General features: G+C 36.0%; 48 protein-coding genes and 4 tRNA genes (2 of these 52 running past the window's edge). 16 read left to right on the plus strand and 36 right to left on the minus strand.

What is annotated here, in order from left to right; translation table 11 throughout:
• Positions 1 to 996 carry the 5' portion of a translocation/assembly module TamB gene (locus ACPF63_RS16850; RefSeq protein ID WP_426480681.1) on the minus strand. Its footprint begins 3,795 nt before the window's first position, so only the first 996 of its 4,791 coding nucleotides appear in the window; its start codon is at positions 994 to 996; the stop codon falls past the left edge of the window.
• 4 nt (positions 997 to 1,000) lie between these two features.
• On the opposite strand from ACPF63_RS16850, the gene tsaD reads away from it, so the two are divergent.
• The 3 genes from tsaD to ACPF63_RS16865 are packed head-to-tail and all read left to right on the plus strand — an operon-like array spanning position 1,001 to position 3,101.
• Complete coding sequence (gene tsaD / locus ACPF63_RS16855) at positions 1,001 to 2,017, plus strand: tRNA (adenosine(37)-N6)-threonylcarbamoyltransferase complex transferase subunit TsaD (protein ID WP_077414013.1); 1,017 nt, start codon at positions 1,001 to 1,003, stop codon at positions 2,015 to 2,017.
• Positions 2,014 to 2,409, plus strand: a complete 396-nt coding sequence (locus ACPF63_RS16860) for a hypothetical protein (RefSeq protein ID WP_426480682.1) — start codon at positions 2,014 to 2,016, stop codon at positions 2,407 to 2,409. The genes tsaD and ACPF63_RS16860 overlap by 4 nt, the downstream gene beginning before the upstream one ends.
• Complete coding sequence (locus tag ACPF63_RS16865) at positions 2,406 to 3,101, plus strand: RsmE family RNA methyltransferase (protein WP_426480683.1); 696 nt, start codon at positions 2,406 to 2,408, stop codon at positions 3,099 to 3,101. The genes ACPF63_RS16860 and ACPF63_RS16865 overlap by 4 nt, the downstream gene beginning before the upstream one ends.
• A gap of 51 nt (positions 3,102 to 3,152) precedes the next feature.
• Here ACPF63_RS16865 and ACPF63_RS16870 read toward each other — a convergent pair whose 3' ends face one another.
• Positions 3,153 to 3,833 carry a TrmH family RNA methyltransferase gene (locus ACPF63_RS16870; RefSeq protein ID WP_180565228.1) on the minus strand — a complete coding sequence of 227 codons (681 nt, stop codon included), beginning with the start codon at positions 3,831 to 3,833 and terminating at the stop codon, positions 3,153 to 3,155.
• Between the two features lie 162 nt (positions 3,834 to 3,995).
• Here ACPF63_RS16870 and ACPF63_RS16875 point away from each other — a divergent pair, with 162 nt between their 5' ends.
• The 4 genes from ACPF63_RS16875 to ACPF63_RS16890 all read left to right on the plus strand — a co-directional run bounded on the left by ACPF63_RS16875 (position 3,996) and on the right by ACPF63_RS16890 (position 6,894).
• Complete coding sequence (locus tag ACPF63_RS16875; RefSeq protein WP_426480684.1) at positions 3,996 to 5,012, plus strand: asparaginase; 1,017 nt, start codon at positions 3,996 to 3,998, stop codon at positions 5,010 to 5,012.
• 54 nt (positions 5,013 to 5,066) lie between these two features.
• Positions 5,067 to 5,153: transfer RNA gene (locus ACPF63_RS16880), tRNA-Ser, on the plus strand.
• A 189-nt stretch (positions 5,154 to 5,342) separates the two neighbouring features.
• Entirely contained in the window at positions 5,343 to 5,753 is a 411-nt protein-coding gene (locus ACPF63_RS16885; RefSeq protein ID WP_426480685.1) for a hypothetical protein, read from the plus strand.
• A gap of 223 nt (positions 5,754 to 5,976) precedes the next feature.
• Entirely contained in the window at positions 5,977 to 6,894 is a 918-nt protein-coding gene (locus ACPF63_RS16890) for a hypothetical protein (protein ID WP_426480686.1), read from the plus strand.
• 118 nt (positions 6,895 to 7,012) lie between these two features.
• On the opposite strand, the gene ACPF63_RS16895 is transcribed toward ACPF63_RS16890, so the two are convergent.
• Positions 7,013 to 7,708 carry a hypothetical protein gene (locus tag ACPF63_RS16895; protein ID WP_426480687.1) on the minus strand — a complete coding sequence of 232 codons (696 nt, stop codon included), beginning with the start codon at positions 7,706 to 7,708 and terminating at the stop codon, positions 7,013 to 7,015.
• Positions 7,709 to 8,061: 353 nt separating this feature from the next.
• Entirely contained in the window at positions 8,062 to 9,594 is a 1,533-nt protein-coding gene (locus tag ACPF63_RS16900; protein WP_426480688.1) for a M20/M25/M40 family metallo-hydrolase, read from the minus strand.
• A 185-nt stretch (positions 9,595 to 9,779) separates the two neighbouring features.
• Between ACPF63_RS16900 and ACPF63_RS16905 the strand changes: the two genes are divergently transcribed.
• Positions 9,780 to 10,388, plus strand: coding sequence for an FMN-dependent NADH-azoreductase (locus tag ACPF63_RS16905; RefSeq protein ID WP_426480689.1), 609 nt, complete (start codon positions 9,780 to 9,782; stop codon positions 10,386 to 10,388).
• A 265-nt stretch (positions 10,389 to 10,653) separates the two neighbouring features.
• Here ACPF63_RS16905 and map read toward each other — a convergent pair whose 3' ends face one another.
• The 10 genes from map to ACPF63_RS16955 form a co-directional block, all read right to left on the minus strand.
• Entirely contained in the window at positions 10,654 to 11,418 is a 765-nt protein-coding gene (gene map, locus ACPF63_RS16910; RefSeq protein ID WP_426480690.1) for a type I methionyl aminopeptidase, read from the minus strand.
• 779 nt (positions 11,419 to 12,197) lie between these two features.
• Entirely contained in the window at positions 12,198 to 12,464 is a 267-nt protein-coding gene (locus ACPF63_RS16915; RefSeq protein ID WP_426480691.1) for a hypothetical protein, read from the minus strand.
• A 152-nt stretch (positions 12,465 to 12,616) separates the two neighbouring features.
• On the minus strand, positions 12,617 to 13,057 hold the full coding sequence (locus tag ACPF63_RS16920) for a hypothetical protein (protein ID WP_426480692.1): 441 nt from the start codon (positions 13,055 to 13,057) through the stop codon (positions 12,617 to 12,619).
• Entirely contained in the window at positions 13,057 to 16,536 is a 3,480-nt protein-coding gene (locus ACPF63_RS16925) for a DUF6443 domain-containing protein (protein ID WP_426480693.1), read from the minus strand. Before ACPF63_RS16925 ends, ACPF63_RS16920 begins: the two co-directional genes overlap by 1 nt.
• Positions 16,537 to 16,541: 5 nt before the next feature.
• Positions 16,542 to 19,946, minus strand: a complete 3,405-nt coding sequence (locus tag ACPF63_RS16930; protein ID WP_426480694.1) for a hypothetical protein — start codon at positions 19,944 to 19,946, stop codon at positions 16,542 to 16,544.
• Positions 19,947 to 20,014: 68 nt separating this feature from the next.
• On the minus strand, positions 20,015 to 21,619 hold the full coding sequence (locus ACPF63_RS16935) for a T9SS type A sorting domain-containing protein (protein ID WP_426480695.1): 1,605 nt from the start codon (positions 21,617 to 21,619) through the stop codon (positions 20,015 to 20,017).
• Positions 21,620 to 21,892: 273 nt separating this feature from the next.
• On the minus strand, positions 21,893 to 23,350 hold the full coding sequence (locus tag ACPF63_RS16940; protein WP_426480696.1) for a TolC family protein: 1,458 nt from the start codon (positions 23,348 to 23,350) through the stop codon (positions 21,893 to 21,895).
• Entirely contained in the window at positions 23,322 to 26,513 is a 3,192-nt protein-coding gene (locus ACPF63_RS16945) for an efflux RND transporter permease subunit (protein WP_426480697.1), read from the minus strand. Before ACPF63_RS16945 ends, ACPF63_RS16940 begins: the two co-directional genes overlap by 29 nt.
• 21 nt (positions 26,514 to 26,534) lie before the next feature.
• Positions 26,535 to 27,617, minus strand: a complete 1,083-nt coding sequence (locus ACPF63_RS16950; RefSeq protein WP_077414248.1) for an efflux RND transporter periplasmic adaptor subunit — start codon at positions 27,615 to 27,617, stop codon at positions 26,535 to 26,537.
• 146 nt (positions 27,618 to 27,763) lie between these two features.
• Positions 27,764 to 28,150 carry a hypothetical protein gene (locus tag ACPF63_RS16955; protein ID WP_047382424.1) on the minus strand — a complete coding sequence of 129 codons (387 nt, stop codon included), beginning with the start codon at positions 28,148 to 28,150 and terminating at the stop codon, positions 27,764 to 27,766.
• 635 nt (positions 28,151 to 28,785) lie between these two features.
• Between ACPF63_RS16955 and ACPF63_RS16960 the strand changes: the two genes are divergently transcribed.
• A complete protein-coding gene (locus ACPF63_RS16960) occupies positions 28,786 to 29,178 on the plus strand; it encodes a multicopper oxidase domain-containing protein (protein WP_077413994.1) in 393 nt (130 codons plus the stop codon).
• Between the two features lie 37 nt (positions 29,179 to 29,215).
• Positions 29,216 to 29,650 (plus strand): META domain-containing protein, encoded by a 435-nt coding sequence (locus ACPF63_RS16965; protein WP_426480698.1) that lies wholly within the window; start codon positions 29,216 to 29,218, stop codon positions 29,648 to 29,650.
• A 65-nt stretch (positions 29,651 to 29,715) separates the two neighbouring features.
• On the opposite strand, the gene ACPF63_RS16970 is transcribed toward ACPF63_RS16965, so the two are convergent.
• From ACPF63_RS16970 to ACPF63_RS17010, 9 genes are all read right to left on the minus strand, one after another.
• Complete coding sequence (locus ACPF63_RS16970; RefSeq protein WP_426480699.1) at positions 29,716 to 29,973, minus strand: SemiSWEET transporter; 258 nt, start codon at positions 29,971 to 29,973, stop codon at positions 29,716 to 29,718.
• 36 nt (positions 29,974 to 30,009) lie between these two features.
• Positions 30,010 to 31,044 (minus strand): NAD(P)/FAD-dependent oxidoreductase, encoded by a 1,035-nt coding sequence (locus ACPF63_RS16975; RefSeq protein ID WP_426480700.1) that lies wholly within the window; start codon positions 31,042 to 31,044, stop codon positions 30,010 to 30,012.
• Positions 31,045 to 31,184: 140 nt separating this feature from the next.
• Positions 31,185 to 32,123: a gliding motility protein GldN gene (gene gldN, locus ACPF63_RS16980; RefSeq protein WP_047382413.1), complete on the minus strand. Its 939-nt coding sequence runs from the start codon at positions 32,121 to 32,123 to the stop codon at positions 31,185 to 31,187.
• A gap of 22 nt (positions 32,124 to 32,145) precedes the next feature.
• Positions 32,146 to 33,735 carry a GldM family protein gene (locus ACPF63_RS16985; protein ID WP_426480701.1) on the minus strand — a complete coding sequence of 530 codons (1,590 nt, stop codon included), beginning with the start codon at positions 33,733 to 33,735 and terminating at the stop codon, positions 32,146 to 32,148.
• A gap of 53 nt (positions 33,736 to 33,788) precedes the next feature.
• Positions 33,789 to 34,487 carry a gliding motility protein GldL gene (gene gldL / locus ACPF63_RS16990; RefSeq protein WP_047382408.1) on the minus strand — a complete coding sequence of 233 codons (699 nt, stop codon included), beginning with the start codon at positions 34,485 to 34,487 and terminating at the stop codon, positions 33,789 to 33,791.
• Positions 34,488 to 34,540: 53 nt separating this feature from the next.
• Positions 34,541 to 35,965, minus strand: coding sequence for a gliding motility lipoprotein GldK (gene gldK, locus ACPF63_RS16995; RefSeq protein ID WP_047382406.1), 1,425 nt, complete (start codon positions 35,963 to 35,965; stop codon positions 34,541 to 34,543).
• Between the two features lie 108 nt (positions 35,966 to 36,073).
• A complete protein-coding gene (gene glmS / locus ACPF63_RS17000) occupies positions 36,074 to 37,927 on the minus strand; it encodes a glutamine--fructose-6-phosphate transaminase (isomerizing) (protein ID WP_426480702.1) in 1,854 nt (617 codons plus the stop codon).
• Between the two features lie 37 nt (positions 37,928 to 37,964).
• Positions 37,965 to 39,614, minus strand: coding sequence for a DUF4270 family protein (locus ACPF63_RS17005; RefSeq protein ID WP_426480703.1), 1,650 nt, complete (start codon positions 39,612 to 39,614; stop codon positions 37,965 to 37,967).
• Between the two features lie 13 nt (positions 39,615 to 39,627).
• Positions 39,628 to 40,398, minus strand: a complete 771-nt coding sequence (locus ACPF63_RS17010) for a glycogen/starch synthase (RefSeq protein ID WP_180565211.1) — start codon at positions 40,396 to 40,398, stop codon at positions 39,628 to 39,630.
• Positions 40,399 to 40,569: 171 nt separating this feature from the next.
• On the opposite strand from ACPF63_RS17010, the gene panC reads away from it, so the two are divergent.
• Positions 40,570 to 41,418, plus strand: a complete 849-nt coding sequence (gene panC, locus ACPF63_RS17015) for a pantoate--beta-alanine ligase (RefSeq protein ID WP_309434121.1) — start codon at positions 40,570 to 40,572, stop codon at positions 41,416 to 41,418.
• A gap of 51 nt (positions 41,419 to 41,469) precedes the next feature.
• Here the strand turns inward: panC and ACPF63_RS17020 are convergent, their stop codons facing one another.
• From ACPF63_RS17020 to ACPF63_RS17035, 4 genes are all read right to left on the minus strand, one after another.
• A complete protein-coding gene (locus ACPF63_RS17020) occupies positions 41,470 to 41,808 on the minus strand; it encodes a hypothetical protein (RefSeq protein WP_426480704.1) in 339 nt (112 codons plus the stop codon).
• Between the two features lie 114 nt (positions 41,809 to 41,922).
• Positions 41,923 to 41,995 (minus strand) — tRNA-Lys (locus ACPF63_RS17025).
• A gap of 55 nt (positions 41,996 to 42,050) precedes the next feature.
• Positions 42,051 to 42,133, minus strand: a tRNA-Leu gene (locus ACPF63_RS17030).
• A gap of 35 nt (positions 42,134 to 42,168) precedes the next feature.
• Positions 42,169 to 42,241, minus strand: a tRNA-Lys gene (locus ACPF63_RS17035).
• A gap of 115 nt (positions 42,242 to 42,356) precedes the next feature.
• Between ACPF63_RS17035 and ACPF63_RS17040 the strand changes: the two genes are divergently transcribed.
• A complete protein-coding gene (locus ACPF63_RS17040; protein ID WP_047377852.1) occupies positions 42,357 to 42,872 on the plus strand; it encodes a shikimate kinase in 516 nt (171 codons plus the stop codon).
• A gap of 19 nt (positions 42,873 to 42,891) precedes the next feature.
• Here ACPF63_RS17040 and ACPF63_RS17045 read toward each other — a convergent pair whose 3' ends face one another.
• Positions 42,892 to 43,329 carry an RNA-binding S4 domain-containing protein gene (locus tag ACPF63_RS17045; protein ID WP_426480705.1) on the minus strand — a complete coding sequence of 146 codons (438 nt, stop codon included), beginning with the start codon at positions 43,327 to 43,329 and terminating at the stop codon, positions 42,892 to 42,894.
• Positions 43,330 to 43,384: 55 nt separating this feature from the next.
• Here ACPF63_RS17045 and ACPF63_RS17050 point away from each other — a divergent pair, with 55 nt between their 5' ends.
• Positions 43,385 to 44,155, plus strand: coding sequence for a hypothetical protein (locus tag ACPF63_RS17050; protein WP_426480706.1), 771 nt, complete (start codon positions 43,385 to 43,387; stop codon positions 44,153 to 44,155).
• Positions 44,156 to 44,218: 63 nt separating this feature from the next.
• On the opposite strand, the gene ACPF63_RS17055 is transcribed toward ACPF63_RS17050, so the two are convergent.
• The 5 genes from ACPF63_RS17055 to ACPF63_RS17075 all read right to left on the minus strand — a co-directional run bounded on the left by ACPF63_RS17055 (position 44,219) and on the right by ACPF63_RS17075 (position 50,979).
• A complete protein-coding gene (locus ACPF63_RS17055; RefSeq protein ID WP_180565207.1) occupies positions 44,219 to 45,733 on the minus strand; it encodes an FMN-binding glutamate synthase family protein in 1,515 nt (504 codons plus the stop codon).
• A 53-nt stretch (positions 45,734 to 45,786) separates the two neighbouring features.
• The gene (gene mtaB, locus ACPF63_RS17060) at positions 45,787 to 47,133 is read right to left on the minus strand and encodes a tRNA (N(6)-L-threonylcarbamoyladenosine(37)-C(2))-methylthiotransferase MtaB (RefSeq protein WP_426480707.1); all 1,347 of its coding nucleotides are present in this window, start codon (positions 47,131 to 47,133) and stop codon (positions 45,787 to 45,789) included.
• A gap of 66 nt (positions 47,134 to 47,199) precedes the next feature.
• Complete coding sequence (locus tag ACPF63_RS17065) at positions 47,200 to 47,790, minus strand: DUF1572 family protein (protein ID WP_426480708.1); 591 nt, start codon at positions 47,788 to 47,790, stop codon at positions 47,200 to 47,202.
• An 89-nt stretch (positions 47,791 to 47,879) separates the two neighbouring features.
• On the minus strand, positions 47,880 to 49,982 hold the full coding sequence (locus ACPF63_RS17070; RefSeq protein WP_426480709.1) for a T9SS type B sorting domain-containing protein: 2,103 nt from the start codon (positions 49,980 to 49,982) through the stop codon (positions 47,880 to 47,882).
• A 199-nt stretch (positions 49,983 to 50,181) separates the two neighbouring features.
• Positions 50,182 to 50,979, minus strand: a complete 798-nt coding sequence (locus tag ACPF63_RS17075) for a hypothetical protein (RefSeq protein WP_426480710.1) — start codon at positions 50,977 to 50,979, stop codon at positions 50,182 to 50,184.
• 204 nt (positions 50,980 to 51,183) lie between these two features.
• Here ACPF63_RS17075 and glgP point away from each other — a divergent pair, with 204 nt between their 5' ends.
• A complete protein-coding gene (glgP, locus tag ACPF63_RS17080; RefSeq protein WP_426480711.1) occupies positions 51,184 to 52,848 on the plus strand; it encodes an alpha-glucan family phosphorylase in 1,665 nt (554 codons plus the stop codon).
• Positions 52,849 to 52,919: 71 nt separating this feature from the next.
• Here glgP and ACPF63_RS17085 read toward each other — a convergent pair whose 3' ends face one another.
• Both ACPF63_RS17085 and ACPF63_RS17090 read right to left on the minus strand, forming a co-directional pair.
• On the minus strand, positions 52,920 to 53,108 hold the full coding sequence (locus ACPF63_RS17085) for a DUF6496 domain-containing protein (protein WP_077413974.1): 189 nt from the start codon (positions 53,106 to 53,108) through the stop codon (positions 52,920 to 52,922).
• A 12-nt stretch (positions 53,109 to 53,120) separates the two neighbouring features.
• On the minus strand, positions 53,121 to 53,594 hold the full coding sequence (locus tag ACPF63_RS17090; RefSeq protein WP_077414246.1) for a hypothetical protein: 474 nt from the start codon (positions 53,592 to 53,594) through the stop codon (positions 53,121 to 53,123).
• A 329-nt stretch (positions 53,595 to 53,923) separates the two neighbouring features.
• Here ACPF63_RS17090 and ACPF63_RS17095 point away from each other — a divergent pair, with 329 nt between their 5' ends.
• Positions 53,924 to 56,053 (plus strand): S9 family peptidase, encoded by a 2,130-nt coding sequence (locus ACPF63_RS17095; RefSeq protein ID WP_426480712.1) that lies wholly within the window; start codon positions 53,924 to 53,926, stop codon positions 56,051 to 56,053.
• Between the two features lie 54 nt (positions 56,054 to 56,107).
• On the opposite strand, the gene ACPF63_RS17100 is transcribed toward ACPF63_RS17095, so the two are convergent.
• Positions 56,108 to 56,932 (minus strand): GLPGLI family protein, encoded by an 825-nt coding sequence (locus ACPF63_RS17100; protein WP_426480713.1) that lies wholly within the window; start codon positions 56,930 to 56,932, stop codon positions 56,108 to 56,110.
• Positions 56,933 to 57,074: 142 nt separating this feature from the next.
• Here ACPF63_RS17100 and ACPF63_RS17105 point away from each other — a divergent pair, with 142 nt between their 5' ends.
• Positions 57,075 to 57,671, plus strand: partial view of a peptide MFS transporter gene (locus ACPF63_RS17105; RefSeq protein WP_426480714.1) — the start only. The gene runs 1,059 nt beyond the window's last position; only the first 597 of its 1,656 coding nucleotides appear in the window; it begins with the start codon at positions 57,075 to 57,077; the stop codon falls past the right edge of the window.

The following is a 57,671-nucleotide window of genomic DNA, read 5'->3' on the forward strand; positions in this document are numbered from 1 at the left end:
AAAATCTGACCACGATCCATCATGAAGATTAAATTTAATATCTCCCTGAAGTAATGTATGGTCGGTATTCAGCGTAAGATCTTTTAATGACAAAAACTGTTTCGTTAAAGACAGCTCTGTTGAAAAAGTATCCACAATATGAGATTTCCCCCATCTTGAGGTCACAAAGGACATATTATTGATCAATGCCGAAACATTCGGTCCGTTCACTTTTACGTTCGGTGCTTTTAAGTTGAATTTTTTTGCTGTTAGCCATTTCCCCTGTTCTCCGGGAGAGTTTTCATTGATGATGGAAACTTCAGAATCAATAATCTGTACTCTGGAATTCAGCTGAAAAGGAGGTTTATTCGGATTTCTTTTCTTACCATCATCAAAGAGTTCTGTAAATCTGACAAAATTGGATATACTGTCTCCTTTATAGGTAATTACTCTTACTTCGGCATTAACGAGAGTCAGAGAATTGAAGCTTAAAGAATTGCTTTTTCCTGAAATAGCATTCACAGCCAAAGATATCCAGTCCGAATCTGCACGGAATTCACGGGCTTTAATAAAATCAAACCCTTTATAGTCTTTTACTTTTAAACCTTTGATTGTTACATCTCCAAAGTAGTTAACATCCACACTTTCTGTAGAAAACCCGGATTTGAAATCTTTATTTACGATTTGAAGAGCCTGATCTGCCGCCCATTGCTTCGTTACCGGAAGGTTGATGATAACCAATATACCTCCTATTACAAATAAGCCAAGCCAAAAGAGAATCAAGAGAAGCTTTCCCCACCAGGTATAGCTGGTAACATCTTTCATGGCCTGTTTCCCAAACTCTTCAGCCGTTTCCACAGGATGATGTATGGCATCTGAAGCCAGCTCAGATGCTTCTTTTACTGTCTCCCGAACTTTTTCTTCTACATTTTCGACAGTTTTCTGTACCTGATCCCCTAGGTTTTCAGCTACCGATTTTTTATTCTCATTCTCGTTATTATTCTCTAACTTTGCCATTATTATGAGCGACTCTATAATTTTAGGTATTGAATCGTCCTGCGACGACACCTCAGCAGCTATCATCAAGGGAAATTCTATTCTTTCAAACATTGCCGCAAACCAGGCCATCCATAAAGAATATGGTGGTGTTGTCCCTGAACTGGCTTCACGGGCCCATCAGCAAAATATTATCCCCGTTGTTGAAAAATCTTTTTCTAAAGCAAATATACAACAAAATGCTATCTCTGCTATAGGATTTACTCGCGGACCGGGACTTTTAGGATCTCTTCTTGTAGGAACATCATTTGCTAAGTCTTTGGCTATGAGCCTGAATGTACCTTTAATTGAAGTAAATCATCTTCAAGCCCACATTCTGGCCCATTTCATCGAAGATGCAAATCCTGTGCCGCCTACTTTTCCATTCTTATGTCTTACGGTAAGTGGCGGACACACCATGATTGTACTGGTAAAAGACTATTTCGATATGGAAATTATCGGAAAAACCATTGATGATGCCGCAGGAGAAGCTTTTGATAAAATCGGAAAGATTTTTGACCTTGACTACCCTGCCGGACCTATCATTGACAGACTTGCCAAAGAAGGGAATCCTGATGCGTTTAAATTCAACAAACCGAAGCTGGAAAACTACGATTATTCTTTCAGCGGTATTAAAACTTCGGTACTGTATTTTATTCAGAAAGAAGTCAGAAAAAATCCGGATTTCATTAAGGAAAACCTAAATGATCTGTGTGCATCTGTACAGAAATCCATCATTGAGATTCTGATGAATAAACTTGAAAAAGCAGCCCAGGATCTCAACGTCAATAAAGTTGCTATTGCAGGTGGTGTATCTGCCAACTCTGCGCTGAGAAAAGCAATGGAAGACAACAAAGAAAAACTGGACTGGAGTATCTACATCCCCAAGTTTGAATATACTACAGATAATGCTGCGATGATTGCCATGGTAGCAAAACTGAAGTTTGAGAGAGGTGAATTTACAGATTTGAGAACTTCGGCAACAGCAAAATACGATTTATGAAAATACTCTTAGAAGAAAAAATACTGGGAACGCATTCTAAAAAGAATTCAAAATATTATTGGGTATTAGAAACGGTTACAGGAAAAAATGAAGATGCAGAACATGCCTTAGATTACTTTCCAGCAAGTTCTGAGACAGGATATATTCAGGATATAAAAGAGGAAATTATAAAAAAAATAAACTCTGAGCATCTTTTCAGTTTTCCTTATACTCCAAAAGAAGGAGATTATTTATCGATCAAAAATAATTTGAGAAAACAGGAATATTTAAATCTGATTTTTATTAACAATATCTGGATTGAAGAAATATACATGTGTTCTTACCGTGAATGTGATACAGATATCTACACAACTATAAAAACAGGAGTTGCATTCTTAACTCAGGATATATGAAACTATTTTACGGCGAAATAACGGATCACGAGGTCATCATCAATGACGAAGAACAGCAGCATATTGTGAAAGTACTTCGTATGAGAGATGGTGAAGATATTCATGTGACGGATGGAAAAGGAAAGCTGGCTTCAGGAAAACTGATTATAGAAGGGAAAAAAGCGGGTATTCAAGTTTCTGAAATCAAAGAAAATCTTCCGGAATTCAATCCCAGACTTCATATTGCCATTGCTCCTACCAAAAATATTGACAGAATTGAATTCTTTGTGGAAAAGGCTGTAGAAATGGGTATTTCTGAGATCAGTATTATTATAACGGAGAAAACCGAACGTAAAAATATCAATACTGATAAAATCAGAAAACAGGCTATTGCTGCATCAAAACAGAGCCTTAGATTTCATTTTCCAACCATCAATGACGCTGTAAAACTGACGGACTTCCTGAAAAACACTGATCCGGAACAAACCTTTGTTGCCCACTGTCATGAGAATTTAGAAAGAATTGATCTTAAAAATATTCCTCAACTGAAACAGCTTACATTTTTAATAGGTCCTGAAGGTGATTTTTCCGAAAAGGAAATTGCATTTCTGGCAGACAATAAAGTAAGAGCTGTATCACTCGGAAATCAAAGGCTTAGAACAGAAACAGCAGGTGTTTTTGTCGCCGCATGGAATTATTATAATATGATATAGATAACAAAAAGAGAAGGTTCATAAGCCTTCTCTTTTTTATTTCTGAATGACTTATTTCCAGTCAATATTATTTTCTCTCAGATATTTTTCAAAGATCTGTTGTCCGCTTCTTATTGAATTTACCGTCCAGAGGATTTTCATCCTTAAAAGTTTTTCTTCGTTTAATTTATAATCAATATCAGATTTGATCAGCTTCTGTTTCAATTCATACATACAGATTGAAGCTGCTACGGAAACATTGAAGCTCCTTGTAAAACCATACATCGGGATAGCCAGCGTTTCATCTGCAAAGTCTAAAATCTCCTGGGAAACTCCTTCCATTTCAGTTCCGAAGACCAAAGCAATCGGCTCAGTTATTTCATATTCAGGCAGCATTTTAGCATTATTTTCTAATGAAACCACCACAATTTTATATCCTCTGTCTTTAATACTCTGAAAAGATTCCATATTTCGGGGAAGCTTTTCTACCTCAACCCAGGTATCCGCGCCCTTTGTGACCCGAAGATTGGGTTCAAAACTATACTCTTCCTGTAAAGCGACTACCTTATGAAAGCCGCAAGCCTCTACAGAGCGTACAATTGCAGCTGCATTTCTAAACTGATAGACATCTTCTACAACCGGAAGCACAAAGTCTGAACTTTCCTGCGAAAAATGTTCAATTTTTGCCAGTCTTTCTTCGGTTAAAAACTGTTTTAAATATTCATAAGTCTGCGATAAATCACTCATCTGCATTTAGTTATTTTTTCCAATAGCCCAATGTAACGCCTACGATTGCCATCTTATTTTTATAAAATTTTGATCTAAGCGTTTCATTCATTTTCAAATCTTTGCAAATTAACGTAATTTTGACCTATGAACCCTAATCGGGCTCCAATTCTTAATTAAAAATAGTACATGAAGCGAAAAGTCCTGCTTATCTATACCGGTGGAACCATCGGAATGGAAAAAGATTATGAAACCGGAAGTCTCCGTGCCTTTGATTTTGGTAATATATTTGAAAAGATGCCCGAAATGAGGCTCATGGAATGCGAAGTCTTCGTTCATCCTTTCGCCAAACCACTGGACTCATCGGATATGGGACCCGAAGAATGGAGAGTGATTGCTAATTATATTCACAAAAATTATAACAACTACGATGGTTTCCTGATTCTTCATGGAACAGATACTATGTCTTATACAGCATCTGCATTAAGTTTCATGCTAAAAGGGTTAAGAAAACCTGTAATTATGACCGGTTCTCAGCTTCCTATTGGTGACCTGAGGACAGATGCCAAGGAAAATCTTCTGACCAGTCTTTATTATGCCAGTCTTTACGAGAACGATGAAGCGGTTATTCAGGAGGTTGCCATTTATTTTGAGTACAAACTATTAAGAGGAAACAGAACGTTGAAATATTCTGCTGAGTATTTTGATGCCTATGCAAGCCCGAATTACCCTATTCTGGGACAATCCGGAGTTCACCTGAATATTATTAAAGACAATTTATTCCGTTGTGACCCGAAAGTAGAATTTCATGTGGATGAACATATTTCCGAAGATATTTTATTCTGGAGAATTTTTCCGGGAATGCACCTGAGTCATTTCAGAGAAATCCCTAAAATGAAGGTTCTTATTCTTCAGGTTTTCGGTTCAGGAACCATTTTCAGCAGTGCAAAAACTCAGGAAACGCTTCAGGAAATCAGAAATAACGGAACGGAAATCGTAGTGGTAAGCCAATGTATTTCAGGAGGTATCTCATTCGGAAAGTATGAGAACAGCAATATTTTCTCCAGAATCGGAGCAATCAGCGGAAGAGATATGACCGCGGAAACGGCTATTACCAAAGCAATGCACCTTATTGATAACCCAAGCTATTCCGGAAGCTTTGCTGATAATTTCACCAGAAGCCTTTGTGGAGAAATTACGGATTAATTGCAGGAATAATTTGGATATTAAAGAAATTACACTATTTTTGCAATCTCAAAAAGAGAGGTGTCCGAGTGGTTGAAGGAGCTACCCTGGAAAGGTAGTATACGGGTAACTGTATCGAGGGTTCGAATCCCTTCCTCTCTGCAAGAAAATTAAAGCCTGTGCTTCATTAGCACAGGCTTATTTTTTGGTCAGAATTCTTGGTTCATATTCCATTCTCTACTCCATAAGTATTTATACCTAAGACCATAATTGGTAATTTACACTATAGAACATCTGTCTGGTTCTTCGTTACTTTGAATTACAATCTAATCAACTAAAAACCAAATCAATATGACATCAACAAGTGTAAATGCAAATTCTTCCGGTCAACTCGTACTTGGAAACGGAGCACAGTTTTGGGTATATCTTTCCCCTCAAAACGACACTGCCAGAATGATATCTACATGGCGGGTAACATTTTCGCAAGGAAATTGGAGCGATACCATTTCCAGTGAAAATCCGACCAAGCAAATTCAGACTCCTAATCTTTCAGGGATCTTTGAGATTAAGGTAGAATTACTAAGTGGATCTACCGGCACATGGCGTCAGATTCCGCCTCAAAACGGAAGCCATAATGAGATAGGCTGTAATTCCAACTGTGCTTCCATGGTAGGTATTGTTGCTGACAGCACCAATCCTCCTATCGGAGCAATCAATGCTCATTTCTGGACTACCTGGGATGCTATGTGTAAAGCAGGATAGGATCATAAAAATAAGTTCCATAATTTTTAAATCGCCGCAATATTGAATATTGCGGCGATTTTGGTATGGGCTATAGATTTTCTCCACAAGTTATCAACATTTTATCCACAGCCAATTTTATGCAAAAAAAAATTTGAAGGTTTTATTCCCAATTCTATCCTAAATCAGGTGTTTATTTTGTCATGTTTTTAAACAGTATTAAAAGATTTTGAATAAACATTCTATGAACAAAGCTTATAATTTTGCGATCACGAAGTATTCTCTCTGCGTTTCAATGGTATTCTTTTTCATCTCATGGTTTCGCAGTCATTTAAAATTAACAGTAAAGCAGCTATCCATCATGTTGAGCACAAAGAAAATTTTTGCAGGATTATTTTTATTAGGATGTCTAGGAGCATCCGTCAAAGCACAGATCAGCCCGCCGGGATTAGGAGATACCAATAATGCATTCTGGGGTGCCTTTGGAGTGAAACGACAGCTGGATTCTCTGGGAAAGAAACAGGCGTTGAGTTATATTGCCATCGGAAGAAAAAGCAGTCCAGATAATCATAGTTTATTTTCAAAACAGGCTATTATTGTCTTAAATCACGAAGTGTATCATTCTTTTGCACCTCATCAGCAGTACAGCTATGCAATCAGCTACCGCCGGCAGCCTCAATATGAAAGCACCGCTCCTTATGATAAAGAAAATACGGAACAGGAATTCAGAATTTACGGAAGATATGCATACACTTTTGACCTTGGAAAGAAATGGAAACTAAAAAATACAGTGCGGCAGGAATTCAGGAAATTTTTTGATGCAGACTTTCATAAAGTAGAGGAAGATTTTCAGTTCAGAACCCGTATCAAGAGCCAATTAACCTATAATTTATCTCCTAAAAACAATCAAAAGCTGGCATTGAGTGCAGAAGCCCTGTTTTCCATCAGCCATCTCAATGAACCTGATTCTCAATGGGGTTCTTTCGGGTATCGTGAAATGCGTATTGCAGCGTACTATATGTTTACAATCCCTAATTCGCCTTTTACCGTAGATATAGGATATATGGATGACCTGATCAGAGACAGCAGAAGCATTCATCATGGAGGGGTTCATTATCTGGCTGCAGACCTGATCTGGAATATTCCTTACAGAAAGAGATAGCAAAAAATAATTTTACACATTATATACAACAAAATCCCAGTCATCACTGACCGGGATTTTTGTTTGAAACATAAGTTTCCCTGCAATATAATTAAGTATGAATGTTTGGTGTAAAATCTTAGTTGCACAAAGTCAGAAACTGGCGGCTCAATTGTACATTGAATTTGGCTTCAGCTCTTGACCGGGCATAAATAGTTTGTTTAAAAGCATGTACTGTCTTCAGTTTCTGATCTATGAATTCTGCAATCTGCACAACAGAGAAAAGAAAATCTCTGTATACTGCCATATTAACTGTCTGACCATAATACGGAAGATAAGCTTTTAAAAAAGGAATTGCTTTCTGATGACGGTTGTAGCTGATACAATACCCTACTCCTTCCATGGATGTAATAATAGTGTAGTTATTGATATAATCCTGAATATTTTTGGTACCGTCCAGAGTTTGGGCATTTTTTGAACAAAACTTATTGATCTTATCCAGAATATGCTGGGCATATTCCATCATGGAAATATTTTTAAATTCAAAAACCTGATTCATCCCATTGGCTGGTAAAGTTCCGTTTTCACAATCAATGCAGAAAGAAATCCCGATTTTTTCATGATAAGGAAAAAAGCAGTCTTTGACTTCAATGGAAGCATCCGGCTTTAACCTATCATCTCCAAAATTGTAATAGACATATGGACTGTAAAGTTCCGCAAGGGCATTCAGATAGTCTGTTTCGCTGGTATTATGATATTCTTCAAACCATTTTTCAAGGTTATCATAATAATTACGTTCAAAGTCGTTAAAGTTTAAGTAAAATGGCAATTCCATAGCTCTGTAATTTTGATATGACAAAGCTATACCCGTAATGCGACAAAACTTGACGCAATATATTTTTTGTGAAAAGATTTGAAAGATTATTAAGTCAATAGTCAATTTTTGCTTCGCAAAGTCAATGGTGAATCATTATTAACGCTAAGGTTCGCAAGGTTTGTTGAGTAACGTTTTATATTTTGTTCGCAAAGACACTTCGTTCAGCTAGGATAGCTGCTTTATCATTGCTGAGTGAAACGCCTTTGCGATTGTTTTTAAACATTAAAATATCTTAGCAAACTTTGTGTTAAAGTTAATTTACACGAATTAAAATTCACAAGCGCAGCGAATTGACCATTCACCATTGATATCTACTTATCATAATTCTTCATCACAAACTCAAAGTAATGAATCATTTTCAGATAGTTTTCGATACTGAGGTATTCATTGGTGCTATGGATACTTTGCTGTTCCGCACTGTTGATCTTGATCGGCATGAATCTGTATACATTTTTGCTCACAATCTCATATTTTCCGGCATCGGTTCCTGCCATGGTAAGGTATGGAGTGACAATCGCTCCGGGATGAATTTCTTTTACACCCGCTTCTATCATTTTAAAAGCTTTCGTATTAGTTGGAGAAATCGCAGAAGCTTCTCTTGTATTGTCAATTTCTTCCACCTCCACATCGAAACCTTTAGTTGCTTTAGCAATATGATCCCGTACATCCTTCACTGAATTTCCGGGAAGCAATCTGAAATTAACGACAAATTCAACTTCAGGAGAAAGTACATTGGTACCGTCACTTCCTTTCATCATTGTCAGGGCTGTGGTTGTTCTTACCAATGCATTGGTTGTATTATTTTTGGTGAGCTGTGAAATCAAAACAGGTTTTAAAAGCCATTGATTGGCCAGTGCCATTCTTGTTGTAAAAGGCATTTCACCTCCTATATTATTAAAAAATTCTTTGATTAATGGTGTGATAACAGGTTTCATCTGGTCATCTTCCAAACGCTGCATAATAACAGCCGCCTTCCCGATGGCACTTTCCATTGGAGGCATTGATGAATGTCCACCCAATCCTTTTACTTTGATTTTTGCAGAAAGAAAGCCTTTTTCAGCACATCCTACGACAGCCACGTCTGTATCTATTCCTGCGACGTTTCCTTTTCTCATAATCAATCCGCCTTCGTCATAAACGGCATCGAACTTCAACCCTTTTTTCTTGAAATAATCAGCAATCTGAATCGCTCCTTTCTGTCCGCCAACTTCTTCATCAAAACCAAAAGCGAGATAGATATCGCGTTGTGGAATCTGCTTATTTTTAATCATAGAATTCATGGATTCCATCAAGGAAAATAGCATTCCTTTCATGTCTATTGCTCCTCTTCCATAGATTCTTCCGTTGGCTACGGTTCCGGAAAAAGGGGCAAAATCCCAGTCTTCCGCCACTTTTGCAACAGGTTCTGCCGGTTTATCATCCGGACGGAATATATTTTCTTCATTATTCTTTATATCGGTATCTCCCGGAGGAACAACGTCCATATGGGAAAGAAATAAAATAGGTTCCAAAGCAGGATTGCTTCCTTTGAGTCTGAATACTAACCCATATTGGTTTACTTCAACATTTTCTGTGTTCTGATAGACTAATGGATAAGATGTTTTTAAATAAGTTTTGAACTGATCAAACGGTGCATAATTGAATTCACCTAAACTTCCTGTAGAAACGGTTGGAACTTTTATTCCTCCGGAAAGTCTCATGATTGCAGAATCATTTTTTACAGGCTTCCATCCCTCACCTGCTCCGATATCATTTTTCTTAAACGGATAAGTATAAGTTTTAATCAATACTACAGCGGCCAGAATGACAACGATTCCCAGAAGGATTAAAAGAATTTTTTTCATAGCAGATCAGTTTTGTGGTGTGGTTTGATCCCATAAATATAGCAAAGTATTTACTGTTTAACAAGTTAAAACCGGGCTTTTTCATTCACAGAATCTCATGAATACTGCTTTTAAAATTTTAAACTGATAAAAAGTACATCAACCTGTCCCCATTATGAAAGTCAGATCGTCATAAGAATAAAAATATGAAGAATATTCTGCACATTATCTCCAGCGCGAGAGGAGATTTATCTTATAGCAACAGATTGAGTTCCCTCATTCTGGAAAAGCTTTTACAACAGCATACTATCAATAAAGTCATTGTACGAAATTTGATTAAAGATGTACCACCATATGCAGATGAAGTGTCAATTCATGAGTTTTATAAACATCCTGCATTATATGATGAACAAAGCAAAAAGCTTCTTTCCTATGCCAATGCGACTGTGGATGAAGTGCGTCAAGCAGATATCATTGTCATTGGAACTCCTATGTTTAATCTGGGAATTTCAACACCCTTGAAGGCATGGCTGGATCAGCTGATCCGGGCGGGAGTGACTTATGTTTTTGATGAACAATGGAATCGCGTGGGACAGTTTAAAGGTAAAAAAGTATATCTGGCTATTGCTTCCGGCGGAAGAAATACTGAGGGAGCTCCGGATTATATTTCTGATTATCTCAAAGATGTTTTCAGAAGTTATACGGGAATTACAGATGTGGAAACATATCGTATTGAAGGGACAATGGAACATGGGTTTACAGCAGATTATGAAGGAATTTTAAAAGACTTTAGTCCTGTCAATCAACTTTTTTAAAAATAAATTTTATTATAAACGCAAAGTTTTTAATTATTGATCCTGAATATAAGAGAGCTAAGAAGGAATTAACAAGTTGATTGGATGAAGCTTGGTTATTTTAGTAACGTTATTAGTTTGTTTTTAACGCAAGGGCGCAAAGGTTTCTTATCTTGACCATATTTTAAGGCGCAAGAAAATCAAAGATTTTCAGCAGGGGAATTACAATAACATTCTTGTGCCTTAAAATATGATTATAATTGCTTTCGCACCGTTGCGGTTTCTTTTAATTCAGGATTTCATTCATTTCGGTTAAAATGATCGGTTTTCCATCGGTGATTACAATGGTATGTTCGTGCTGAGCCATATAACCGCCTTTGTTGCCTACCATTGTCCATCCATCTTTTAATTCTACCGCAAGGTTGGAGTCAGTGGAAATAAATGTTTCAATTGCCACCACAGAGTTTTTCTTAAAACGTCTGGTGTCATAACGGTTTTTGTAGTTCAATAATTCATCAGGCTGTTCATGTAAACTTCTGCCTACTCCATGGCCGCCAAGGTTCTTAATGACTTTAAGGCCTCTTTTCTTTGCTTCTGTCTCCATTAAATGCCCTATGTCTGCGATTTTTACTCCGCCTTTTATATTATCAATGGCTTTTCTCAAAATATCTTTAGATGCTTCCACCAGCTTTTGATGTCCGTTAATATCTTTACCGATCACAAAAGAGCCTCCGTTATCAGCCCAATACCCGTCCAGTTCGGCAGAAACATCAATATTAATCAGATCGCCTTCTTTCAAAATCCTCTGATCAGTCGGAATACCGTGGCAGAATTCATTATCCACGCTGATGCACGTCCAGCCTGGAAATCCATAGGTCAGATAAGGTGCTGACTTTGCTCCGAACCCTTCCAGTATTTTGGCTCCGTACTCATCAAGATCTTTTGTGGTCATGCCTGGTTCAGCATACTCCATCATCTTCTTCAGCGTATAGGCAACGGCTTCACTTACTTTTTGCATTCCGATCATCTGATCTTCGTTGGTGATTGACATAGTTTTGTTTGTTATTGAGAACTACAAAGTTAGGGAATTAAAATATTCTGATACATTTGTTTTATTTCCTAAAACTCGTGTATTGAAAAATGAGATTATCAGTACTTAATATCCTTCTACCCCCTTCACTAACCCCCTCCATCCCCTTGAGTAAAGGGGTACGCCCAGTTATATAAGGGGGTATAGGGTGTTCCTTAACGGTCTCCAGACCGTTCTATGAGTACCTTTACCCACTTATCAAAGTGGCTGGAGACCGTTAAGGAAGTAGTTCGAGGCTGTTCCGAAGGGGCTCGAGACAGTTTACAGAATGGGTCCCGGCACTTGACCAAGTGTCTCGAGATACTTATAATAGTGTTTGAAGGCCATTTTAAAGTGTCCGAAGATAGTTTACAAAATGGTTATAGCAAATTAATGATGTATATGAAGAGGCTTACTATAGTAGTTGAAGGCATTTCTGAAGTGGCTGGAGACAGTTTATAAACTAGTTCCCGACATTTTAAAAGGTATCACAGGAATATTTTACCGAATATTAAATGGATGAAAAATTACCTGACAGATAAGAAGCTTGAGGTATAACGCTCATGGGAAAAGAATAAAACCACTGCAAAAGCAGTAGTTTTTTATTTTATTCACGAACGCTGACGTTCACGCCAGCGGAGAATCATATATTGATTCTGAATTCATGATTTCATTATCATTCGTCATCTTCTAAATTTTCATACTTATAATCTGTTAGAATTAGTATCCCAAAATATTTCCATTCAAACTCATCTTGATAATTAATTCTTAAAATTAATGTCTTCTTTGTTTTTTTGGAGTATTTCAATGGAATTAATTACTTTATGATGTGAAGGGTATTTCCCATATGGTGAAGAAGCTACAAAATTTTTAGGACTTTCTCTTAGTATATTAAATTCATCAAATATTCCTAGCTTTATTTTTTCCTGAGATTTAAAGTTCTCTGATCCCAAACACATTATTTTTTGAAACCTCTTATCTACATCATCATACTTATATAAAGCCTCTTTATCAGAATCGTACTTCAAACTTCATCTTAGAAGTGTCTTGTTTAAAATAATAGTTTCTTATTGTATTCTTTATTTGCACTTCATCTTTCTGTTTTTGATTTATACAACTGCTAATATTAAATAATACTATTAATATAAATATTTTCATTATTGTGAAATATTTTTAATCTCTATTTTTCCCATTCAGGTAAATTTCCTAAGATTTGAACATTAAATATTTTTTTATAACCTATTGGTTTATAAAAAAATAATTTAACGCTTAATGGCTCAACAGTAGAATTTTGTTTTATAAATTCATATTTAACTACCTTTTGAAGTGTTCCAGATTCATTTGTTTCCTTTATTTCTATTTTATTTAACAAGGCATTTTGATAATTGAGTTTATTATAATTTCTATTCAAATAATGTAATTGATTTAACATGGCTAATCTATATTCAGATTCACTATCTTCAATTAAACTTAAATAGACTTTCTCATCATTTTCTTTAACAGCTTTCCAAAAGTTTGATATTACATTTTTTATTTGCTCATCCTCTTTTTGCTTTTGATTTACACAACAATTAGAACTGAATAGTATTGATAATAAAAATATTAATTTAATTGTCTTCATTATTGAGGTATATTTTTTAAATTATTTTCAATTTGTTTTTGTTTATTATTCAACATATTTTTCACCTGCTCTGCAGTTGGTCTAATAGGGGCGTAGTTTGCTCTTAAAATTGAATTACCATTTTGAATAATTGATGAATTTTGCATTAATCCTTTATTAGGTAGTGTCCCGTCATAAACATAATTTATAACATCATTTTTTGTTTGTTGATTCATTTTTATTTTACTTGAATTAACATAGTCAATAGCAAGATCCATTTGTGTTGCATTAAACTCAACAGATTTTATATCTTTAGCTGCTTGAACATAATTATCTGTACTTTTAATAGCAGAAGGTATATCCATAGCCATAAAGGCATTATTCATTAATTCCTTTACACCATCTGCTACGGTAGCCAATTTCTCTTTAGCTTCAGCTAATTTATTTGAATCTGTAGTTTTAACTTTCTGTTCACCCATACTTTCTGATTCAGCACTTTCCATTGTTGCTCCTTCAGGTTTCGTTCCATTATAGTTATAAGAATTTAGCTTCAACCCTGTTTCACTGGAACTTATTCTTGGCACTGTAGGATTATATCCGTTTGTTGATAAACCAATATCCGCCGCTGAGAAAGATGGCCTTCCAAAACTGTCTCTCTGTGAAGCCGGGGCTTGTTTTACAATCATTTCATTTCCACGAATAGCAAAATATCCTGAATTATTTTTAAGCAATTCTAATCCTTCCAACTCAATACCCATCCCTATCATGTTTTCCTGAAATGCATAGGTACTATTATGAGTAAACTTCTCTGCCAAAGGATCTATACTAAAAAATCTGCCCATTGCCGGATCGTAATTTCGCCATCTATAAGAAATCCATCCTGTTTCCAATTGCTTTTCCTGTCCTTGCGAGGTATATGTATAATTAGGTGACATGGAACCACTAATATTTAAGTCCCCACCAAATTCTAACCCAAAGGGGTAGTAGTCTGTAGTTCTATCAATTGCTACATTTCCACTACTATCTTTAAAGAATGCCAATCTGATATTTCCTACCTGATCTTTATATTGGTAAATATACTTATTTGTTACAAAATCGTAATATCCTTCTGCAGTAGGGAAAAACTGCAAAGCCATGGTAAAATTACCATCAGGTTGTACAACAGAATCTGTGTTGGTGTACTGAAATCCATCCAAATAATCATTAAGTGTCACTGCTCCTACATTAGTACGTGGTGTAAAATAATTATACTTCTTGTGAAGCTTTGTACCGTCTGCCCTGTAAATATAATTGGTGTTAACGTAGCTAATTTGTCCTTTTCTGGAAACAACATATTGGGAGAATTTAATATAGTTGGGCAAATTAAGATAATTGTAATCAATCTGTAACATTCCTTTATCTACATGATCAGTCATATTTCCATTGGTATCATAATGCATGGGATTTCCAGAAGTATCAGGATACCCAAAATAATTCCCAGAACTATCAGTAACAGTATCAAGCCTGTTTCCTGTGTAGGAATAGCTAAGGTTGTCCATCAACTGTACTTCGATATTTGCAGCATTTCTGTTTCTCTGTAAGGAAGTTATGTTTCCGTTCAGATCGTAGCTCAATGACTCGTTATAATAATTATTTTGGGGAATCGAAGCATTTGGTTCAGAGTAAATCCCGTTTTTCAGTCTGTTCAAAGTATCATATTGATAAGAATATCGTCTTAGAATTCCATCTCCTGAAGATATCCAGTCTATCTCAGCGATATTTCCATTGTATTTTCCAGAGGCTAATGTACCATAAGTAGGATTGTTGTATTTAATTTCATATCCAAATAGTTTTCCATTCAAAGCTGCCGGATCGTTAATTTTGGTAAGCCATCCTCTGATATTGTATGTATAATCAATACTTTGGAGATTGTTCCCGACCTTTTTGTTTTTCAGCTGAGATAATTCATTATACTCATTTTGTGCCAGAATTTCTACAGGATAACTATCTATCTGATGTTTATGTACTAATAATCTGTTCCCATTGTCGTATTCAAAAGTTTCGGTAATTACTTTCTCTGTATCAGCGTTCAGTCTTTTGTGAAAGGTTTTGGTTTGTTTTGGTGTTCCGGTGAAGTCAAGTTGTGATTCTGTTTTGGTGTATCCTCCCAAATGATTGATGGAGTGGCTTCCAATAGCTCTTCCTTTGGTATCATAATACGTGTAGTTCTTTGTCCAGTTATCATCTTCAATATTCTTTACAAAACTCATGACAGGAAGTCCTTTGGTGCTTCTTCCATCGGCTGTAGGTAAGCCAGAAAGTACAGGCTCTCCCTGAATAGCGGAAGGGAATGCAGGATTGAAACTGTATGCAGGATAAGAGTCGTAATAATTTACAGATAATAAAGCTACCCATTTAGAAGCGTGAGGATAAGAAATGGCCGGATCATAAAAAACATCCATTCCCTGTCTATTGAATACAGATGAAGTAGTTCTTAGCATATTTCCTGAATCATTAGCCAATTGCTGTTCTGCGTTTCTTTCTCCTCCAGTAGCGAGTCCCGTCACAGCAACTCTTCCAAACTGATCATACTTGGTATACAGCCATTGCCTTTTTGCTCTTAATTCTGCATCCTGAGTTCCTACAAGTCTGTCCTGTTTGTCATAGATCATAAACTCCCAGCCCTTGCCCGGAATTTTCTTTTCTACCAGGCGGTTTCTCCCATCATACTTATATTGATAACACAAATCATTAAGCACAGTATTGGGATCTGTTGCTACGGAAGCTTTGGGAGGGATCACAAAGGCTAACTGATCATAATCATTGTAAACATAGTAAGTATCTGCATTTTCTGTAGCACCAATTACTTTTCTAACTAACAGTAACTGTCCCTTGCCATTTTTAAACTCTATGGTTTGGTTTCCATCTTCGTCGGTAACTGTATTTTTATATAATTGTCCCGTTCCATAAGAGCCTGATAATGTCAGACTGGAGGTAAAAGTGGTATAGTTAAAAGTGGCTGTATACTTTTTAACATCACCATCTGCATTGACTGCATATCCAAATTGTACAGGTTTGTTGTCCCACGCAGTACCTACCTGCTTTTGTCCTAAAACACGATCTAATGGCGAATTTTCCAGAATCTTCTGCGAATAAATTTTCTCTAAGCCATAAGGTGTACTGCCCACATTTGATAAGGGATCAGGAGTAATGGCTCCGTTCAGTGTTCCTGCCTGGGGAATAGGAAGATAGTCCTGAACCTGCCTTCCAAACTGATCATATTTAATAGGAGTAACAATATCCCGTCCTAATGGAGAGGCTTTTACATTGACTATTTGTTTTGATCTTCCCAACCCGTCAAAGTACTGGACGGTTTCTGAGGATTTTGTAGCCGAAGTACCATTATAATCAAGGTAAGTTTTGGTTTGAATATAATTTTCTGTGTTAGGAAGTGGGGTAAGTTGGGCATATATTAAATTGGATAAGAGTAAAGCTCCTATTGGTATTATCAATTTTTTCATCGTGTTTAGTTTTTATAATTATACTTCATTTCCTTTACGGTCTGTCCATTTACATTTACTATTTTCTGAAGCCTGCCTGCAGAATCATAAACATAGTTTTCTCTGATTCCTGAGGGTGGGGTGATACTTCTTATTCCAATTAATGGATCATAGGTATAAGTGGTAATCTGATAATCTGGCAGACTATTTCTGAATGTATTTAATACAGATAAAAGCGAGGTTTCATCATTACCAGAAGCAGCTGAAGCATCTGTATTGGAAGCTGTTACAATAGGATCAATTAAGGACTGCTGAATATCTGTTAATTTGGTTCCTTCTATTTTCACAATAGGCTGGGTTTGGTTATAGCCCCAGATAATTACTGTTGAAATACCGTTTTTAGTGGTGAATTGTTGCAGGTGTCCTTTTGAATCATATTTGTCAAAGTTCACTTCCGTAGTTACTGTAGTTTGGGTTTTAAGATCATAAGATAACACAGAAATGGGTAAAATCAATCCTGATGTTTTCTGGTTGGCTTCAGATTGATTTAACGGATAAATAGTCTCTGTTTTTAACAGAGTCTTATTTGTTGTACCCATTGTTTTACTGCTTACCATCTCTAAAGGAATTTCAACCATATTTTTTGATATCATTAATTGATTTCCCTTTTCAGATGCATACACATAACTTATATCGCTTGAAGAGTTATCTGGAAAGCTTGTTTTTTTATTGGATAATTGGTAATGAGGATTTGAATACGTGTTGTCTATTGATGTAATAAGTTCTTTATCTTCTATTAATTCTGTGACCTGCTTTTTACTTTCAAAACTAAAGTCAGAGAATAAGGGATAGTATTCATACCTATAATCCGTCTTGTAGATATAATCATCTGGGCTTTGTCCTCCAAATGTTGATAACAGGATTCTGTTTCTAGGTTCAATTCTAACTCCAAAATTTTCGCTTAGTACTAAATTCTTTCGGTCATAAATAATAGTATCCTTTTGAACTAACGTATAGTTGCCATTATCATTTTGTTTATAAGATAAGGTCTTTTTAAGATTTCCCAGTTTCCATCCCATGTATGGTGTTCTTGTTCTATGATCTATAGTAGCCATATCTGTAGCTTCCAAAGGAGCGTTATTCTCAAAAAAGTACTCTTTCTTTATTTTTTTATTATTTACATTGTCAACAGATGTTTCAGTCACCTGTCCATACACTATATTGCTTCCCGATGAGTTTCTAAACGGATAATCAATGACTCCGTAAAATTTATTGATTCCCTCATAAAAGTTTTCAGTTACTAATAATGGATAACCGTGTAGTATCCCTGTAGAATATACTTTTCCACCAACCGTTTCATTGTAAGAATATTCTGTTCGTAAAAGCTCTATGTTATTTTCTTTCTGAACGATAGATTTTATTCTTAACCCTCCTGCATTTTGTATCGTTTCAGGATTATTGTTTGGTTGTTGATTATTCTTTACTGGGCCTAGAAAAGACATCATTAACGTAAAGCCTCCTGCGCTATCAAACATACCTCCTTCATTTACAGTAAGTACATCTCGATGGGCAGTCAAAAGATATTCTCCTTTAGGAAACATTACTGTTTTATCAATGGTATGGCTCATTAAAGTAAAGATTTGCCAATTTCCATTTACTTTTCTGTATATGATTATATTGTATGAATTATTGGCTCCATTATTTTCATCAAAAACCTGCTCAATTTGTGTATTTAAATCAACAGAGGTATCTTCTTCAAACTCCCAGTTCATTTCATAATTCATTTCAGGAGGAAGTTGTTCTCCAGTATTAGGATCCGCGGCTTGTTCACTGGCGAAAAACACATATTTCGTCTCCATTGAAAATAAATTTCCAATCACTACTTCATTAATATCATTAATCCCTTGATAAGTATGGTTTTCATAATCAAATTCTGTAGACCCCCCTGTAGGATAGGTAATTTTCTTCAACATACCAATTTTTGTATATTCCTGTTTTACTGCTCTTTCCGCTGTACCTGCTGATTTTACACTATTCGCATACTTAAAATTGATATTTGGAATAAGTTCAGTATTTTCAGTATGACCATTGTAATAACCAAAGAAATCCTGTGCAAAACTAAGACGGCTAGGAAGTTCACCTGGAAAATATTCAAAGTTATGTTTACTTATTAACTGATTGTTTTTATCATATTCAGATACCCCATTCAGTTTTAGTCTAGGAATAGCCCGGTCAAAATTGGGTGTGAAAATATAATTTTTAATTCTTGAAAAATCATTCATTGGAGTTGGAAATTCCGCATTGAAATATCCCTGATTTAGTTGATAGGTTTTAATTACATTGTTATTATTTTTAATTTTTATTTTCTCCAATGAATAAGCATTGTAGTCCTTTCGGGCTATTGTAGATTTAATAAATTCTATCTCTGTATTTTCATAAGCAATTCGGCTTATAAGCTTATCTAATAATCCAGGAGAGCTGTAAACATTATATACTTTCCCATCTTTAGTTTTTGCAATCTCAGAAGATATCGGATATTTATTCCCTATCACTATAGGATTGCCCCCTGCCCAGGAAACCACATCATATTTTCCGTTAAAAAAATCAAAATTGTTAGCAAAATATTTATATTGAGAGGTCAGGTATACATCCTGTTTTGTTAAATCATTAACTGAAATAGTATTACCATCATAATAAAATCTAATGGTCTTATTATCATTGGTAGTAATTTTCACCAGTAACCATGTGCCAAATTGAGGATCTGTACCACTTGAAAAGGCACTGTCATTGCTAATACTTGCACTTGAGACCTCTTCAATAACCTCAAATCTGTTGTCATTATCATCTGATTTACCAAAAAAGTAGGTGTTACCAGCCCCATCAATAATTTTAAAATCAACAATGTTCCCATAACTATTTAAAGTAGGAATAATCTTGATGTTATTTAAAGGGGTTGACACAAACTTATTGGAGGAGAAGTCATAAAAGAATTTAAAATTCATATTGAATAATGAAACATTAAATTCATCTGGTTCCAAATCAACATTTTCAGCATTTTGATCCAGCCAGACATCAGTATATACACCTGTTGAATTGTTCATCAGGCTGTTTTTAGCACTCGCAATAGACTGCAGATAAAATGGAGAATCATTATAATTATCTCTTTTTCCTCTAATACTTCTGGAAATAGTTCCTATTGATGATAAATTCCATCCTTGTCCTACAGAACTTGCCACTTCACTTACTTTTATTCCTTGCGTATTATATTGTAAGTTAATAGGAATTGATATATTACTATTAATAGGTAAAGTAAAAATAGGAACTGAAACATTTACCGAACCACTAGATAAGGATATTGGTTTATCAATATATTTTCCTAGCGAGCTTATATCAGGTGTTTTTGGAGTAAATCCTAAATAAGAATCTTTCATTTGATTCTGTGAATACAGCCAACTGCAAAATAGCAAGAGGCAAATAATTTGGTATTTTTTCATTAGTTTTATTTCTTGATTAATTTGGCATTCGCCGTTTTATTAGTATCAGTTTTTATAGTCACCAGATAAGCTCCCTGAACCAAAGCCTGGGTGTTGATCTTAGTCACTCTGTTCTTGGTTTTTATACTTTGTAATTGTCTTCCACTCATATCATACAACAGAATATCAGCATCTTTAAAATCAAAGCCGATTTCTACATAAGCATAATCTGAAACAGGGTTGGGATAGATTTTGATGTCGTATTTCTCAATCAGCTGATCAACCTGTTTGTCTCCCAGCTTCACTATCTTCCAGTTTTCTTTACCCAGCTCTTCTGCGCTGGTTCCAGCTAATACAATTGAACCGTCTCTGTTCAGTTTCAAATCAGATAATCTCTCTTCTTTCTTGCTGGATTCTCCTTTGACATGTTTTCTCCATTGCTCATTACCATTTTGATCCAAGTAGAGCATCCAAAAAGTTTCATCATCAGTCTGAATTCTTCCTTCAGCCTGAGTATATCCTCCTAATAAAATTCCTTTGGATGATTTGTCATCTGCTGAATGAAGAACACTCATACTCATTAGGATATCACGGTTTTTGAAATTGTAGGATTTCTGCCACTGTTCATCACCTCTTTCATTTAAAGAAATCAGCCAAAGGTCTGTACCTTCTTCAATCCCTACAGTTTTATTTCCTGATCTCTCTGATCTGGATTCTCCACCGATGATAAAGCCAGTTGATGTTAATGCCAGCGTTCTGATATGATCATCGCCTTTACCTCCGAAGTTCTTTTCCCATTCTACTTTTCCGTTTTTGTCTAGTTTGACAATCCAGTAGTCTCCTTCACCGAAGTTGTCGCTTTGTTTTGAGGCTGCAGTTCTATCAGACGGAGTATTAGTGTTGGTACTTGATTGCTGATTATTTGTTTTAACGGATGAACTTCTTGAATAAATTCCCAATAATGCTCCTCCGTCTTTCGTTGGAATCATCTTCTCCACTTCATCTAAGCCTTTTCCACCTAAGATTAATTGGGATAATTCTTTTCCGTCTTTATCCAGTTTCGTGATCCAAACGTCTTTGGAACCATAACCTTTTGCAGCATTTTGTACATTTCCGGCCACAAAGAATCCTAAGTCGGTAGTTTGGATAACAGATCTTGCTTCTTCATCAGAAGTGCTTCCTAACGTTTTCTGCCATAGTTCATCTCCAAATTCATTGATTCTGATCAGCCAGATATCTGAACCTCCTCTGGAGTCCTCTTTTTTATCTAATCCTTTTCCTGAATAAGATGTTCCGGCTAATAGAAATCCACCATCCTGTGTGGTAACGGTAGCTGATAAATAATCATGGTTGGATCCTGAGAAGTATTTCTCCCAGACTTCATTTCCCTGCTGGTTCAACTTTACAAGGTGAAAATCGTAACCGTTGTTCTGTGTACTTCCAGCCTCCAGCTTCCCGCTTCCTGACTGTATAGAGCTTCCCGTAATAAGATATTGCTGATCAATGGTTGTGGTAACCTGGCTTAGAAAATCCTGGGTAGAGGATTTGATGTCTTTCTGCCACACTACTTCCTGGGCAGAGATACCCAAGGCCGTGCACAAGGTGAATGCACCGATATAGAATTTTTTCATTCCAATGTTGTTTTCTGAGTTAGTAATTAGTTTATTAAAACTGTGCGAATTTAACACTTTTTAAGATATAAAAATCACTTTTATGTGGTATGTGGTAAATCATACTATTTATTGTTAAATCCTCTTTATTTATATTGATATTTACCTTATCCTGATGCAAAATTATCTCCGGATAACGACAAAACTTGTCGCATAAAACATAAAAAAGGGCCAACTCAAAAGAATTGACCCTTCCAAAAAACATTAACTGTTTATTGATAGAATTATGATGTTTTATTTCCAGCCTCCACCTAAACTTTTATAGATGTCAACTACTGTGCTGAGCTGTTTCTGTTTTGCCTCAATAAGTTCCATTTTAGCATCCAGCGCATCTCTTTGGTTCAGAAGAACTTCAAGATAATCTGCTCTGGAATTACGGAACAACTGATTGGCAATATCAATAGACTGATCCAGGGCTTTGGTCTCCTGAGATTTCAATTGATAATACTGATCTATATTTTTAACTTTCGACATCAGATTGGCAACATCCAGATAAGCGTTCAAAATGGTTTTGTCATATTCGTACAACGCCTGAACCTGTTTTGCATCTGCTGTCTGAAAATTAGCTTTTATCGCACTTTTATTAATAAGCGGTCCTGCCAATTCACCTGCCAGATTGTAAGCAATGGATTCAGGTAATTTAACAAGATAGGAAGGTTTGAAAGCCTCTAATCCTAGTGTCGCAGAAATTTCCAAAGAAGGGTAAAATTCTTTTCTTGCAGCTTCTACATCCAGCTTTGAAGCCTTTAATTCCAATTCTGCCTGCTTGATATCAGGTCGGTTTGCCAGCAATTGTGATGGAATTCCCGTATAAACCGTTGGAGGAATCGTAGACATAAAGTTTTCCTTTGTTCTCACGATCGGCTGTGGATATCTTCCCAGCAAAGCATTGATTTGATTTTCCTTCTCAGTGATCTGCTGACGGATTGTATATTCTGCAGCTTTGGATTTCGCCAATTCCGCTTCAAATTTCTTCACCGCCAGTTCCGTTGCTGCAGCAGCTTCCTTCTGAATTTTGGAAATTTCCAATGCTCTTTGCTGAAGCTTGATGTACTGCTGTATAATATCTAATTGATTATCAAGAGCCAGCAATTCATAGTAATTATCAGCAACTTCTTCAATAAGATTAGACAGGACAAAGTTTTTGCCTTCCACCGTAGAAAGATAGTGGGCCACTGCAGATTCTTTTTCGGTTCTGAGTTTTTTCCAGATATCAATCTCCCAGCTTGCATTTAATCCCGCTTCAAAATTTCCCAGCGGATCCGGCATTTCCTTTCCAGGTTCAATTTCTGTAGTAGCATCACCGGCTCCTTCACTGGTATAACGACCGGCTTTTTTCAGACCAGCACCTATTCCTGCGGAAACAGTTGGGGTAAGCCTACCTTTTTTAGCTAAAACACCACTTTTAGCAATTTCAATTTCCTGAAGAGTAATTAATAGTTCCTGATTATTTTTTAAAGCTGTTTCAATCAGGGTTACCAGGTTTGGATCTGTAAAGAACTGTCTCCAGGGAGTTGTTCCGCTATTGTTATTTGCATCCTGCTGCTCTTCCTGATTAAAATTCTGAGGAATATTTTCTTTTACCTCGTCTTTTATGACAGTCGCCATTGGCGCCTTACAACTTGCAAGAACAAGTGATAAGGCAATGGCTGTGATTATATTTTTAGTCTTCAAATTTTCCATCATGTTCATAAGGTTCGGTTTGTTCTGTTAAAGGATTTTCTTCTTCATATTTTGCCAATCTGGACTTATCTGCAATAGTTCCGAAGATGTAATATAATCCTGGGATAATCATCAATCCGAAAATAGTTCCGATCAACATTCCTCCTGCCGCTGCAGTACCAATTGTCCTGTTACCGATTGCTCCCGGACCTGTTGCAATAACCAATGGAATCAATCCGGCAACGAATGCAAATGATGTCATCAGGATCGGACGGAAACGAATGGCAGCTCCTTCAATAGCAGCTTTTGCTACAGGAATTCCCTCTTCTGCCTTCTTCTGTACAGCAAACTCGACAATCAACACAGCGTTTTTACCCAAAAGCCCAATCAACATGACCATGGCCACCTGTGCATAAATGTTATTTTCCAATCCTAAAAGTTTCAAGCATAAAAATGCTCCGAAAATACCTACCGGAAGAGATAAAATTACCGGAAGTGGAAGGATGAAACTCTCATATTGTGCAGAAAGAATCAGATATACGAATCCTAAACATACCAGGAAGATAAATACCGCTTCATTTCCACGGCTTACTTCATCTTTGGAAATACCTGCCCAGTCGATACCAAAACCTCTTGGAAGTGTTTTATCTGCCACTTCCTGAATAGCCTTAATCGCCTGTCCGCTACTGTATCCAGGTGCCGGAGTTCCACTCACCTCTGCAGAGTTATACATATTATGTCGTGTAATCTCAGACAGTCCGTATACTTTTTCCAATCTCATGAAGTCTGAATAAGGAACCATCTGATCTTTATCATTTTTAACATAAAGCTTCAACAGATCCGTTGGTAAAGCACGGTATTGAGGTCCTGCCTGAACAATTACCTTATAAGGTCTGTCGAAACGGATGAAACTCGTCTCATAATTGGACCCGATCAATGTAGATAAGTTATCCATCGCCTTTTCAATGGTCACCCCTTTTTGTTCTGCAAGATCATTATCAATCTTAAGCATATATTGTGGGAAACTCGCGGAATAGAATGTAAATGCCGATCCAAGTTCCGGACGTTTCTTCAGTTCTTTCACAAAGTCATTACTCACCTGCTCCATTTTATGATAATCTCCACTTCCTGCTTTATCCAGCAAACGAAGTTCAAACCCTCCGGCAGCTCCATATCCCGGAACGGAAGGTGGTTGGAAGAATTCAATATTGGCTCCCGGAATATTCTTGGCTTTTTCTTCCAGCTTTTCAATGATTTCTGCAGCAGATTCTTTACGGTCCTCCCAGCTTTTAAGGTTGATCAGACAGGTTCCGGAGTTGGATCCGGTACCTTCAGTCAAAATTTCATATCCTGCAAGAGAAGAAACAGACTGTACACCGTCAATATCTTCAGATTCTCTAAGAAGTTCTTTGGCAATCTGATTGGTTCTTTCCAACGTAGATCCCGGTGGAGTCTGAATAATTGCATAGATCATTCCCTGGTCTTCAGCCGGAATAAATCCAGATGGCAAAGAGTTGCTGAGGAAATATGTACAGGCACAAAATGCTAACAGTAACGGTAATGTAATTGTTTTCTTCGTCACTGTTTTATTCAGCATCTTCTCATATCTTCCAGCTCCTTTTGTAAATACATTATTGAACTTATCAAGGAATATGGTAACCGGAGTTTTCTTTTTAGGTTTTCCGTGGTTATTTCTTAAGATCAACGCACACAAAGCCGGTGTTAAAGTAAGTGCTACAACTCCTGATAAAATAATGGATGAGGCCATTGTAATAGAGAACTGACGGTAGAATACTCCAACCGGTCCCGACATAAATGCAATCGGAATAAATACAGATGCCATTACCAGCGTAATTGCGATAATTGCTCCACTGATCTCGTGCATTGCTTCTTCTGTTGCCTTCAATGGAGAAAGATGTTTTTCTTCCATCTTGGCGTGAACCGCTTCAATTACCACAATCGCATCATCTACTACAACCCCGATCGCCATTACCAGGGCAAAGAGCGAAATCATATTCAGGGTAATTCCAAAAGCGGACATCACCGCAAATGTTCCTACCAATGAAACAGGAACTGCCAGTGCCGGAATCAAAGTTGAACGCCAGTCTCCAAGGAATAGGAATACCACAATAGCAACCAAAATAAAGGCTTCAAACAAAGTATGAATTACTTTTTCCATAGAGGCATCCAGGAATCTGGAAACATCATAACTGATGTCATAATGCATGCCTTTAGGGAAGTTATTTTTTTCAAGATCCTTCATCAATGCTTTTACGTTTTTGATAACGTCGCTTGCATTAGATCCGTAGGATTGTTTTACTGTAATTGCCGCAGATGGTTTTCCGTTCAATGTGGAATAAATATCATACATGGAACTTCCGAATTCTATATCCGCAACATCTTTCAGTCTTACAGACTCACCGTCCGGCTTTGCTTTTAGAATAATGTTTCCATAATCTTTTTCGTTGTTGAAACGACCCGAATATTTTAATATATATTCGAATGACTGAGAGCGTTTTCCGGAACTTTCTCCCGTTTTACCCGGAGAAGCTTCCAAACTCTGCTCATTCAGAGATTCCATTACTTCATCAGCTGAAATATTATAAGCCGTTAATCGATCAGGTTTAAGCCAGATACGCATTGCATATTCACGGGTTCCCAGGATATCGGCAAAACCAACACCGCTTACCCTTCTCAATTCAGACATTACATTGATATCTGCATAGTTGAAAAGGAATTTTTGGTCAGCTTTAGGATCATCACTGTACAGGTTAATATACATCAACATGTTAGGTTCCTCACGAGTGATCTTTACCCCTTCACGTACTACGAGAGGCGGCAGTTTGTTCACTACTGAAGATACACGGTTCTGAACATTTACCGCAGCTACGTTGGGATCTGTCCCCAGATCAAATACAAGCTGAATGGAAGCTTCCCCGTCATTTCCGGCATCCGAGGTCATATATTTCATACCTGGAACTCCGTTTAACCCTCTTTCTAATGGGATAACTACAGATTTAATCAACAATTCGTTGTTAGCTCCGGGATATTCTGCGGTAATATTTACTTTAGGCGGAGAAATGGATGGGAACTGCGTCACAGGAAGTTTTACCAATGACAATATCCCCATAAATACAATAATCAATGAGATTACTATAGACAGAACTGGTCTGCGAATGAATTTCTTAAACATACTACTTCATTTTAGAGACCACTACTCTGCTTTTAATTTCAATGATTGAAGAACTTTCTTAGGATCCTGGAATTTTGTTTTCACCTTTTGATCATCCTTCACTTTCTGAACTCCTTCCAAAAGGATCTGATCTCCTTTTGATATTCCTGAACCTACTACATAAAGATCCGGAAGTTCATAAGCAATTTTGATATTTCGGGATTTAGCGACTCCGTTTTTATCAATAACAAATACGTATTTCTGATCCTGAATCTCATAAGTAGCTTTCTGTGGGATAATTAATGCATTGTGAACAGGCATTGTCATCCGGATCTTTCCTGTTTCTCCATTTCTCAAAAGCTTATCAGGATTGGGGAACTTGGCTCGGAAAGCAATATTACCTGTTTCATTGTCAAATTCTCCTTCAATAGTCTGGATCTCTCCTTTCTGCGAATAGGTTTCTCCGTTCGCTGTGATCAGGGATACCTGATTGCTTCCTCTGTCTGCAGCGTGGGTCTGATAACTTAAATATTCCGGCTCAGAAACGTTAAAATAAGTATAGATACTTGTGTTATCTGACAATGAAGTCAACAAATCACCTTCATCTACCAGGCTTCCCAGTTTCAAAGGAATTCTGTTGATAACACCAGAGAACGGCGCTTTGATATCAGTAAATGAAAGATGGATCTGAGCCAGTTTCATTTCTGCATTGGCAGCATCCAGCTTGGCTTTTGCCATTGCTTTTTCATTTTTAGAAACAATATTGTTTCCTGCTAATGTACTTGCATTTTTCAGTTCGATAGAAGCTTGTTCTACCTCTGCTTTTGCTTTTAATAATTCTGCCTGATACAGTTTAGGCATGATTCGGAATAATGTCTGTCCCGCCTGCACGTATTGTCCTTCATCTACAAAGATTTTTTCCAGGAAACCTTTTTCCTGAGCTCTTACTTCAATGTTTTTTACGGATTGAATCTGAGCAACATATTCTTTGTTGATTACAGTATCCATTACTACAGGGGACGTCACCGGAAATACGGTAACTTCTTCTTTTTCTTCTTTTTTCTTATTGCAGCCAACCGCCAACAGAAGGACACTCAGCGCAATTCCCGAAGCAACTCTCTTTATCATAATTCTAGAGTTTATATAAATCGTTAATGTTTTGATAGAAATAAAACGGTAATAAAAGAGGTACGATGTGATGATTACCAGCATACACAACGCAAAGTATTTCTACCTGAAATCAGGCAGAAAAAGAATAGATTGAGAAAATTTTAAATTCTAATAGAACGGATCAGAATGAATCTTTTGGCTGTAAGACCAAAAACAAAGCCATGAATATCCGGTCTAAACCGTTTATCGCTTTTTAATCCAAAAATATAAACCAGGCTGAAAACTCCTGCAAAAACAACAATAGCCTGCCATACGTCAGATAACTGGAAATCATTTTCAGCAAGTTCTAATGTGGAGTTGTCTACAGTATCAGCCATCTGCTGAACAGAGAGTTTTTCAAAAGTCTGGTTAAGACGGTTGGCTCTTTTCGGTATATGATGAGAAACATGACCGGAATAGTCATTTCGAAGCGTTTTAACGTCGAGCCTACTTTCTACTACAAAGAGCAGAAAAAGACCAGTTAAAAAGTATACTATAAAGTTTCTCATTTTGAAGTGGCAAATGTACACCCAGATTATGATATTATCATCATGGATTAACAAAATTTAACTATCCTTTAAATTACCTGAATCTAAAAATATAATAAACATTAAACATTTCTTTATTCAAGGGTAATTCGAGCAATTCTGACATCTCATCTGTGCAAGTTTCAATTTTCAAAAATCAAGCCATTTTTTTTGAATTAAGGAAATTTTAATTTTTAAGTTGTTACTTTTTTGAACATTTTAATGGCCTGGAACTCTATTTTAAAAATTTCCATAATCAAACCTAAACTTTATCATGATTACTAATTATTAACATTTACTTATTGTTACTCTCTTCTTTTTGAATTATTTTTGCCGAAAATTTACACAACAAATGAAAAATGAAAAAAAAATACATTATACTATTGAAAATAAGTCCTTTAAAATTCCCGAATTAACAACGATGATCCTCAATTTCCTACAATAACTATTACTTTCTATTTCGTGAATAATGTTTCAAAAAACAGTGAGTTAAATCAGACAAAATCTTAACTCTCTGTTAGTTTATGAAAATTTAACACATATTTATTAAAAATATTTGTAAATTTATAAGGCATTAACATCATAATTCATGAAACACTTTAAAATCACTTATCACTATGAAAAAATTATTACCACCAATCCTTCTGGGATTGACCATTCTTTCCCTAACAGCGTGTAAACATCCAGGAAAAGAAGCTGAAACCATTACCGCTGCTGCACCCGAAAACACAGACGAAATTTTCAAAGATGTGTATGTTGACAGCTATGGAGAAAAGATAGAAGTAACGATCAACAACACTAAAAATACCGCAACTATACATTTAAACGGTAAAACTTTTGACCTTAAAAAAAGTGATGCTTTACCTGAGTACACAGCCTCCAATGAAGAGTATCAATATTCTGATATTAAGGGAAATATAACTTTTCTTAAAAAGAATGTAGACATGGTCCTGTTCCATCTTAAACAGGCAAAAAAAGAGTCTGGCCCCGCAAAAATGGCATCGTATTAGCATAAGGAATAGCATTCATCTTAAAAAAATAAGCATTATGAAAAGTTTATATTACTATTTATCGGCACTTGTTATTGCAACATTTCTTGTTGTTTCATGTAAAACACAAAACGCACAAAAAGCGACTCCTGATATTACTGGAAAAACATGGAAACTGACAGAGCTTAACGGGAAACCGATTGATCTTAAAAATCCTAAAAACAATCCTTATTTCAAACTTGATATGAATGGAATGAGATATGAAGGCCACGCCGGATGTAACGGATTAGGAGGAACTTTCGAGATCAAACCTGAACTCATGAGAATAAAATTCAATCAGGGAATGTCTACTATGATGGCTTGTGAAGATCTGGATATTGAAAACCAGTTTACAAAAGCTATCCTTGCTGCGGATAATTACTCTGTAAATGGAAATACTCTTACTTTAAACAAGGCAAGAATGGCTCCTTTAGCCAAATTTGTTCTTCAATAATCGTATTTCACTTAAATAAAAAAAAGACGCTTCATTTCTGAGGCGTCTTTTTTATGTGTTAGACTCTATTTCTTGTTGTAAATAAAATAGCAGATCAGAAGGCTGATATTGACCAGAACAGCAAATCCATTGGATAAAATAATAGGCATTTCATCTTTTTTTATCCCGTACCAGACCCACAGCGAAAGTCCTGAAATAAGAACAAGAAGCATGACCAGAGAAATATCTTCTACATTCTTTTCTCTGATCACCTTTACAAGCTGCGGAATCATCGAAACAGAAGTAAGAAAACCGGCAATGATACCTAATATATTTTCGTCCATATATTCTACAGTTTTGAATCTTTACACTAAGATATACTATTGAAACCTCTTTGAAGAAACTTCTTCGTGCAATGGGGTACCCTGTTCAATAAAATGGAACAGATCCCGTGAAAAATAGCATCCATTCAGAATACCACGAGCACCCATTCCATTAAAAACATACAGGTTATGCAATGTTTCATGTCTTCCAATGATTGGTCTTCTGTCTTTTACAGTAGGACGGAAGCCAAAATGTACTTCTTCCACTTCAAAATCATAGGGATAAAATTCAGAAAGCCCATTGACCAATTGAGTGACCGCTGAGTCATCAATATGATGATGAAGCTGATCTCTATCGTAAGTTCCACCATAAAAATACAGTCCGTTTCCGGTTGGAAATAAGAAATGTTTCTTTTTAATGGTGATATTTTCCTGAATCGGTTGGGAAAGTTTTACTTTTATATGATGTCCTTTGTTGGGAATCACTGCTATCTCAGAAAAGTATGGATTATCTTTCACTCCCATTCCTTCACAGAAAATGATATTCTTGAAAGAAAAATCTTTATAAACCAATTCAGAAGGGTTCAATTGAGTATAATCGAATCTTTCTTTTACTAAATGATCATTTTTTTCCAAATAACTGAATAGACCACTAAAAAAACCATTAACATTAAGCCTGGCAGACTGATTCACCTTTCCCGTCTGAAAATCGTTTTTTACCCCATTTAAGCGATCAAAATTTCTATCAAGAAAAGCTGATAATTCTTCATTCCCTGATTTTTTCAACCAAAGATTCTGTTCATTCTCATCATGAAAAATTCTGTGAATGGGAGCATTGATCAGATAGTTTTCTCCGGTATAAGATTCTATTTCTTTCAGACTAATTTTAAGGAAGTCTATTTGTTCCTGTGCTTTCCAGAATGTGGTAAATTTTTTAAGAACAACAGGATTGATAATTCCGGCTGAAATCTGTGAAGCACTTTTTCTTCCTTCAGAAAAGATCACAAAGGACTTATTGTTCTTAATTAGCTGATGAGCCAGAAAAAGTCCTGCATATCCGTCTCCTACAATAATATAATCTACATTTTTCATATGAGAAATTTCATTTATTTAAAGGTCATATATAACCGCCTATATCATTGATTATTGATTAGCAATAAGCAAAGGGCGATTTCATAATAAAAAAAACCTGAGTAAAAATACTCAGGTTTTCTATAAATATCAAGTGAAATCTAGTAATTCCACATATCATTTTCCATGTCAAGAATCTGCGATTTGATTCTATCGCTTTCTTCCAGCTGTTCATCAGCATTTTTAGGAATATAGTCTTTGATAGTACCATCTCCTAAGCCGCTTGAAGACTTATAGATAATAGAAGAGAATCTTCTTGCATTGATGATATCATCAAAAGATAGATCGGCAGAAGAATTTTTTCTATTGAAAACATAATTGTTTGCTAAAATATCACGAGCGCTTGGATAATAGATCCAGAATAAGTCGATCAATTCATCGGCACCAGCTAAAGGCTGACCGTCAGGACCAATTCTTCCAACAGATGTAGGATCTGGTCCCATAGCTGCGATACCTAGAGGTCTGTATTTCATTTGACCGTCTCTCTTATCGATGAACCACATACCCATCACTTTAAGAACTTTTACTTTATCAGTTGTAGTTCTGATGATATCTGTTAATCTTTTTTTCTCGTCTTCTGTAAGTGTTCTTCCAGAGTTAAGAATATCAATAGCTTCTTCGTCAAGTCTTATACTTTCCAATCTTTTCTGAATGGCTTCAGGTGAAAGTCTTGTCACAAAGTTTTCGTCATCATACACTTCCTTAATGTCACCTTTAAGAGCTCCATCAAGTAATAATTGATATAAAGATCTTGTAGAGCTTGAAAGAAGACCATCCGGATTGTCATAATAGAATGGCTGGTTGATCTTATCATTCATATCAATGATTTCCCAAACAAACATACTCTTGTAAATATCTTTGTCATCAACGAAACCATATTCAAGAGGCTTTACTTTATTGCTGATAACAGTATCCCCTGCTTTTCTCATAGATTCAGATCTCATTTGTCTGAATTCTTCGGGAGAAGCAGCATTCAGAATAGTTTGGGAAAATGCGAATCCCGAAACTAAAACTAAAAGGGTGCTAATATATTTTTTCATAATATGATTTTACAAATTAACCTTATTGTACATTAATAATTACAGGTGAAATTTCCTTAAGTCTCTGGTTACCCAATCCTGTAGCTGTAGCCTGAATATCATAAATCTGAACTACATCACCAGGTCTAAGGTTTCTAAGCATTCCTTCTGCTCCTGATAGTGAACTACCTTGAATCAGAGTACCTGCTTTTCCTGGAAGCTTAATAATGAAGCTATTTACAGTAAACGAAACAGGGAAGTCAAAGTCAGGTAAAGTAGCTGCTACAATCTGGTTAGGTATAGAACCTGCCGGCATGAAGTTTACAGCTTTACCTCTGATCTGACCCTGAGGTCTAGGAATATTCTTAATTCTGTATTCAAATACCTGAGAAACTGTTTTACCATATGGATCTGTTCCTGATAATGTTAACTTCACTACATTTCCTGTAGTAGGAGTTACATCCCATTTACCCGGACCTTTACCTTTCACAGTAGCTCCTGCAGCAGATAATGAAAGTTTAGAATTGTCAGCACCTAAGATTGATCCTGAAACAGGGTTCTCAAGTCCTCTATACATTACATTCATTTTATCGGCAGAAAGCAATAGTCCTTTTTCAAGTTTTACTTCTCTAGGTCCTGCGATTACATTATAAGTATGTGTCCAAGGGAAACTTTGTGGTTTACCTGAAGCGTCTGTTAATGTAATTGTACCGCCTAATTTATGTTCACCAATTCCAGAACCTGAAATTTGTGTAATACCTTTACCATTTTCAACTCTGCTTACACCAGAGATGCTGATTTTATTGCTGTTAGAATAAGTCCCTAACATTACTTTTACTTCAGCCTGTTTTCCTGCCTGGATATCAACCGGACCTGAAACAATAGGTTCATAGCTTGAGAATTTAATATTCGCATCTACTTTTTCCTGAAGTAATAGTGCCAATGCATCAGACTGTACGTTTCTGGCATCATTTTGGATAATCTCCAAGTTAGATATTGCAGCGATTAATGGCTGATGGTAAAACTTATTCTGGAACCAAGTCTTTTCATTTGGAGATGTTCCTTTAGGATATTCCGCAATAAGAGACTTGTTAGCTCTTGCTACTAAATCCTGTAACTGGGCATTGCTTCCAAAAGTAGAATTGATATAGTTTCTTACGTCATCAATTTTAGCTTTCAGATCTAATGCATTCTTCGATGGAGTGTTTTCATCTCCTTCTTTGAAGAAATATTCAGTAGTTGCTTCGTTGTTGTTAAGTGCGGCAAAGTTTTCACTTACGTCAATATCTTTTCCGTCCTTATCTTTATCGTGAAACTCAGATTGTTTTTTCAACAAATCTTTAACATCCTGAGCAGATTTCACCAACGCATCAATTTTAGTTTTCAATACTTTGTACTGAGCCCAAGGCTGTGCGTAGGTATCCGGAACTTGCTGAGCCTTAGCTTCCAACGTTCTTTCAAAGATCTTCTCGTTCTTTTTTTCTGTTAAAGTTCTTGTTTCATTCAATGCTCTGGTAGAGTCATAGTATGATCTGATGATTTCTGCATCAATATTTAGGGCCATCATCGCGATGAACACCAAATACATCAGGTTGATCATCTTCTGACGAGGGGTCTGTTTTCCTTGTGCCATTCTCTTTTCTTTGTTTTTTTGATTAAATAGTTAAATTTAGAAATGGTTAGGAATTAAGACTTCATAGCAGTTAACATACCACCATAAACTCTATTTAAGTTATTAAGATTAGAAGTTAAACCTTGTAGCTCTTGATTGAATTTCTCAGAGTGTTCTGCAGATTTCTGCATATCTGCTACATATTTGTTAGCAAATTCTGATTGTTTTTTACCGCTTTCAAGTTGCATTGCATAAAGAGCGTTCATGCTTTCCATATGCTGAGCAGCTTTATTTAATTGGTCATTATATTTATGAGTAGAAGCAGATACGTCAACAGTTTGATTGATCTGATCAACAGAGTTTGAAAATTTATCAATTCCTGTTCTTAATCTTTCAAATAATTGAACATCTAATCTAGCATCCTCAAGCATTTTGTCCAATTTGGTAGAAAGAGAATTTTCTAATTCAGCAAATTGAGCTGCAGCATTGTTATTTCTAGAAGATACATTAGAGTGTAATGGATTTGGGTTAGCATGCTTATCTAATAATTCAGGATAAACATTTTCCCAAGCATAAGACTCTTCAGATTTTGGAGGGTCAAATGCAAAAATGATAAAGATAATCGCCTCAGTAATAAGTCCCACGGTAAGAGCGATGTTACCGTTAATTGGTCCCAAGGTAATGTGAGTAATTTTAAGCCAAGCTCCAAGAATTACAATTGCAGCACCGAATGAATAAAAGAAATTCATCCAAGCATCTTTAGTCTTAAACATATTGAGTTAGTTTTTTTAATGTTAAATAAAATTGTTATTGAAAAATTGTCTGATTAATTTCTGTTAACTCTTCTTGGCTTAACAGCTGCTTCAGGAATATCCTGTACAGTTCTAAATCCGATATAGCTTCTTGCGGAATCTTTTCTTTCCCAATCTCTAGCACCTGTCATTAGTGCATATCCTATATCTTTCCAAGATCCACCTCTTACAGATTTCTTCGTATCTTTTTTATCCTTAGTAGAAGGATTTAATGTAGAAGTGAATCCAGCTGATGAATTGTTAAACGAAGATAATGTCCACTCAGAAACGTTTCCAGCCATATCAAATAACCCAAACCCATTTTTCTTAAATTTCTTAACTGGAGCTGTATATGTATAAGTACCTTTTTTCTCATCTTCCATGTAGTTACCTCTCTTCGGTTTGAAGTTAGCAAGGTAACAACCTCTGTCATCCATTAAATATGGACCACCCCAAGGGTAAGTAGCATTTTGCATTCCCCCTCTTGCAGCATATTCCCATTCAGTCTCTGTTGGAAGACGGAACACTAATGGTTTTTGTTTTTTTCTTTTTAAACTTTCGTTGTAATCAGATTTCAATTTAGATCTGAAGTTACAATAAGCCCTTGCCTGATCCCAGGTTACCCCAACAACAGGATAGTCTTTGTAAGCCTTGTGCCAGAAATACTGTTCAAACAATGGCTCATTGTAAGCAAAGTGGAAATCTTTTACCCAAACTGTAGTATCAGGATAGATCGCGATACTTTCGCTTTTCAGGTAATTAGCTCCTCTTTCGTTATCTGCAACAGCGGCATCCATATCTCCCCAACGGTAAGTATATTTAAGCTTGCTTACATCTAAAATTCTTTCGTTTCCAATTCTGGAAGAAGAAGGCAGATACAGAGATTCTAAAACTTCTGCATATTCTACATCCGGATATTTTGTTGTGCTCCAGTGCAAAGGAATTTTCCAATCTAACCTTTTGCTGGCATCATAACTTCCGTCTTCCCGGCCACCCTGGCCCTCCATATATTCTTGATAAGGTGTTAAATTTTCTTCTTTTTTAGCAAGATATGCGTAATCTCCTATTGCAGCTCCTTTACGTCCGCCTTCATCACCACCTTCTCCGGCAGCTTCGGCAAGTAAAGTTCTCGCAATAGAGTCTCTTACATAGTTGATAAATACTCTGTACTCCGAGTTGGTAGTTTCTGCTTCATCCATGAAGAAAGAAGAAACAGTAACTGTCTTCAATGCTGCTTTTTCAGGAGTATTTGTTGGATCCTGGTCTGCTAAACCAGCAACAAATGAACCTGCAGGAATTGCGACCATTCCGTATGGTCTTTCCGCAACAAATGATTTAGTTTTTTCTCTTGGTATCAATTCTCCTTTTGTTCCTGGCTTCCCCACAGAAGAGCTGCCACCACCTGAACAAGATACCGATGCTACCGACGCAGACAATAATAAAAGAAATATCCTTTTCATGTTAATTTTTATAATTAAGCCGTAAATATATAATTTTTTTAAGAAACTTTTAAGATTTTTTTTGAAATAACGGAAGAAATCTAAATTTATTTTATTTACAACAACTTTTTATTCCACGGTAACAGATTTTGCAAGGTTTCTCGGTTGATCTACGTTTGCCCCTCTATATACTGCAATATAATAAGCAAGCAGTTGCAGAGGTACGGAAGCAACGATTGGTGAGAAACATTCTGAAGTTTCAGGGATTTCAATAACATAATCTGCCATTTCACTCACCTGGCGGTCTCCTTTATTTACTACAGCGATAATTTTACCTTTTCTCGCTTTAATCTCCTGAACATTACTTACAATCTTATCATAGTGACCTTTTTTAGGTGCTATAATTACAATTGGCATATTTTCATCGATCAGGGCAATTGGACCGTGCTTCATTTCTGCAGCTGGGTATCCTTCTGCATGGATGTAAGAAATTTCTTTTAATTTTAATGCTCCCTCAAGGGCAGCCGGATAATTGTATCCTCTTCCTAAATAAAGGAAGTTTGTAGCTTTCACAAAGTCTTTTGCAATATTTTGAGTCAGCTCGTGGGTCGTATTCAGCACTTCTTCGATTTTCTTAGGAATGGCATCAAGCTCAGCAATTAAGCTCATAAATTCAGCGTTTCCTAAGTTTCCGTTGTGTTTTCCTAATTTAAATGCAATTAAAGTAAGAATAGTAAGCTGTGCAGTAAATGCTTTTGTAGAAGCAACCCCAATTTCAGGACCGGCATGTGTATATGAACCAGCATCTGTAATTCTTGCAATTGAAGAATCTACAACATTACATATACCATATATAAATGCACCTTTTTCTTTTGCCAGTTTTAAAGCAGCCATCGTATCAGCTGTTTCTCCGGACTGAGAAATTGCGATCACCACATCTTTATCAGTAATGATTGGATTTCTATATCTGAATTCTGATGCATATTCTACTTCAACAGGAATTCTTGCATATTCTTCTATCAGATATTCTCCGATAAGACCTGCATGCCATGAAGTTCCACAAGCAATAATGATGATTCTGTTGGCATTTTTGAATCTCTCCACATGATCCCAGATACCAGCCATTTTGATAACTCCTTCATCTAAAAGAAGTCTTCCCCTCATTGTATCGTGTACAGATTTAGGCTGTTCAAAGATTTCTTTAAGCATGAAATGCTCGTATCCACCTTTTTCGATCTGCTCCAGGCTCATCTTAAGCTCCTGAATTTCCGGCTCAATTTTAGAGTTTTCATTGATGGTTCTGATATCTACTCCATTTTCAAGAGAGATTGTTGCCATATGTCCTTCTTCAAGATAAATAGCTTCTTTCGTAAATTCTACGAAAGGAGAAGCATCGGATGCAATAAAGTATTCTTTATCTCCGATTCCAATTGCCAGAGGAGAACCTAATCTTCCCACTACCAATACTCCCGGATAATCTTCGTGAAGTACAGTAATTGCATACGCTCCATATACTTCATTCAATGCATATCTTACTGCAGTCGGGAAATCAGTTTCAGGATTAATATCCATAAAATACTGGAAAAGGTTTACCAATACTTCTGTATCAGTTTCTGATTTGAAAGTAAACCCTTTTTCCGTAAGCATTGTTTTAATGGTATCATAGTTTTCGATAATACCATTATGTACAACTGCTATTTTTCCATTGTTTGACAAGTGCGGATGGGAGTTTCTGTCGCTTGGAACTCCGTGGGTTGCCCAACGGGTATGTCCCATTCCAATTTTAAACTTCCCTTTTAATTCTTTCGAAATATTCACCAAATCCTCAACTTTACCTTTTGTTTTTTCTACTTCCAGCTTGTTACCTGGACTTTCTAAAACAATTCCGGCACTGTCATACCCTCTATATTCTAATCTTCTAAGACCATTAATTACAATTTCGTAAGCGTCTTGAAAACCTGTATATCCTACTATTCCGCACATATTATATTTTGTCTAGTGTATTTTGTATTTATTGTATTTATTTTTTTGTAGCGTAAGTCACCATCAGCTGGATTCTTTTTGGATTGGTATTCGTTTTATCTATACCTGTCAAAATAACTCTGTTCATATCAAATGCTCTAGTTGTATTACGAACTCCTAAAAGGGTTCCTGTAGCATTTGCTGCAAATGTTCCTGCACCAATCAATAATGGTTTATTAACTATTGGTACTTGTTCTTGCCCAACTGTTTCTGTTTTTCCTTCAACAAGATCCTTGATTGTTTTTGTTACTATAAAATCATAGTATCCTTTATCCTTGTTGTAATTGTATAAACCAAGTCCTGTTGATAAATCTGATGTATATGCTAGTTTTGAGAAATCAATCGTATTGCTAACCAATGGATTCGTTAAAAGTGTAAACTTACGATCTTCTGTTGAGTTCGTATTCTTCCAGCTTAAAGGATCTACATATACTCTTATCTTAGCACTTAAAATACCTGCTTTCTTTTCAACATAGATCTTCTTAAGGTCTGCAATTGTCTCATCCTTAATTTTCATAACTACAGAAGGACCACCCATTCCCTGAATATAAAGCTTTTCATCACCTTCGTTAGAGTTGCTTGCCGCTAAAGCATTAGCGACAGGAGTTCCGGCGTTGTTGTATTCATACAGTCCGATATGAGCATTAGAACCTCCTAGGTTGAAAACAAGATTTGTTTGTGGTCTTGTTGTTGTTCCGTTTTCTGTTTTATCATATTTATAATACATAATAAGCTGCAGGTCATTCGGAGAGAACTGGTAAAGATATTTATCCGTTTCGTCCACAGAAATCTTTATTCCTTTGAAGTATCTGATAAAGTTAGCAGCATCCTGAAGCTCAGGTTTTCCTTTTTTATCAAGAATATGAGTCTGGAAAAAGTTTGTATTGCTAAGCTTCATTCTGAATCCCAGGTTTCCTGTAAATACAACTGAGTTGTCAGATTTTTTAGTAATAGACAGGGAGTTAATGTTACCATCAAACACTCCTGATCCTAATAACTCACCAGTGCTTATACTCGTACCCGCATTGGAACGTTTGAACTTATCATCATTTGAATCTAAGAACGTAGTCACTTCGTGTACATTGATTTTCATTGATTTTGAACCACCGCCTATTTTACCGTATTTACGAACAGGGTAAGTTTTCTTCTCAATTGAAACAGCTGTAGCCACTCCATCTACTGGAAAATCACTTTTCTCAAATGTATTTGTTTTTAATGAATCGCTTTCAAAGAAATAGGTATTCGCTGCAGTATTCGCTGGTGGTCTCACTACAAGAACAACAGAGTCTACTTTTGGATTGGCACCATTAAAATCATAATTATCTACCGGCATTCTCAGCTGAGTAACGTAAGATGCTCTCTGCATTCCAAACTGGCTTTCAGTAAAAGCTCCAAGAACACCAACATATGAAGCCGCACCTGATTCATTCACTCCGCTGATTAATCTGGCAGCATCACTTCTAATTGAATCATTGTTGCTATAATTGTATGCGATAACTGGATATGCAATTTCATTACCCTGTGCTGCATCATCATTGAACAACTGTTCACCAAGAGAATCTGGATCCGGTTCACAGTTATAAAGGATTGTACTTCCGAAAATCGCCAATAAAAGCATGGCGAAGGTCCTTTTAAGATTATGAGTCATTAAAAATGTGTTTTTAATAAAGTTGATTTATAGAATCTATGTCAAGATATTCCGACTTCTCAGTAGAGGTTTCATTGAAAGCCTTATCCAGGTCTTCATCCAGAAACTCGTCACCTTTCACAACAGCATTTACATAGTTCATACTTTCGATAACAAAACTTTTAATTGTTGGGTTATCTAACGCTTTTAATCCTGAAATATTATCAAACTGTAGTTTTTCGTCGATCTTTTTATCCAGGTCTGCATCTTTCTCATTGTAAAGAGAAAGTACAATTTTTGCGTCTTTGAAATAAGTATCTGATTCGTAATAAGTTTTAAGATAAATTGGAACAAAAGAAGCCATCCATCCATTCAAATGAATTACATCAGGTACCCAATTTAATTTCTTAATGGTTTCAATAACTCCTCTGGCAAAGAAAATAGCTCTTTCGTCATTGTCTTCGAAAGGAGTTCCTTCATCGTCAAAATAGTATTGTTTTCTTTTGAAGTATTCTTCGTTATCAATAAAGTAAACTTGAAGTCTTTCCCCCGGAAGAGACGCTACTTTAATGATAAGAGGCTGGTCCAGGTCATTGATAATAATATTCATTCCTGAAAGACGGATCACCTCATGAAGTTGGAATTTTCTCTCACTTATTTGTCCAAATCTTGGCATAAAAACTCTTACATCATTGCCTTCTTGGTGCATCTTAAGTGCCATTTTGTTTACCACTGCAGCCATATTGGTATCTTCCTGATATGGATACATCTCTGTAGTAATGTACAGTATTTTTTGATTCGGCATAAACTTTCTATCTAATTTTTGTAAAAATGCTTTAATGTGCAAAATTACAAAAAAACATCCAACATTATTTTAATTAACATTTTTTTACGAAAATTCCCTTTTCCAAATTATTAAAAGTGCATATTATTATACGATATTTTTAGTATTTTTGAAATAGCATTAAAATAAACTATGGAAGTTATAAAAAACAGGAAAGTCCTTCAGGATTTTATTGAAAGACAGAAAGAAATGGGGAAAAGAATTGGCTTTGCACCTACTATGGGCGCTTTACATAAAGGCCATCTTTCTCTGTATGAAGAGGCAAGAAAAGAAAATGACCTTGTTATTTCTTCAATTTTTGTAAATCCAACCCAGTTCAACAATTCTGAAGATCTTGAAAAATACCCAAGGGATGTTAACAGAGATATTCTTATTCTTCAAACTTCAGGTCTTGTAGATGCCGTTTACATCCCTGAGGTAGCAGATATCTACCCTGAAAAAACTGAAAGCCAGCGTTATGATTTCGATGGATTGGAAAATGAGATGGAAGGAAAATCCAGACCGGGACATTTTGATGGTGTAGGAACTGTTGTAGAAGAGCTTTTCAGACAGATACAGCCTGACAATGCTTATTTTGGAGAAAAGGACTTCCAGCAACTTGCTATTATTAAAAAGATGGTAGATAAAAAGCATCTTCCCGTTAAAATATCAGGAGTTCCCATCTACAGAGCAGAAAACGGATTGGCATTAAGCTCAAGAAACCAGAGACTTCATGAAGACCGAAAAGAAGCTTCTAAAGTCATTTATGAGACTTTAAAAAAAGTAAATGACTGGTTCAGAACCGTTACAATACCGGAAATAAAGGAAAGGGTAACAGATATTTTCGACAACCAACAGGGAATGAAGCTGGAATACTTCCTGATTGCCGATGAAAACACTCTGCAGGAAACTGACTTCTTCTATAAAGACAGAAAATTCAGAGCCTTTATTGTAGTAGTTGTGGATGGTGTAAGATTAATTGACAATATGCATTTAGATTAATATTATACAAGAACGCATATTTTTTATAAGATATAAACTCTGATGGCAACGTCAGAGTTTTTTTGATCTATTGTAATAAAAACCAATCAACCCAATCATTACAGGAGAGAGGAATAACACCACTGCAAACAATAGAGTTACAATCTCTTGAACACTATTATTTTTGATTAAAAGCAATAGTAAACAAAAGAATTCAAAGCCCATCACAGCTCCTCCTCCTATGATATAACCATATGATCTGGTATCTTTAAATTTTATTTTCTCTTTATTGGATTTGATGTAAGCAACAATAACATGATATAAAAAGATTAAAAAGAATACTGCTGCGGACAATAATCCGGCAACTATCATCCATGCTAATTCCTCATCAATTATATTAATATCACTCATATTTTATGATCATTAGATTGAATACAAAAAAATCAAAGGCCTCCTGAAGGAAGCCTTTGAAACACCAAATCACAAAATATTAATATGAAAAAAATTTACTTTTCAGTAAACTTGTGACCCGGCTGGGATTCGAACCCAGGACCCATACATTAAAAGTGTATTGCTCTACCAGCTGAGCTACCGAGTCGGCCACAATTAAAATGAAATAAATTTCAATATTAATTATAATTTTTTCTTTGCAGTGCCTGCGACTGGACTCGAACCAGCACATCCTTAGGAAACCACCCCCTCAAGATGGCGTGTCTACCAATTTCACCACGCAGGCAATAAAATTACAAGTTCAGTAATTTTTATTGCTTGTGACCCGGCTGGGATTCGAACCCAGGACCCATACATTAAAAGTGTATTGCTCTACCAGCTGAGCTACCGAGTCGGTCACTTACTCATCAAGTTTTCATTTAAGTAATGTCCCTTGTTTTAAGTGGTGCAAAGATATGACTTTTTTCTTTATCTCAAAACTTTTTCGCAAATTTGTTTAAAAAAAATTCATGGTAATTTCATTGATTGGATACATGGGGAGTGGCAAATCTCACATTTCCAAAATATTAAGCGAAAAAATCGATTTTAAACTGATTGATCTCGATAAAGAGATTTCCAGAAGAAATAAATTAACCATTCCGGAAATTTTTGAAAAGAAGGGTGAGATTTACTTTAGAAAGCTGGAAAGAGAGGCCCTGGAAGAGATATTGGCTTCGGAAGAAAATGTAGTTTTAAGTCTTGGCGGAGGGACTCCTGTGTATTACAATAATATGGAGATCATCAATCATAACTCTAAAAGTGTTTTCTTAAGAAGTTCTGTGGGCACATTGGTTGAAAGGCTTTCAAAACAGAAAGAAAAAAGACCGCTGATTGCCAATATATCTGATGAAGACCTCCCGGAATTCATCGCTAAACATTTATTTGAAAGAAATCAGTTTTACAGTAAAGCACAATTTACTGTGGGTACAGATTCCAGAGAACCGGAAGACATTGTCAACGAAATAATAGAAAAGCTCTATCTCTAGAGCTTTTTTATTTTTTATGTTAATCTTCGTTTTCCTCTCCATTATCTGTCTCTCCAAAGAAATCATCCCAGTCTGTAAAATCAGAATCAACATCATTTCCCACATAGTCATCCATCTCCCTTCTATCTTTCTTCGTAGGTCTTCCTTCTCCTTTATTTCTGTAGTAGTCCTGTGACATCTTACGAAGTTTCAACAGTTCATATTGTTCTTTATCCGTCACATCCTGGATATGGAGAGGCACCAATTTAGCCCCTATTCTGCTTTTAGGAAGCTGAATTACCTTTATTTTATAATCAATCTGATTCTTACGGATTTTAATAGTATCTCCTTCTTTTACCTCTTTAGATGACTTTACGGAAGACGTTCCTATAGAAACTCTATTCTTTTTAATCTCCTCTGCTGCAATATTTCTCGTCTTATAAAAACGAATGCTCCATAAAAATTTATCTATTCTCATAATTTTTTATACTTTTGCCGTTATATTATTTGTAAAGTAATTAAAGTTTTTTGAAATGAAAAAAATATTTTTATATATCCTTGCAGGATCTTTGTGTTTTTCTGCTTGTAAGAAAGATGATGATACGTCACCCTATGTAGAACCGGAAGATATTGCTACGCAAAACACCTATGATGATCAAGCCATTAAGAAATTCATGGATGAGAATTATCTGGATGCGCAGGGTAATATAAAAACTTTCAGTTCTACGGATACTGCGGATGATAACGAAAAGAAACTATCTGAGTTGTCTCCTATAACACTTCCTTCCGGAACTATTTATATCATGAGAAGTGGAGCCCAGCCTTCACCAGCTGATGGAAAAACCATTGAAAGTACAGATATCATCAAAATCATGGGAAGAGTTTACTCTTATCTGGCCGTTAATTCTGATGGAAATACTTCATTTCAAGCAAAAGCTGCTTTTTTAAATACCATTGACGGAACTGGTATCCCTGTTATTGACCCTATGTTTTATTACACAAAGAAATCAATATTAGACCCTGTTACTACCCCTGACGCTGCAAAAAAAGCAAGTTATTATCAAATCCCTGGTTTCAGAGAAGCTTTACAAAAGTTCAAAGCATTCAATAATCCTTCTAGTGAGGCTCCTTATAACTTACAGGGAGTGATTATCGTTCCTTCAAGAGCTGCTTTTGCCAGAAACCCCCATTATCCGTACTTGAATACTTCTTACAGAAATAAATCTTTTGTATTCAACTTTCAGATTTATGGAAGGGAGGACAGACCAAGTGGTGAGAAACAAACACCAGAACAACAACAATAAAAGTAATCACATAATAAAAAACACCGTCTCAATAGCGGTGTTTTTTTATGTAATATTTTACGATCATCTTGCCTTCTGCTTCACATTTCCTAAGATATCAGGGAAATAAAGATCTGCAAGGTGGTCAAATTCATCTCCTCTCATAAACATGGTAGCATCTACTTCTTCGTAAGAACTTCTTCCTGCTGCGGCAATCAGCTCATTGCAGGTATGAAGCGTGTTTTTATGGAAATGATATACTCTTTCTGCCTTATCCGTCACATCAAGCCCTTTAATAAGCATTTTATCCTGGGTAGCAACTCCTGTAGGACAGTTGTTTGTATTACATCTCAACGCCTGAATACATCCCAGAGAGAACATAAATCCTCTTGCATTGTTACACATATCCGCACCCATCGAAATTGCTCTCAGGATATCCAGACTGGTAAGAACTTTTCCGCTGGCAATCACTCTTAGTTTGTGTCTTACATTATAGTTATTAAGTGTTCTGTTGACAAATATCAAAGCTGGTTCCAATGGCATACCTACTCCATCCGAGAATTCTGGCGGAGCAGCTCCAGTTCCTCCTTCCGCTCCGTCAATGGTAATAAAGTCCGGATAAATTTTCAGAACATTCATTTGCACGCAGATATCTTCAAATTCTTTGGTATCTCCTATACAAAGTTTAAATCCTACAGGTTTTCCTCCTGAAAGTTCTCTCAGCTGCTGTACAAACCTCAGCAATCCGGCTGCATCAGAGAATGAGGTGTGTGATGGTGGTGAAATAACGGTCATTCCTGGTGTTACGTGACGAATCGCTGCAATTTCCGGAGTATTTTTTACACCGGGAAGAACTCCTCCATGTCCTGGTTTTGCCCCTTGTGATAATTTAATTTCCACCATTTTAACATTAGGAAGTGTCGCATATTTTTCAAAAAGCTCCGGATTGAACTTTCCTTCTTCATCACGACATCCAAAGTATCCTGTTCCGATCTGCCAGCATAGGTCACCTCCTTCCATATGGTGGGGTGAAATTCCTCCTTCTCCTGTATTGTGATAAAAATTTCCTTTTTTGGCCCCTCTGTTCAGGGAGATCTGAGCTCTGTCACTCAATGCTCCGAAACTCATGGCTGAGATATTAAATAATGAGGCGTGGTAAGGCTGTGTACATTGTTCTCCTCCTACCCATACTCTCGGAAGCTCTTCTGACGGTGATTTTGCATAAATAGAATGCTTGATCCCTTCATATTTTCTGTGATTAACTTCCAGCTGTGTACCGAAAGCTACGGTATCACTTAAATTTTTTGCACGTCTGTATACTGCAGAACGCTGATTTCTTGGAAACGGCTTCCCATCTGTCTCCCTTTCAATAAAATATTGCTGCATTTCAGGTGAAATACTCTCGAAAAAATACCTGAAGTATCCCAATACGGGAAAGTTCCTCAAAATAGCATGTTTCGATTGGTAAGCATTGTATACACCTAATGCATAAATTGCGGATAACAGTGTTGGTATCCAATAATGCGCTCTGATCAGCAGTGCTATAATCCATATAGCAGCTACTAATACAATTCCCCAAGATAAAAACTTATCTCTCATGAATGTAGTATTTAAAGTTTAAAAATAAATTTAGTGGAAATTTTGCAAAGAGCCTATGCTTTTGCTAAAAAATTTTGGTAGGAAGATTGCACTGAAACCGTGCCATCTGACAGGATTTTTTCTAAATTTAGAAATTCGATTTTGTTTACTGAGGCAGGGTCAAAGTCTTTCTGGACTCTGACATAGTTTTCTGTGAAGCCAAACATTTTCCCGTCTTTATTTTCGTGCTCCCAAAGAACAGGAAGCGATTTTCCAAGTTGTGTCTGATAAAATGCCATTTTCTTCTTTTCAGATAAAATTCTAAGCATTTTATTACGTTTTTTTCTTTCAGCTACCGGAACAACACCTTCCATTGCAGCGGCTTCCGTATTTTCTCTTTCAGAATAGGTAAATACGTGAAGGTAAGTGATAGGAAGCTCATTAAGGAAATTATAGGTTTCCATAAATATCTCCTCTGTTTCTCCCGGAAATCCTACAATAACATCTACACCAATAGCCGCATCAGGCATTACCTCGCGGATCTTGTTTACTCTGTCATTATACAGTTTTGTCAGGTAACGGCGTTTCATCTTTTTCAAGAGATCATCGCTTCCGGACTGTAATGGGATATGAAAATGAGGAACAAAGCTTTTACTTTTAGAAACCAGCTCAATACTTTCATCTTTCAGAAGGTTGGGTTCAATAGAAGATATACGGATTCTTTCAATCCCTTCTACCTTATCCAGTTCTGAAATAAGATCAAGGAAAGTATGCTCGTGTCTTTTATTTCCGAATTCACCTTTACCATAATCACCGATATTCACCCCTGTAAGAACAATTTCTTTGATGTCTTTTGCAGCAATTTCTGTGGCATTTCTGAGAACATTTTCGATAGTATCAGAACGTGAAATTCCTCTTGCTAACGGGATCGTACAATAGGTACATTTATAGTCACAGCCATCCTGTACTTTCAGGAAAGCCCTGGTTCTGTCACCAATAGAATAACTTCCGATAAAGAAGTCTGTTTCTTCAATTTCACATGAGTGAACTATTCCTTCACTTTCGGATTTCTCTAAATCATCAAGGTAGCTAAGAATATTGAATTTTTCTTTTGCTCCTAAAACAAGATCAACCCCTTCAATTTGTGAAATTTCTTCAGGTTTCAATTGTGCATAGCATCCAACAATAACTACCAGTCCTTCCGGATTGGCTTTCATTGCTCTTTTTACGTGCATTTTACACTCACGGTCAGCATTTTCTGTCACGGAACATGTATTGATAACATATACATTCGCTTTATCATCAAAACTTACCTTATCATAACCAGCATCTGTTAATTGACGGGCAATAGTAGATGTTTCTGCAAAGTTTAATTTGCAGCCAAGTGTATGAAACGCGGCAGTTCTATGAAAAGTAGACATTTGTTACTCCTGAATTTTATGGGTGCAAAGATAGTAATTTTAATAAGAATCCAAGATTGATTCAATCTATTGTTTATATTCATCCCTTACTTCATGGCTGTTTTGAAAGCAGACGGGTGACGAATTGGCATCCGGTTCATTATTTAAAAACTTGCCTTTCATTTCTGTATTAAATTCCTGAGAACGGTTTCTGGCAATAGTCAGTGTATTCCAATCTTCATTTTTTATCATCTTAGCGATATAAACAATCTGGCCGATATGATAAGGATAGTGAGCCAGCTGGCGGAGAACAGCATCAATAACAGGGTGAGCTTCCCCTCTGATATAAGTTGTTGAATACATATTATCATCATTTATCTTTTCTAGAGCATCAAAAAAACATTCCCAGCCTTTTTCCCAAAAATCCAGTACCTGCTCTTTAGTCGTAAATGTATTGACAAATTCTCCATCACGATTACGCCAGGATTTTTCTCCATCTTCAGTCAGAAAATTAGTCCATCTTGAAAGCATATTTCCTGCAATATGTTTCACAATGACAGCAATAGAATTACTTTCATTATTATACTGCCAGAACATCTGTTCATCAGTAAGCTGACCAAATGTTTTATCTCCCAGGGATTTATAATATTCAAAACGTTTTACAAACAGGTCTTTCATTTTTTTCTATTTTGATAACTAATTTAAATACTTTTAAAAATAAAAACCACTTCGTTTGAAGTGGTTTTATCTATGCTTTATATTTATTGTTATTCCCTGTTTTTCACCAATACCCAACCTGTAAATTTGATTGCTGTATTATTTTTATCATTTTCATTCCATGTAATAGAATACCAGTAAGTTCCGGTAGGCACTCTTCTTCCGCCCTGTGTACCATCCCATTTATAGCCATTTGATTTATCTGCCTGAAAGATTTTGTTTCCATAGCGGTCAAAAATATTCATGATCAGGTTTTGCTTGCTGCCTAATGCTGAATAATCAATCACATCATTCACGCCATCTGCATTCGGGGTTATCACGTTAACCAAATTTGGTACAACCACTCCTATTTCTATGGGATCACAATCGTAAGCGTCTTTTACGTATACTTTATGATCTCCTCTTGAAAGATTATTAAAAACATTGGAATCCTGCCAGATGATATTGTCTATTGAATATTTATATGCCGGATTTCCTCCTGTTACGGACACCGTAATTGTATTATTAGAAATATCAATTCCGGAAACAACCGGCTGCTCGGAAGGAAGTACTTTTACTGTTTGTGTAGCAATACATTCTCCGGTTTTAAGTTTTACCCAATATACTCCAATTCCTGCTTTGATCGTTTGAGTAGTGGCTCCTGTGCTCCATTCGTAGCTTTTGAATCCTGCACCCGCATCCAGCGTGGTCTGATCTTCTGCACAAATAGTTACATCTTTAAGAGTAGCAGAATATACCGGCGCAATAACGACTAAGGTAATTCTGGCTACTGCATAACATCCCTGAGCATTGGAAACTCTTACATATACAAATCCATTTGGAGCAATATAATTATTAGCATTCAAAATCTCATTAGTCTGATTGACAGCATCCGTCATTGAAGGATAGTATTTTTTTGTAGGATTCGTCTGACCCGTTACCGAAGCATTTACAAGATTGAAAGATGCTGTGGAAGGATTGCCTTCGATGAAACATGATCTTAATGTCACTTCATTCACAACAACTACCGGATAAAACTTCAATGTGATCTGCGCAACTGCCGTACAGCCAAATTCAGAGATGACTTTTACATAAACAACCCCTTCTGCAGATACAAATGCCATGGGAGTTGTAATTTCATTGATACCGGCATTGAGATCCGCCATCGTGTGATAATATTTCTTAGTGACATTCGGGTTTCCAATAACATCTGCTGTGGTTAAATCAAATAAAGCTGTACCCGCATTATTATTGTTACATTCGGTTAATGTTACATTCTTAACTGTAATAGAACCGTCTTTGAATTTAAATGTCCCAACCTGTTTACATTTATTAAGCGGATTGGTGGCATTGGTTGGATCGGTATAATTGATACTGTAATAGTAAACAGTAGTTGTATTTACTGTGATTGGAGCTGTGATAGGATTATTCCCTGTTAAAGCATCATTCTGACTCAGATGATAACTTACATTAAAGTTTTGATTTCCATTAAGAATTCCTGCAGACAATGTAGAAAAATCAAACAGAGCTGTACTTGAGCATATTACCACTTCTCTTGGATCGGCAGGATTGGCCGCCGGAATTCCAGGAGGGTTAAACGGCTGCGTCTGGATATTAGGATCTGTAAACGGTGAAGCCAGTGTGGCAGTTCCGCCCCATGTCAAAGAAAACGGAGCAGTTGTAGAACTGGTGCTGCTTACCCAGTTGTCAATAAACAAATAATACGTTTGCCCTGGTAAAACATCCATATATCTGCAATAAGGAGTCAGAGAACCTCCGGCAGCACTTAAAAGAGTACTTGTCATATTTAATCCTGTAGCAGGACCGGGCCCGATAACTGTTGCAGCATTACAACGTATTGGTGAGCCTAAGCTTCCACAGGTTACATTAGGGCCAAAAATTGCCCAGTCATAATCGGCATCCGGATTATTCGGAACAAGATCAAAAGTAAGGGTACCTCCAGTAGCAATCGTAATTTTATACCAAATGGAATTATGCTCTCCGGTAAAGTCTATACAACTTCCCGAGTTGACCAATTCTTTTATATTACCATATCCTGTAGGACTGTAAGTGATATTTGAGTTTCCGCAGACGGACAATGCAGTGGCACAATCTGCCTGAGAATAATAAGTATGAGAGATGCACAGAAGTAAGAAAAGTAAAAGTTTTCTCATAGATTACATGTTTTTATGGTTCATTAGTTATACATCGTATTGATATTCAACGTACACCAAATATACCCATATTTTAATTACAAACAATAAAATCTAAATAATTTTAAACTATTTCAAATTAAAACAGCAAATAATTTAAAATAGTTCATACAATTTCAAATTAAAGCACGAAATAACCAATGTATAAATAAACAAAATTTTATTTTATACTTGTAATATTCCCGCACAGATTTTCGAGATGGAATATCTTATGGAAAGGACTCTTTACTTCCGTCAAATGTTCTTTATCCTGGATAAAGGTATATCTTGAAGCAATTGAATTCATATCTGAAACAATTACCAGCCAGCATTCATCCACTGAGGTATCGTAGTAAGGAAATTTTTCATTTTTCTTTTCAATGAGTTCCAGGATTTTTTCCGAGCAGAGTTCATCAAAAAGGTTCATGTTATATTCATGAGTGATAAAGACATTTCTCCGGTGAAAAGATTTTCTTATGCTTTTCACACAACCCACGGCTTTATTTTTCTTGATGCTTTTATAGATATTAATAATATTTTCCTGCTGTGCTTCAAGATGATCAAATTTAGTTTCCTGGTGGAATTCTAAAAAATAAACACCACGATATTTCGTAGTGTCTTCCTGTTCTAATAATATTTCTGCCTGACGGAACATTTTATTCAAAGTACTTTCCACTTTTTTCATTTCCAGATGATTGATTACTTCAGTCAGTTCTATTCCAATTTTTTTGTCGTTTAACTTTGCGATAAAGTCTGGGCTCTCACAGGTAAGGTTTTCAAATTTCACTTCGGGGAAGTGATGCATAAAAGAATTGAGAAGCAGAATCTCGGATTTCTTTCTGTATTTTTCACGGTCATGAAGCGGAGATTCGTCTATGGTACGGTGATACTTCTCTATGGGCTTTTTTTTCAAATGCCTGTTCAGATAATATAAACTCAGATTCTTTATCAGATCTTCCTCAGAAAACGTCTTTTTCATGTGTGATTTTTTTATTTAATTAAGAACACATGCTGCCATGGGCTTTCATCGTTAAAAGTTTTTGATAATCAAAATTTTACACACTTAAAGGTAAGTAAAAAAACAATTCAACACTTCGTTTTAAAATTAATTTATCTGTTAATTAATGTAAAGTTTATTTTCATAATTAATACCTTTGTCTTTTTCTAACACAAACGCACATTTATGGATTTTAGGAATTTCAGAATACCCTACAATATCAATCCTCAATATTCAAAAAAAACCGCCTATTTTTCGATGGAATTTGCTCTTGAGCAAGTACTTAAAATATATTCGGGAGGACTTGGCTTTCTGGCAGGATCTCATATGAGAAGTGCCTATAACCTTAAGCAGGACCTTATAGGAATCGGTATTCTTTGGAAGTTTGGTTATTATGACCAGGCGAGAAATCATGATCAGACTTTACAGCCTGTATGGACGAGAAAAATGTACAGCTTTCTGGAAGATACCGGAATAAAATTTCAAATCGAAATCCACAGTGCTCCGGTTTGGGTAAAAGTATGGTACCTTGATCCTGAAACGTTCAATACGGCACCTATGTTTTTTCTGTCCACAGATGTTCCGGAAAATGACCACGTTTCCAAAACGATCTGTCACAAATTATATGATGCCAATGAATCTACCAAGCTTGCCCAATATATTTTATTAGGAAAAGGAGGGGCCAAGCTATTGGATAAACTGAATATTGAAAGAGATGTTTACCATCTTAATGAAGCTCACGGACTTCCGGCAGCCTTTTACCTGTTGAAAAAATATAACGGAGACCTCAGTAAAGTTAAGGAAAAACTGGTTTTCACGACCCATACACCTGAAGAGGCAGGAAATGAAAAACATAGTTTCAGATTATGTTATGATATGTCCTATTTCTCCGGTTACAGCATGGAAGAAGTAAAAAAGATTGAAGGCTCCAATGATGACCGTTTCAATCATTCCCTTTGTGCATTGAGGATGGCCAGAATTGCCAACGGAGTTTCCCAGCTTCATGGTGTGGTTTCCAGAGCCATGTGGAATAAATATTCTGACATCTGTGAAATTACGTCTATCACTAACGCACAGGAATTTAAATATTGGTCTGATAAACCTTTATACAACGCCAAAGACGAAAATGATGCAACTGTTTTTGACTACCGTAAAAAGTATTTAAAGAAAAAGCTGTTCAGTATTGTTGCAGATCAAACAGGAAATTTATTCAACCCTAATATCTTTACCATTGTCTGGGCAAGAAGATTTGCAGGCTATAAAAGAGCAGAACTTCTTTTACATGATAAAGAAAGATTCTATAGGCTTCTGAACAACCCGAAATATCCGGTACAAATCATCTGGGCAGGAAAACCTTATCCAATGGACTATTCCGCCATTTCCACATTCAATACTTTGGTGGAGGAAAGTAAAAATCATAAAAGTATAGCTGTTCTTACGGGATATGAACTTTCTTTAAGCAAATCTTTAAAACAAGGTTCGGATCTATGGCTTAATAATCCCAGAGTTCCAAGGGAAGCTTCAGGAACTTCCGGTATGACAGCAGCCATGAACGGCTCAGTGAATTTATCCACTGATGACGGCTGGATCCCGGAATTTGCCAGACACAGAGAAAACTCTTTCGTTGTTCCGAAAGCAGATTATCTGAATATGAGCATCTATGAACAGGACAACTATGATTTAAACAAATTATATGAAATCCTTGAAAATGAAATTCTCCCAACCTATTACGATCGTCCTGATGAATGGAGAAAAATACAGCACAATGCAATGAATGATGTGAAAGATCATTTCAACAGCGACAGGATGGCAGATGAATATTACAGAGTGCTTTATAATGAAACGAAATAGAGAAAATACGAATTCTCAGTTTTACATCTCATAAAATGCCCGGAAAAATTTCCGGGCATTTCTTTATAGGTTTATTTACTATTCTTCTTTGCAGGCACTTTAAGACCCTTTTCTTTCGCTTCAGAAATCCCGATAGCTACGGCTTGCTTTCTGCTTGTCACTTTCTTTCCGGAAGAAGATTTCAGTTTTCCTTCTTTAAATTCGTGCATCACTTTTCCTACTTTGTCCTGAGCTTTTTCTGAATATTTAGTCTTGCTCATGATCAGATTTTTTTAAGATTTTGGCAGGGATACCCCTAATTCATAAACACAGGCATGTTTCAAATACTTTGAACGCTCTCTCGATGTTACCGATTCAAAATGATCATTTTTGATTACAATGATCGGATCTTCCGCATTTTCAATTTCAAAATTGGCAAAATATCTTTCATCGGGTGGTGATTGCTGTTGTCTTGCTTTAATTTTTTGCAATTCATCCGCATATTTTCTGAATCCCGGATCGGAGGAATGAATAAATTTGTATTCATCGCCTGCATACACATGGTAATGCATTTTTTTCTCTATCAACCCTGCTTCATCAGTAATTTCGGGATTATCATTTCCGTCTCTAAACACTACTTCTACCAATTTTCCTCCTTTTTTATGTGCGCATTCTTCGGCGTCATTAAAACTGGAAAAACCTGTATAAACAATCTGGTCGTTTAATACATAACGGTTCAGTTTCTGGTTATATGCATTCGTTTCCATAATTATCATTTGATTTGATTTATAGTTATTATATATTCAATTTTTTTGCCAAATTGCCTTTTTTAAAAATTTCATTTCTGAATATTTATTATTATTTTAAAGCTGAAAACTAAAAATATTTAACCCTGAAAATTTCAAGACTACAATTAAAGGAAGTAAATGGAAGTTCTTTCTGTGCTCCTGAAGGACATTATCCTCCAGAAACAGAATATCCGGGACGATGCATGAAGCTTAATTAAAATATAGAATCAGGACTTGATATCTTGATTTTGTATTTTATATGGTTATATAAGTAAGAATTATTAAATTTGGAATCATTAAAATTAGAAATGAAAAAGCTCCTATTAACTCTTACTGTTGCTGCTGTATTCCAAAATGTGTCAGCACAGGAAATTACTTTAGATAAAATATATTCAGGATATTACCGTGGAAAAGGGATCGCAGGAATCACATCCATGAAAAACGGTGAAAATTATCTTGTGATTGAACCATCAGGAATTGCAAAATATTCTTATAAAACGTCACAGAAAGAAGGAAATCTTGTAGACGGAAAGTTTGAAAGCTATATTTTTTCTGATGATGAGTCTAAAATCCTTTTACAGGTAGGCAGCCAGCCTATTTACAGACATTCTTTCCTTGGAAAATTTGATGTAAAAGATTTAAAATCCGGAAAAGTAACCAGCCTGAATGAGGGAAAAACAGTTCAGGAGCCTACATTTTCACCTGATGCGACAAAAGTGGCCTTTATTTCTGATAATAATTTATTCTATCAGGACCTTGCTTCAGGAAAAATCACACAGATTACTACTGACGGTAAAAAGAATTCCATACTGAATGGTTTGGCAGATTGGGTTTATGAAGAGGAATTCGGACATGCAAGACAGTATGAATGGACCAAGAATTCTGATGCCATTGTATTTGTAAAATCTGACGAAGGGCAAGTACCGGAAATCTATATTCCTATCTACGGAAAAAGCCTGTATCCAGCTGAAATGCGTTATAAATATCCAAAAGCAGGTGAGAAAAACTCTGTAGTTTCCGCACAGCTGTATCGTCTCGACAATGGAAAAACAATGCAGCTGAACTTAGGTTCTTTCAAGAATTATTACATCCCGAATGTATTTCAGACTGCAAAACCGGATGAAATTGTTTTAATTACTTCTGAGAGAATTCAGAATGCTTCAGATATTTTAAAAGTAAATACCAAAACAGGGGCAGTTCAGAAATTATTTACTGAAACTGATGATAAATGGATTGATACAGACAGCCCTACTCTGGAGTTCCTTGAGGATGATTCTTTCCTTTGGGCTTCTGAAAGAGATGGAAACCGCCACCTTTACTGGTATGACAAAGATGGTAAGCTTAAAAAACAAATCACAAAAGGAAACTGGGAGGTAACTGATTATTATGGATTCAATCCAAAATCGAAAGAAATTTACGTTCAGACTACCGAGAAAGGAAGTATCAATAAGATTGTTTCCAAAGTAAATATTGAAAACGGAAAATCTCAGCTGATCTCCAATGCAGAAGGAAACAACTCTGCCAATTTCAGCAAAAACTATAATTACTTCATTGAAACCTCTTCTACAGCAGCAAAACCTTACACTTATGTTTTAAAAGACGGGAACGGAAAAATGGTAAAAGAACTTCAGAACAACAATGATCAATTACAGAAATTAAAAACGGATAATTTTGTTGAAAAAGAGTTCATCACCATTCCAAATGCTGTAGGCGATCAGATGAATGCATGGATCATGAAGCCTAAAAACTTTGATCCTAATAAAAAGTATCCTTTATTTATGTTCCAGTATTCCGGACCGGGATCTCAGCAGGTTGCCAATTCATGGGATAATGGAAATGCAATGTGGTTCAACCACCTTGTACAAAAAGGCTATATTGTAGCTTGTGTAGACGGTCGTGGAACGGGTTACAAGGGAGCGAAATATAAGAAAGTAACCTATATGAATTTAGGGAAATATGAGATTGAAGATCAGATCACGGCGGCAAAGTGGTTTGGAAGCCAATCTTATGTTGATAAAAGCAGAATCGGAATGTTCGGATGGAGCTTCGGTGGTTATATGACCAGCTTAGCAATGACCAAAGGTGCAGATGTTTTCAAAATGGGAATTGCCGTAGCACCGGTAACCAACTGGAGATATTACGACTCTGTATACACGGAAAGATTTATGAGAACTCCTCAGGAAAACCCTGATGGATATGATAAAAATTCTCCTACAGAATATGCAAATCTGTTAAAAGGTAAATTCCTTCTGATTCATGGAACTGCTGATGACAATGTTCACTTCCAGAACTCTATGGAGTTTTCTGAAGCTTTGATTCAAAATAAAAAACAATTTGATTTCATGGCTTATCCTGATAAAAACCACGGAATTTATGGTGGACAGACAAGACCACAGTTGTATCAGAAAATGACGGATTTTATTCTGAATAATTTATAATCAACATGTTACTTATAACAAAAAACCCTTTCAAACTTTTGAAAGGGTTTTTTGTTATGGATATTTTACAGCCTTATCCAACTCTATTGGATTATTAAAAGCCTTTATTTTTTTTCTTTCGTTAGCTTCAGCAGGTTTCAACTGTTCTTTGGTGAGAATGGTGCCGTCTTCAAGTTCTAATTTTTTTCCTTCAGTTAAAGCAAGCCTTCCATTCATTATATATTTAAAAGGGTTGTCATACAGTTCTAATTTCAATTGATCCAGCTTAGCCTGATTAACAGAAATTGCTCTGGAAATAGAATTGTCCAATGAAACCCGTTTATAATCCTCTGTAATTTTTTCACTTTTAATGACTTTGAAGTAATAGTCTTTTTTAACATCATACAACTCCATAATAAGTCCGGGCAGTCCATTAAATTTATAAGGTCCGTAAGGAATGGGGATATCTTTGGAAAACCATGCTATCCAGCTTCTTCCTCCAAATTGAGTAGTTGCTTTTTGAACCTTATAACCTCCAAACGCTTTGGTACTATCTGAAATTTTCCAATTCTGTCCCACCTTTTCATTGATTTTATAAAAATTCACATCTCCAATGTATTCATAGTTCTGATATTCATTGCTATTATTTTTTTTAATCAGAAATGAAGTCAACTTATACCCTTTATATCCGTATTGATTTTTAGTTGCGAACAATGAATCATTGACGTAATATAATCTATTGTAGTAGGCTATATTATCGGACGTAGTGTCAAGATTAAAATTTTCTTTAATTCTATTTTCAGAGGTAGAATCCTTCTTGGAAGTTACTTCATATATAAATCTGTTACTTTGTGAAAAACAAGTAAATGTTCCCAGTAATAAAAATAATAGCTTTTTCATAGTTTAATCCTGTCAATTTAAAAAAATTATTGTTTCAACCAAAATGGTTTTATATTTATTTCATTAATCATTTAGGCAAGTATTATTTATTTTATCAATTAAAATTAAAAACTTATTTTTGGGAAATTTGAAAATTGAATATATGAAGACTAAACATCCTAAAGGCCTGCCCTTCCTCTTTTTTACGGAGATGTGGGAACGTTTCGGGTATTACCTGATTCTTGGAATCTTTGTGCTGTATGTTATTGAGCCTACCGGTATGAAAGGGGGCCTTGGACTGCCTGACAAAACTGCTGATGATATTTTCGGAACTTATATTGCCTTAACTTATCTGACTCCTTTCATTGGTGGATTCCTGGCAGACAGAGTTTTAGGATATATTAAATCTATTTATCTGGGAGGCTTTTTAATGGCTGCCGGATATATAGGAATGGGTGTGTTTAAAGATTTGCCTCTGTTTTATGCTTCACTAGCATTAATTATTATTGGAAATGGTTTCTTTAAACCTACTATCTCAACACTATTAGGAAACCTTTATTCTGAGGAACCTTATAAAGCTAATAAAGACTCCGGATATAATATTTTCTATATGGGAATCAATATTGGAGCATTTATCTGTAACATTATTGCAGCATTTATGCGTAATAAATTTGGCTGGGGTGAGGCTTTCATTACTGCCGGAGTGGGAATGCTTATTGGTATGGTGATTTTTACCATCGGAAGAAAGCATTATATCCAT

Origin of the sequence: Chryseobacterium sp. R2ACT005 (assembly GCF_049949215.1) — a bacterium.
Taxonomy (GTDB): domain Bacteria; phylum Bacteroidota; class Bacteroidia; order Flavobacteriales; family Weeksellaceae; genus Chryseobacterium.

Coding starts and splice junctions, on each gene's coding strand:
- tsaD (WP_077414013.1), top strand. CDS start 1,001: ATGAGCGACTCTATAATTTTAGGTATTGAATCGTCCTGCGACGACACC.
- ACPF63_RS16860 (WP_426480682.1), top strand. CDS start 2,014: ATGAAAATACTCTTAGAAGAAAAAATACTGGGAACGCATTCTAAAAAG.
- ACPF63_RS16865 (WP_426480683.1), top strand. CDS start 2,406: ATGAAACTATTTTACGGCGAAATAACGGATCACGAGGTCATCATCAAT.
- ACPF63_RS16870 (WP_180565228.1), bottom strand. CDS start 3,833: ATGCAGATGAGTGATTTATCGCAGACTTATGAATATTTAAAACAGTTT.
- ACPF63_RS16875 (WP_426480684.1), top strand. CDS start 3,996: ATGAAGCGAAAAGTCCTGCTTATCTATACCGGTGGAACCATCGGAATG.
- ACPF63_RS16885 (WP_426480685.1), top strand. CDS start 5,343: ATGACATCAACAAGTGTAAATGCAAATTCTTCCGGTCAACTCGTACTT.
- ACPF63_RS16890 (WP_426480686.1), top strand. CDS start 5,977: ATGAACAAAGCTTATAATTTTGCGATCACGAAGTATTCTCTCTGCGTT.
- ACPF63_RS16895 (WP_426480687.1), bottom strand. CDS start 7,708: ATGGAATTGCCATTTTACTTAAACTTTAACGACTTTGAACGTAATTAT.
- ACPF63_RS16900 (WP_426480688.1), bottom strand. CDS start 9,594: ATGAAAAAAATTCTTTTAATCCTTCTGGGAATCGTTGTCATTCTGGCC.
- ACPF63_RS16905 (WP_426480689.1), top strand. CDS start 9,780: ATGAAGAATATTCTGCACATTATCTCCAGCGCGAGAGGAGATTTATCT.
- map (WP_426480690.1), bottom strand. CDS start 11,418: ATGTCAATCACCAACGAAGATCAGATGATCGGAATGCAAAAAGTAAGT.
- ACPF63_RS16920 (WP_426480692.1), bottom strand. CDS start 13,057: ATGAAGACAATTAAATTAATATTTTTATTATCAATACTATTCAGTTCT.
- ACPF63_RS16925 (WP_426480693.1), bottom strand. CDS start 16,536: ATGAAAAAATTGATAATACCAATAGGAGCTTTACTCTTATCCAATTTA.
- ACPF63_RS16930 (WP_426480694.1), bottom strand. CDS start 19,946: ATGAAAGATTCTTATTTAGGATTTACTCCAAAAACACCTGATATAAGC.
- ACPF63_RS16935 (WP_426480695.1), bottom strand. CDS start 21,619: ATGAAAAAATTCTATATCGGTGCATTCACCTTGTGCACGGCCTTGGGT.
- ACPF63_RS16940 (WP_426480696.1), bottom strand. CDS start 23,350: ATGAACATGATGGAAAATTTGAAGACTAAAAATATAATCACAGCCATT.
- ACPF63_RS16945 (WP_426480697.1), bottom strand. CDS start 26,513: ATGTTTAAGAAATTCATTCGCAGACCAGTTCTGTCTATAGTAATCTCA.
- ACPF63_RS16955 (WP_047382424.1), bottom strand. CDS start 28,150: ATGAGAAACTTTATAGTATACTTTTTAACTGGTCTTTTTCTGCTCTTT.
- ACPF63_RS16960 (WP_077413994.1), top strand. CDS start 28,786: ATGAAAAAATTATTACCACCAATCCTTCTGGGATTGACCATTCTTTCC.
- ACPF63_RS16965 (WP_426480698.1), top strand. CDS start 29,216: ATGAAAAGTTTATATTACTATTTATCGGCACTTGTTATTGCAACATTT.
- ACPF63_RS16970 (WP_426480699.1), bottom strand. CDS start 29,973: ATGGACGAAAATATATTAGGTATCATTGCCGGTTTTCTTACTTCTGTT.
- ACPF63_RS16975 (WP_426480700.1), bottom strand. CDS start 31,044: ATGAAAAATGTAGATTATATTATTGTAGGAGACGGATATGCAGGACTT.
- gldN (WP_047382413.1), bottom strand. CDS start 32,123: ATGAAAAAATATATTAGCACCCTTTTAGTTTTAGTTTCGGGATTCGCA.
- ACPF63_RS16985 (WP_426480701.1), bottom strand. CDS start 33,735: ATGGCACAAGGAAAACAGACCCCTCGTCAGAAGATGATCAACCTGATG.
- gldL (WP_047382408.1), bottom strand. CDS start 34,487: ATGTTTAAGACTAAAGATGCTTGGATGAATTTCTTTTATTCATTCGGT.
- gldK (WP_047382406.1), bottom strand. CDS start 35,965: ATGAAAAGGATATTTCTTTTATTATTGTCTGCGTCGGTAGCATCGGTA.
- glmS (WP_426480702.1), bottom strand. CDS start 37,927: ATGTGCGGAATAGTAGGATATACAGGTTTTCAAGACGCTTACGAAATT.
- ACPF63_RS17005 (WP_426480703.1), bottom strand. CDS start 39,614: ATGACTCATAATCTTAAAAGGACCTTCGCCATGCTTTTATTGGCGATT.
- ACPF63_RS17010 (WP_180565211.1), bottom strand. CDS start 40,398: ATGCCGAATCAAAAAATACTGTACATTACTACAGAGATGTATCCATAT.
- panC (WP_309434121.1), top strand. CDS start 40,570: ATGGAAGTTATAAAAAACAGGAAAGTCCTTCAGGATTTTATTGAAAGA.
- ACPF63_RS17020 (WP_426480704.1), bottom strand. CDS start 41,808: ATGAGTGATATTAATATAATTGATGAGGAATTAGCATGGATGATAGTT.
- ACPF63_RS17040 (WP_047377852.1), top strand. CDS start 42,357: ATGGTAATTTCATTGATTGGATACATGGGGAGTGGCAAATCTCACATT.
- ACPF63_RS17045 (WP_426480705.1), bottom strand. CDS start 43,329: ATGAGAATAGATAAATTTTTATGGAGCATTCGTTTTTATAAGACGAGA.
- ACPF63_RS17050 (WP_426480706.1), top strand. CDS start 43,385: ATGAAAAAAATATTTTTATATATCCTTGCAGGATCTTTGTGTTTTTCT.
- ACPF63_RS17055 (WP_180565207.1), bottom strand. CDS start 45,733: ATGAGAGATAAGTTTTTATCTTGGGGAATTGTATTAGTAGCTGCTATA.
- mtaB (WP_426480707.1), bottom strand. CDS start 47,133: ATGTCTACTTTTCATAGAACTGCCGCGTTTCATACACTTGGCTGCAAA.
- ACPF63_RS17065 (WP_426480708.1), bottom strand. CDS start 47,790: ATGAAAGACCTGTTTGTAAAACGTTTTGAATATTATAAATCCCTGGGA.
- ACPF63_RS17070 (WP_426480709.1), bottom strand. CDS start 49,982: ATGAGAAAACTTTTACTTTTCTTACTTCTGTGCATCTCTCATACTTAT.
- ACPF63_RS17075 (WP_426480710.1), bottom strand. CDS start 50,979: ATGAAAAAGACGTTTTCTGAGGAAGATCTGATAAAGAATCTGAGTTTA.
- glgP (WP_426480711.1), top strand. CDS start 51,184: ATGGATTTTAGGAATTTCAGAATACCCTACAATATCAATCCTCAATAT.
- ACPF63_RS17085 (WP_077413974.1), bottom strand. CDS start 53,108: ATGAGCAAGACTAAATATTCAGAAAAAGCTCAGGACAAAGTAGGAAAA.
- ACPF63_RS17090 (WP_077414246.1), bottom strand. CDS start 53,594: ATGGAAACGAATGCATATAACCAGAAACTGAACCGTTATGTATTAAAC.
- ACPF63_RS17095 (WP_426480712.1), top strand. CDS start 53,924: ATGAAAAAGCTCCTATTAACTCTTACTGTTGCTGCTGTATTCCAAAAT.
- ACPF63_RS17100 (WP_426480713.1), bottom strand. CDS start 56,932: ATGAAAAAGCTATTATTTTTATTACTGGGAACATTTACTTGTTTTTCA.